This window comes from Streptomyces sp. NPDC000941 (assembly GCF_053599555.1).
On the sequence record NZ_JBSFMM010000022.1, the window covers coordinates 1 to 56,162 of the forward strand.

The 56,162-nt window shown below is 72.3% G+C and carries 49 protein-coding genes; 25 read left to right on the forward strand and 24 right to left on the reverse strand.

The annotated features are described in order from the left end of the window. Window positions 1-1,421: protoporphyrinogen oxidase (hemG, locus tag ACWDSL_RS10130; protein ID WP_450483597.1), on the forward strand; the 1,421-nt coding region annotated here is incomplete at its 5' end. A 5-nt stretch (window positions 1,422-1,426) separates the two neighbouring features. Further along, window positions 1,427-2,164, forward strand: coding sequence for a hydrogen peroxide-dependent heme synthase (gene hemQ / locus ACWDSL_RS10135; RefSeq protein WP_450483599.1), 738 nt, complete (start codon window positions 1,427-1,429; stop codon window positions 2,162-2,164). A 36-nt stretch (window positions 2,165-2,200) separates the two neighbouring features. Here hemQ and ACWDSL_RS10140 read toward each other — a convergent pair whose 3' ends face one another. The 4 genes from ACWDSL_RS10140 to ACWDSL_RS10155 form a co-directional block, all read right to left on the reverse strand. Then, entirely contained in the window at window positions 2,201-3,907 is a 1,707-nt protein-coding gene (locus ACWDSL_RS10140; RefSeq protein ID WP_450483601.1) for an alpha/beta hydrolase, read from the reverse strand. 112 nt (window positions 3,908-4,019) lie between these two features. After that, window positions 4,020-4,826, reverse strand: a complete 807-nt coding sequence (locus ACWDSL_RS10145; RefSeq protein WP_450483603.1) for a TIGR04222 domain-containing membrane protein — start codon at window positions 4,824-4,826, stop codon at window positions 4,020-4,022. A 109-nt stretch (window positions 4,827-4,935) separates the two neighbouring features. Then, window positions 4,936-5,988, reverse strand: a complete 1,053-nt coding sequence (locus ACWDSL_RS10150) for a TIGR04222 domain-containing membrane protein (protein WP_450483605.1) — start codon at window positions 5,986-5,988, stop codon at window positions 4,936-4,938. A gap of 5 nt (window positions 5,989-5,993) precedes the next feature. Beyond that, the gene (locus ACWDSL_RS10155; protein ID WP_450483607.1) at window positions 5,994-7,397 is read right to left on the reverse strand and encodes a multinuclear nonheme iron-dependent oxidase; all 1,404 of its coding nucleotides are present in this window, start codon (window positions 7,395-7,397) and stop codon (window positions 5,994-5,996) included. A gap of 397 nt (window positions 7,398-7,794) precedes the next feature. On the opposite strand from ACWDSL_RS10155, the gene ACWDSL_RS10160 reads away from it, so the two are divergent. Continuing rightward, on the forward strand, window positions 7,795-9,870 hold the full coding sequence (locus tag ACWDSL_RS10160; RefSeq protein WP_450483609.1) for a transglycosylase domain-containing protein: 2,076 nt from the start codon (window positions 7,795-7,797) through the stop codon (window positions 9,868-9,870). On the opposite strand, the gene ACWDSL_RS10165 is transcribed toward ACWDSL_RS10160, so the two are convergent. From ACWDSL_RS10165 to ACWDSL_RS10190, 6 genes are all read right to left on the reverse strand, one after another. Then, entirely contained in the window at window positions 9,854-11,101 is a 1,248-nt protein-coding gene (locus ACWDSL_RS10165; protein WP_450483611.1) for a hypothetical protein, read from the reverse strand. The two genes, ACWDSL_RS10160 and ACWDSL_RS10165, sit on opposite strands and share 17 nt — an antisense overlap. A 155-nt stretch (window positions 11,102-11,256) precedes the next feature. After that, a complete protein-coding gene (locus ACWDSL_RS10170) occupies window positions 11,257-12,144 on the reverse strand; it encodes a TauD/TfdA dioxygenase family protein (RefSeq protein ID WP_450483613.1) in 888 nt (295 codons plus the stop codon). A 66-nt stretch (window positions 12,145-12,210) separates the two neighbouring features. Further along, entirely contained in the window at window positions 12,211-13,041 is an 831-nt protein-coding gene (locus tag ACWDSL_RS10175) for an ABC transporter ATP-binding protein (RefSeq protein ID WP_450483615.1), read from the reverse strand. Next, a complete protein-coding gene (locus tag ACWDSL_RS10180; protein ID WP_450483617.1) occupies window positions 13,025-14,068 on the reverse strand; it encodes a taurine ABC transporter substrate-binding protein in 1,044 nt (347 codons plus the stop codon). The genes ACWDSL_RS10175 and ACWDSL_RS10180 overlap by 17 nt, the downstream gene beginning before the upstream one ends. 75 nt (window positions 14,069-14,143) lie before the next feature. Further along, the gene (locus ACWDSL_RS10185; RefSeq protein ID WP_450483619.1) at window positions 14,144-15,022 is read right to left on the reverse strand and encodes an ABC transporter permease; all 879 of its coding nucleotides are present in this window, start codon (window positions 15,020-15,022) and stop codon (window positions 14,144-14,146) included. Window positions 15,023-15,206: 184 nt separating this feature from the next. Continuing rightward, the gene (locus tag ACWDSL_RS10190) at window positions 15,207-15,530 is read right to left on the reverse strand and encodes a putative leader peptide (RefSeq protein WP_450483621.1); all 324 of its coding nucleotides are present in this window, start codon (window positions 15,528-15,530) and stop codon (window positions 15,207-15,209) included. Here ACWDSL_RS10190 and ACWDSL_RS10195 point away from each other — a divergent pair. Together ACWDSL_RS10195 and ACWDSL_RS10200 are read left to right on the forward strand one after the other, a co-directional pair. Beyond that, window positions 15,441-16,565: a baeRF3 domain-containing protein gene (locus ACWDSL_RS10195; RefSeq protein WP_450483623.1), complete on the forward strand. Its 1,125-nt coding sequence runs from the start codon at window positions 15,441-15,443 to the stop codon at window positions 16,563-16,565. The two genes, ACWDSL_RS10190 and ACWDSL_RS10195, sit on opposite strands and share 90 nt — an antisense overlap. Window positions 16,566-16,699: 134 nt before the next feature. Beyond that, the gene (locus ACWDSL_RS10200; RefSeq protein ID WP_450483625.1) at window positions 16,700-17,602 is read left to right on the forward strand and encodes a class I SAM-dependent methyltransferase; all 903 of its coding nucleotides are present in this window, start codon (window positions 16,700-16,702) and stop codon (window positions 17,600-17,602) included. A gap of 32 nt (window positions 17,603-17,634) precedes the next feature. On the opposite strand, the gene ACWDSL_RS10205 is transcribed toward ACWDSL_RS10200, so the two are convergent. Further along, window positions 17,635-18,429, reverse strand: coding sequence for a peptidyl-tRNA hydrolase (locus ACWDSL_RS10205; RefSeq protein WP_450483627.1), 795 nt, complete (start codon window positions 18,427-18,429; stop codon window positions 17,635-17,637). 38 nt (window positions 18,430-18,467) lie between these two features. Here ACWDSL_RS10205 and ACWDSL_RS10210 point away from each other — a divergent pair, with 38 nt between their 5' ends. Both ACWDSL_RS10210 and ACWDSL_RS10215 read left to right on the forward strand, forming a co-directional pair. Next, complete coding sequence (locus ACWDSL_RS10210) at window positions 18,468-20,141, forward strand: ATP-binding cassette domain-containing protein (protein WP_450483629.1); 1,674 nt, start codon at window positions 18,468-18,470, stop codon at window positions 20,139-20,141. A gap of 58 nt (window positions 20,142-20,199) precedes the next feature. Further along, a complete protein-coding gene (locus ACWDSL_RS10215; protein WP_398528674.1) occupies window positions 20,200-20,400 on the forward strand; it encodes a hypothetical protein in 201 nt (66 codons plus the stop codon). Window positions 20,401-20,439: 39 nt separating this feature from the next. On the opposite strand, the gene ACWDSL_RS10220 is transcribed toward ACWDSL_RS10215, so the two are convergent. Together ACWDSL_RS10220 and zapE are read right to left on the reverse strand one after the other, a co-directional pair. Next, window positions 20,440-21,846: a PhoX family protein gene (locus ACWDSL_RS10220; RefSeq protein ID WP_450483631.1), complete on the reverse strand. Its 1,407-nt coding sequence runs from the start codon at window positions 21,844-21,846 to the stop codon at window positions 20,440-20,442. A 129-nt stretch (window positions 21,847-21,975) separates the two neighbouring features. Next, entirely contained in the window at window positions 21,976-23,073 is a 1,098-nt protein-coding gene (gene zapE / locus ACWDSL_RS10225; RefSeq protein ID WP_450483711.1) for a cell division protein ZapE, read from the reverse strand. A 109-nt stretch (window positions 23,074-23,182) separates the two neighbouring features. Between zapE and ACWDSL_RS10230 the strand changes: the two genes are divergently transcribed. From ACWDSL_RS10230 to msrB, 4 genes are all read left to right on the forward strand, one after another. Beyond that, entirely contained in the window at window positions 23,183-24,007 is an 825-nt protein-coding gene (locus ACWDSL_RS10230) for a pyrimidine reductase family protein (protein ID WP_450483633.1), read from the forward strand. Window positions 24,008-24,089: 82 nt separating this feature from the next. Next, window positions 24,090-24,566, forward strand: a complete 477-nt coding sequence (locus tag ACWDSL_RS10235) for an indole-3-glycerol phosphate synthase (RefSeq protein WP_450483635.1) — start codon at window positions 24,090-24,092, stop codon at window positions 24,564-24,566. Window positions 24,567-24,707: 141 nt separating this feature from the next. Beyond that, the gene (gene murC, locus ACWDSL_RS10240; protein ID WP_450483637.1) at window positions 24,708-26,120 is read left to right on the forward strand and encodes a UDP-N-acetylmuramate--L-alanine ligase; all 1,413 of its coding nucleotides are present in this window, start codon (window positions 24,708-24,710) and stop codon (window positions 26,118-26,120) included. A gap of 12 nt (window positions 26,121-26,132) precedes the next feature. Next, window positions 26,133-26,540, forward strand: a complete 408-nt coding sequence (gene msrB / locus ACWDSL_RS10245) for a peptide-methionine (R)-S-oxide reductase MsrB (RefSeq protein WP_450483638.1) — start codon at window positions 26,133-26,135, stop codon at window positions 26,538-26,540. Here the strand turns inward: msrB and treZ are convergent. Beyond that, window positions 26,492-28,381, reverse strand: coding sequence for a malto-oligosyltrehalose trehalohydrolase (gene treZ, locus ACWDSL_RS10250; RefSeq protein WP_450483640.1), 1,890 nt, complete (start codon window positions 28,379-28,381; stop codon window positions 26,492-26,494). The two genes, msrB and treZ, sit on opposite strands and share 49 nt — an antisense overlap. Before the next feature lie 89 nt (window positions 28,382-28,470). Beyond that, entirely contained in the window at window positions 28,471-29,379 is a 909-nt protein-coding gene (locus ACWDSL_RS10255; protein WP_450483642.1) for a GNAT family N-acetyltransferase, read from the reverse strand. Window positions 29,380-29,707: 328 nt separating this feature from the next. Here ACWDSL_RS10255 and ACWDSL_RS10260 point away from each other — a divergent pair, with 328 nt between their 5' ends. Next, window positions 29,708-30,505, forward strand: coding sequence for an aminotransferase class IV family protein (locus tag ACWDSL_RS10260; RefSeq protein ID WP_450483644.1), 798 nt, complete (start codon window positions 29,708-29,710; stop codon window positions 30,503-30,505). 14 nt (window positions 30,506-30,519) lie between these two features. On the opposite strand, the gene ACWDSL_RS10265 is transcribed toward ACWDSL_RS10260, so the two are convergent. Continuing rightward, the gene (locus ACWDSL_RS10265) at window positions 30,520-31,248 is read right to left on the reverse strand and encodes a response regulator transcription factor (protein ID WP_450483646.1); all 729 of its coding nucleotides are present in this window, start codon (window positions 31,246-31,248) and stop codon (window positions 30,520-30,522) included. Between the two features lie 33 nt (window positions 31,249-31,281). Here ACWDSL_RS10265 and ACWDSL_RS10270 point away from each other — a divergent pair, with 33 nt between their 5' ends. Beyond that, entirely contained in the window at window positions 31,282-31,857 is a 576-nt protein-coding gene (locus ACWDSL_RS10270; RefSeq protein WP_450483648.1) for an IS607 family transposase, read from the forward strand. Continuing rightward, on the forward strand, window positions 31,854-33,299 hold the full coding sequence (gene tnpB / locus ACWDSL_RS10275) for an IS607 family element RNA-guided endonuclease TnpB (protein WP_450483650.1): 1,446 nt from the start codon (window positions 31,854-31,856) through the stop codon (window positions 33,297-33,299). The genes ACWDSL_RS10270 and tnpB overlap by 4 nt, the downstream gene beginning before the upstream one ends. Before the next feature lie 70 nt (window positions 33,300-33,369). Here the strand turns inward: tnpB and ACWDSL_RS10280 are convergent, their stop codons facing one another. Continuing rightward, complete coding sequence (locus tag ACWDSL_RS10280; RefSeq protein WP_450483652.1) at window positions 33,370-34,659, reverse strand: sensor histidine kinase; 1,290 nt, start codon at window positions 34,657-34,659, stop codon at window positions 33,370-33,372. Between the two features lie 124 nt (window positions 34,660-34,783). On the opposite strand from ACWDSL_RS10280, the gene ACWDSL_RS10285 reads away from it, so the two are divergent. After that, entirely contained in the window at window positions 34,784-35,047 is a 264-nt protein-coding gene (locus ACWDSL_RS10285; RefSeq protein WP_450483654.1) for a hypothetical protein, read from the forward strand. On the opposite strand, the gene lpdA is transcribed toward ACWDSL_RS10285, so the two are convergent. Beyond that, window positions 35,013-36,488 (reverse strand): dihydrolipoyl dehydrogenase, encoded by a 1,476-nt coding sequence (gene lpdA, locus ACWDSL_RS10290; protein ID WP_450483656.1) that lies wholly within the window; start codon window positions 36,486-36,488, stop codon window positions 35,013-35,015. The genes ACWDSL_RS10285 and lpdA overlap by 35 nt on opposite strands. A gap of 118 nt (window positions 36,489-36,606) precedes the next feature. On the opposite strand from lpdA, the gene ACWDSL_RS10295 reads away from it, so the two are divergent. Continuing rightward, window positions 36,607-37,539: a LysR family transcriptional regulator gene (locus ACWDSL_RS10295; protein ID WP_450483658.1), complete on the forward strand. Its 933-nt coding sequence runs from the start codon at window positions 36,607-36,609 to the stop codon at window positions 37,537-37,539. A 112-nt stretch (window positions 37,540-37,651) separates the two neighbouring features. Here the strand turns inward: ACWDSL_RS10295 and ACWDSL_RS10300 are convergent, their stop codons facing one another. The 3 genes from ACWDSL_RS10300 to glgX form a co-directional block, all read right to left on the reverse strand. Then, on the reverse strand, window positions 37,652-38,749 hold the full coding sequence (locus ACWDSL_RS10300; RefSeq protein ID WP_450483660.1) for a lytic polysaccharide monooxygenase auxiliary activity family 9 protein: 1,098 nt from the start codon (window positions 38,747-38,749) through the stop codon (window positions 37,652-37,654). Between the two features lie 141 nt (window positions 38,750-38,890). After that, window positions 38,891-41,428 carry a malto-oligosyltrehalose synthase gene (treY, locus tag ACWDSL_RS10305; protein ID WP_450483662.1) on the reverse strand — a complete coding sequence of 846 codons (2,538 nt, stop codon included), beginning with the start codon at window positions 41,426-41,428 and terminating at the stop codon, window positions 38,891-38,893. Between the two features lie 126 nt (window positions 41,429-41,554). Next, complete coding sequence (gene glgX / locus ACWDSL_RS10310; RefSeq protein ID WP_450483664.1) at window positions 41,555-43,756, reverse strand: glycogen debranching protein GlgX; 2,202 nt, start codon at window positions 43,754-43,756, stop codon at window positions 41,555-41,557. Window positions 43,757-43,999: 243 nt separating this feature from the next. On the opposite strand from glgX, the gene ACWDSL_RS10315 reads away from it, so the two are divergent. From ACWDSL_RS10315 to ACWDSL_RS10330, 4 genes are all read left to right on the forward strand, one after another. Further along, window positions 44,000-44,806, forward strand: coding sequence for a Tat pathway signal sequence domain protein (locus ACWDSL_RS10315; RefSeq protein ID WP_450483666.1), 807 nt, complete (start codon window positions 44,000-44,002; stop codon window positions 44,804-44,806). Between the two features lie 55 nt (window positions 44,807-44,861). Continuing rightward, entirely contained in the window at window positions 44,862-46,193 is a 1,332-nt protein-coding gene (locus tag ACWDSL_RS10320) for a copper amine oxidase (protein WP_450483668.1), read from the forward strand. Between the two features lie 65 nt (window positions 46,194-46,258). Continuing rightward, complete coding sequence (locus ACWDSL_RS10325; protein WP_089508777.1) at window positions 46,259-47,536, forward strand: SAV2148 family HEPN domain-containing protein; 1,278 nt, start codon at window positions 46,259-46,261, stop codon at window positions 47,534-47,536. Between the two features lie 40 nt (window positions 47,537-47,576). Further along, window positions 47,577-48,101, forward strand: a complete 525-nt coding sequence (locus tag ACWDSL_RS10330; protein WP_450483671.1) for a hypothetical protein — start codon at window positions 47,577-47,579, stop codon at window positions 48,099-48,101. On the opposite strand, the gene ACWDSL_RS10335 is transcribed toward ACWDSL_RS10330, so the two are convergent. Together ACWDSL_RS10335 and ACWDSL_RS10340 are read right to left on the reverse strand one after the other, a co-directional pair. After that, window positions 48,047-48,907, reverse strand: a complete 861-nt coding sequence (locus ACWDSL_RS10335) for an ABC transporter ATP-binding protein (RefSeq protein ID WP_450483673.1) — start codon at window positions 48,905-48,907, stop codon at window positions 48,047-48,049. The genes ACWDSL_RS10330 and ACWDSL_RS10335 overlap by 55 nt on opposite strands. Next, window positions 48,904-49,683, reverse strand: coding sequence for a FadR/GntR family transcriptional regulator (locus ACWDSL_RS10340; RefSeq protein ID WP_450483675.1), 780 nt, complete (start codon window positions 49,681-49,683; stop codon window positions 48,904-48,906). Before ACWDSL_RS10340 ends, ACWDSL_RS10335 begins: the two co-directional genes overlap by 4 nt. A gap of 166 nt (window positions 49,684-49,849) precedes the next feature. On the opposite strand from ACWDSL_RS10340, the gene ACWDSL_RS10345 reads away from it, so the two are divergent. After that, window positions 49,850-50,596: an exonuclease domain-containing protein gene (locus ACWDSL_RS10345; protein ID WP_450483677.1), complete on the forward strand. Its 747-nt coding sequence runs from the start codon at window positions 49,850-49,852 to the stop codon at window positions 50,594-50,596. Window positions 50,597-50,809: 213 nt separating this feature from the next. Here ACWDSL_RS10345 and ACWDSL_RS10350 read toward each other — a convergent pair whose 3' ends face one another. Continuing rightward, window positions 50,810-51,694 carry an aminoglycoside phosphotransferase family protein gene (locus ACWDSL_RS10350; RefSeq protein WP_450483713.1) on the reverse strand — a complete coding sequence of 295 codons (885 nt, stop codon included), beginning with the start codon at window positions 51,692-51,694 and terminating at the stop codon, window positions 50,810-50,812. A 348-nt stretch (window positions 51,695-52,042) separates the two neighbouring features. On the opposite strand from ACWDSL_RS10350, the gene ACWDSL_RS10355 reads away from it, so the two are divergent. The 4 genes from ACWDSL_RS10355 to ACWDSL_RS10370 all read left to right on the forward strand — a co-directional run bounded on the left by ACWDSL_RS10355 (window position 52,043) and on the right by ACWDSL_RS10370 (window position 56,079). Further along, complete coding sequence (locus ACWDSL_RS10355; RefSeq protein ID WP_450483715.1) at window positions 52,043-52,951, forward strand: carbohydrate ABC transporter permease; 909 nt, start codon at window positions 52,043-52,045, stop codon at window positions 52,949-52,951. Between the two features lie 32 nt (window positions 52,952-52,983). Next, window positions 52,984-53,817, forward strand: coding sequence for a carbohydrate ABC transporter permease (locus tag ACWDSL_RS10360; RefSeq protein ID WP_450483717.1), 834 nt, complete (start codon window positions 52,984-52,986; stop codon window positions 53,815-53,817). Beyond that, entirely contained in the window at window positions 53,817-55,136 is a 1,320-nt protein-coding gene (locus tag ACWDSL_RS10365; RefSeq protein WP_450483679.1) for an ABC transporter substrate-binding protein, read from the forward strand. Before ACWDSL_RS10360 ends, ACWDSL_RS10365 begins: the two co-directional genes overlap by 1 nt. A 109-nt stretch (window positions 55,137-55,245) precedes the next feature. Beyond that, complete coding sequence (locus ACWDSL_RS10370) at window positions 55,246-56,079, forward strand: putative RNA methyltransferase (protein WP_450483681.1); 834 nt, start codon at window positions 55,246-55,248, stop codon at window positions 56,077-56,079. Window positions 56,080-56,162: the final 83 nt, after the last annotated feature.

Genomic DNA, 56,162 nt, shown 5'->3' on the forward strand with positions numbered 1-56,162 from the left:
TCGCGGCCGCCCATCGGCTGCTGACCGGCGGGGCCCGGGTGACCGTGCTGGAGGCGTCCGGCCGGCTCGGCGGCAAGCTGTACGCGGGCGAGATCGCGGGCGTCCCCGCGGACCTCGGCGCCGAGTCGATGCTCGCGCGCCGCCCCGAGGCCGTGGACCTGGCGCGCGCGGTCGGGCTCGGCGACCGGCTGCAGCCGCCCGCGACCGCCACCGCCTCGCTGTGGACCCGCGGCGGGCTGCGGCCGATGCCCAAGGGCCATGTGATGGGCGTGCCCGGGGACCCGGCCCCGCTGGCCGCCTCCGGTGTGGTCTCGGCCGAAGGGCTCGCGCGGCTCGCCCAGGAGTCCCAGCTGCCGCCGGCGGAGCTGGGCGAGGACGTCGCTCTCGGCGAGTTCGTCGCCGCGCGGCTGGGGCGGGAGGTCGTGGACCGGCTGGTCGAGCCGCTGCTGGGCGGGGTGTACGCGGGTGATGTGTACCGGACGTCGATGCGGGCCTCGGTGCCCACGCTCTTCGAGGCGGCCCGTACGCACGGTTCGCTGACCGAGGGTGCGCGGGCGCTCGCCGCGCGGGCCGCGGCGGCGCCGGCCGGCCCGGTGTTCACCGGTATCGACGGGGGGATCGGGCGGCTTCCGCTCGCCGTCGCCGACGCGGTGCGCGCCGCGGGCGGCGAGATCCGTACCGGCGAGCCCGTACGGGAGCTGCGCCCGACCGCCGCCCCCGGCAGCTCTGACAGCCCCGGGGAGGGGCGGGCGGCGCGGTGGACGGTGGTCACCGAGCGTGGCGAGACGCTGGAGGCCGACGCCGTCGTGCTCGCCGCCCCCGCACCCGTCGCGGCCCGGCTGCTCGCCGCCGACTCCCCGGCCGCCTCCGCCGAGCTGGCCACCGTCGACTACGCCTCCATGGCGCTGATCACCATGGCCTTCCGCCGAGCCGACGTGGCCGAGCTGGCCCAGGGCAGCGGTTTCCTCGTACCGCCCGTCGACGGCCACACCATCAAGGCCGCCACCTTCTCCAGCCGCAAATGGGGCTGGGTGGGGGAGGCCGACCCCGATCTCTTCGTGCTGCGTACCTCGATCGGGCGGTTTGAGGACGAGGCGGACCTGAGCCGGGACGACGAGGATCTGGTAAGGCTGTCGCTCGCCGATCTCGGCCAGGCCATCGGCCTGGCCGCGCGCCCGGTCGCCACCCGCGTGAACCGCTGGGAGGGCGGGCTGCCGCAGTACCCCGTGGGCCACCTCGACCGCGTGGCCCGTATCCGCGCGGAGGTCGCCAAGCTCCCGGCGCTGCGGGTGTGCGGCGCGGTGTACGACGGTGTGGGCATCCCGGCCTGCGTCGCCAGCGCCCGTACCGCCGCCGATGAGCTGCTGGAACTGCTGGTCGCCACCCAGGCGCGGGGCGCCGGGCGCGGAGAGCGAGAATAGGGACCATGACTGCTGCATCCGCCCCCGAGACCGCCCCGTCCGGCAAGGTTCCCAACGCCGGTAAGAAGGCCAAGGACCTCAACGAGGTCATCCGCTACACCCTGTGGTCGGTGTTCAAGCTGCGCGACGTCCTGCCCGAGGACCGCACCGGCTACGCCGACGAGGTCGAGGAGCTGTTCGCGCAGCTCGCCGCGAAGGACGTCACGGTGCGTGGCACCTACGACATCTCCGGGCTGCGCGCGGACGCGGACGTCATGATCTGGTGGCACGCGGAGACCTCCGACGCGCTGCAGGAGGCGTACAACCTCTTCCGCCGCACCAAGCTGGGCCGGGCCCTGGAGCCGGTGTGGTCGAACATGGCGCTGCACCGCCCGGCCGAGTTCAACCGCTCGCACATCCCGGCGTTCCTGGCCGACGAGACCCCCCGCGACTACGTCAGCGTGTACCCCTTCGTCCGGTCCTACGAGTGGTACCTGCTGCCCGACGAGGAGCGCCGCGCGATGCTCGCGGACCACGGCAAGATGGCGCGCGGCTACCCGGACGTGCGGGCCAACACGGTCGCGTCCTTCTCGCTCGGCGACTACGAGTGGATCCTCGCCTTCGAGGCCGACGAGCTGCACCGGATCGTCGACCTCATGCGGCATCTGCGCGGCTCCGAGGCGCGTCGGCATGTGCGCGAGGAGGTGCCGTTCTACACCGGGCGGCGCAAGGCGCTCTCCGAGCTGGTCGCCGGGCTGGCCTGATCGGCGGCACCGCCCTCGCCGTGGCGCGGCCGCCGGTCACCAGGCCGCCGCGCCCACCGCCGGCGTCGCCTCCGCCCCTGCTTCCCTTTCCGGTTCCGTTTCCGGCTGCGTTTCAAGGCCCGGCGGCGCCCAGACGCTGGGCTCGGGCGCCTCGCGCGGCGCGCAGGACACGGAGCGGCCCGGGGTCCGCCCGGTCAGCAGGTAGGTGTCGACGTACCCGTTGACGCAGTCGTTCGGGCCGCCCCACAGCCCGTGCGTACCCGCCCCGCGCTCGGTCACCAGCGATGAGCCCGGCAGCCTGCGCCGCAGCTCCTTGGCGCCCTCGTACGGCGTGGCCGCGTCCCGCTCGGCGGCCAGCAGCAGCACCGGCGGCGGCGTCCCGCGCCCCGCGCCGCCCCGGGGGCCCACCGGCAGCGGCCGCTGCCGGGGCGCGGACCAGTAGGCGCACGGCAGGTTCATCGCCACGTTGACCCAGGTCTCGAAGGGCGCGCGGCGGGCCAGGGCGCTGTTGTCGCGGTTCCACCTGGCCCAATCCCGAGGCCAGGGCGCGTCGTTGCACTGGACGGCCGTGTAGACGGCGTTGCCGTTCTCCTGGGACGCGGCCTGGGCCGGGTCGGGCGCGGCCAGCGCGACCAGGGGCCCCTCGTCGCCGCCCAGATAGGCGGCCAGCGCGTGCGCGCTCATATCCCAGAAGGCGTCGTTGTAGATGTTGCGCGCATAGGCGTCCTGGAGCTGCGCGGTGCCCACCTTCCCGTCCGCCGGGTGGCGCGCCAGCCGCCGCTGGGCCTTCTTGTACGAGGCGGACACCTCGGCCGCGGTGTCTCCCAGGTGGTAGACGTCGTCGTACCCGGCGGCCCAGTGGCGCCAGTCGTCCCAGCGCCGCTCGAAGGCCAGCGACTGCTTCAGGTTGTTGCCGTACCAGATCTGCCGCGAGTCGGGGTCGACCACGCTGTCGAAGACCATGCGGCGCACATGGTGGGGGAAGAGCGTGGCGTAGACGGCGCCGTAGTACGTGCCATAGGAAGCCGCCACGAAGTTCAGCCGCGTCTCGCCGAGGGCGGCGCGCAGCACATCGAGGTCGCGGGCGTTGTTGAGGGTCGTGTAGTGGCGCAGGGCACCGCCCGCACGGCGGGCGCAGCCGTCCGCGTAGGCCCGGGCCCGCTTGATCATCGTCCGCTTGAAGGCGGCGGAGGGGTGCACGGGGAAGTTCGTCGGCGACTTGGCGAAGGCGGCCGGGTCCGCGCAGGACAGCGGTGCCGAGCGGCCCACCCCGCGCGGTGCGTATCCGACGAAGTCGTACGCCTCGGCGGCCTTCCGGAACCCGGCCACACTGGCGTACGCGGGGAACGCCATACCGGAGGCGCCGGGCCCGCCCGGGTTGTAGACCAGCGCGCCCTGGTGACGCTCCCGCGGGCCGGTGGCGCGGAGCCGGCTGACGGTGAGGGACAGCTGGGTGGAGTGGGGGTGCGCATAGTCCAGCGGCACCTCGAAGGTGCCGCACCGGGCGGCTGCGGGCAGCTCCTCGCCGGGTGCGCAGCGGCCGAAGTCGATGCCGCGGGCGGCGGCGCGCCGGGCGGCGACCGCCACGCCCCGGTCCTCGGCGGTGTCGCCGTGGCGGGCCTGGGCGGTGGCGGTCACCGCGGTCGCGGCGGTGGCGGCGGGTGCCGGGGCGGCGAGCAGCGCGGCCATGGCCAGGGCCAGGGACAGCGGCCCGAGTACGCCGTACAGCGGTACTGCTCTCACGGGCCGTCCCCCTCGTATCCGTTCGTCTTCCGTCGCGTTCGGTCATTCCGCGACGAAAGGGATACTTGGGGTGGCGGTCGGCCATGTAAAGCACCGCGCCGAGGTGTCGGGGTCAATGACCCCAATGCGCCTTGAAGGCCGCGCGCAGCGCGGGATCGGGGAGGGCCGAGGCGCCGTGCAACGCGAGTACGGTCAGCAGCTCGGCGTCGGCGCCCTCCCGGCCGTAGGCGGGCCGGGCGGGCCGGGCGGGCCGTGGCCGGGGCGTCTCGATCCGCCCCTGGCCCAGCAGCTTCTGCCCGGCGGGCGAGGCCCACCGGGTGTACGGATGCGCCTCGACGCGGGCTATCGCCAGGCAGCCGAGGGTCAGCAGCAGCGGCAGCGCGAACCACGCCGTCGCCTTCTCCCGCCCCGGCCCAGGCTCCACGATCAGCAGCGCCGCCGCCCCCATGAGCAGGACAAGGCCGGCCGCCGCCCGCACCTGACGGACCGCGGCCGCCACGTTCGTACGCGCCGCCGCGGGCACCGCGAGCCCGGCGGCCACCAGTCGGTCGGCCAGCGCCCGAACCGGCGCCGCAGCGGCGAGCGCGGCCCGCACCGGAGGGACGGGCGACTGGCCGTGCGGGCCTATCGCGGCGATGACGGAGCGCTCCAACTCGTCCTGGCCGTCCGGGTCGACCACCGTGACCCAGCCGGTGTGCGCCAGCAGCAGCCGGCGCTGCCGGTCCATCGCGACCAGGGCCAGATCCCCGACCCGCTGCGGACCGCCGGACAGGAACGCCGTCTCGTACAGGCTCAAGGCCCGGCGGCCGGCCCCGGCGCCCTCGGGCTCCTGGGCGGCGGCGACGGCGGCCGAGCACAGCCGGGCACAGGAGGCGACGGCGGCGGCACAGGCGACGAGCAGGAACAACAGCCAGAGCATGGCCGATTTGTACTCGACCCGGCCCGCCTTACGCCAGGGCATTTCAGCAGACGAACCCAGATGAACATGGTGAAGCGGCGAATACGGCGAACACCGCGAACGCGGCGGGTCAGCCGCCCCCGCAGCCGCCGCCCCCGCCGCCCCCGCCACCGCAACTGGAGCCGCCGCCACAGCTGGAGCCACCGCTCCCGCCCCCGCAGCTGGAGCCGGAGCTGCCCCCGCAGCTGGAACTGCCGCAGCTGGAGCCGCCGCCCCCGGAGTTGCCGCACCACGAGCTGTTGTTCCCGCAGGACGTCGAGGACCCCGAGGACCCCGAGGAACTGGACGAGGACGAGGACGCGGAAGACCCTGCTGAGGCCGCCGCGGCGGTCTGGGCGCGGTGCGCCTCCAGCAGGTGGTCCCGCAGCAGTTCGTCGGCGGCCAGCGCGCCCACCCCGGCCAGTGCGACGGTCTCGGCCACCGACGCCATCCGCGTACCGGTCCGGTACGGGGTGCCGTCCTGCGGCTGGGTCGAGACGTAGGCGAGGTCCTGCCGGTACGCCGCCAGTGCCCGCTTCCCGGCCGCCGTGATCCGCTTCCTGTTCGCGGCGCCGCAGAGGACGCCGACCAGGAAGCCGCCGAACAGCGCCGGGAAAATCCTGAAGATCAGCGGAAGCCCGCCGTTGTACCCTCCCGAGTCCTCCACGGAGGTTCCCCAGATGCCCAGGAACACGCCCGCGACCGCGGCGACGGTCTGGGCGGCGGCCAGGCGCCGCCAGAAGTTGATCCGCTGTGGCCGCACCAGCAGCCCGCGCTCCGCGAGCCGGTCGCCGATCGACTGCACCGCCGGATGGCGCATCAGCTCCGAGCGCAGCAGGGTGAGTCCGCCGTGCGGTGCGCGCGAGTGCACCTCGAGCAGCGCCTGCTCCACCGCGTTGCGGGCGACCGGCTGCCGCACCGAGACCACCCCGGGGCCGCCCACGGCCAGCCGTCCGTCGGTGTGCATCGCGCAGATCACCGTGTCGGCCACCCGGGCCGGGCCTGCCTCCAGGAAGGCGGCCTCCAGCAGATCGTGTGCGCGGGCGTCCGCCACCGGGCCGCCCGAGCGTCGGGTACGGACCGTACCCATGATGAGTGCCGCCGACGACGCGGCGAACGCCAGATAGACCAGTTCCGTCTTCATCTCCATCACCTTCCGAGCAGCGCGCGTCGGGCGGCCCGCGCCAGGCGCGCCGCGGGGCCGGGGCGTACCGGAGCGGGCCCCGACCGCTCCCGCCACCACTGCGTCAACTCCCGCCGCGCCGCGGGGTCCTCGGGCCGCTCGGCGGCCAGCAGATGTTCGGCGAACGACAGGGCGTCGCGGCGGTAGCCGCCGGTCATCGGGCGGCCCCGCGCATAGGACAGGAACGCCGGGCGGTAGTCCGCGCCCAGAATCCGCGGCAGTTCGGGGGCGACCTTCCCGACCACATCGGCCCGCTTGGCCGCCAGCGCCCGGCTCTGCACCCCCAGCCGCCGCCGGTCGAACCCCTCGGGCGCGGGGGCACCCGCGACCAGCGAGGACAGCAGGGACGTCTGGGCCAGCGCGACCCGCTCCCGGGCGCCCTCCACGGCCTGCGGCGCGGACGCCGACCCGGCCGCCACCAGCACCCCGCGGGCCTCGGGGACCTTGCGGGCGGGAGCCCCGGAAATCCCAACGGCCCCAGGGTCCCCAACAGCCGCCGAAATCCCAACGGTGCTGGAAACCCCCACAGCCCCGGAAACCCCAACCGCCGCCTTGGCCGTCACGGCCCGGATCGCGTCGAGTTCGGCCGCGAGCTCGTCGCCCGCGGGGAAGTTCTCGTCGCGCTCCAGCAGCACGCCGGGCGGCGTCGTACGGGCGCACAGCTCGGCCAGCACATCCAGCACCGGCTGGGTCACCGGGTGGGCGTGGCTGTCGTGCCACACCCCGTCCCGCTCGACCCCGCCCGCCACATGGACATAGGCGATGGCCGAGGTCGGGAGCTCGTCCAGGGCCACGGCCGGGTCCTCGCCCCGGTTGACGTGGTTGGTGTGCAGATTGGCCACGTCGATCAGCAGCCGTACGCCCGTCCGCTCGACGAGTTCGGCGAGGAACTGCCCCTCCGTCAGCTCCTCACCCGGCCAGGCGATCAGCGCCGCGATGTTCTCCAGGGCCAGCGGCACCGGAAGCGACTCCTGGGCGATGCGGACGTTCTCGCACAGCACGTCCAGCGCGTCGCGGGTGCGTGGCACGGGCAGCAGATGCCCGGCCTCGGCCGTCGGCGAGGCGGTACGCGGGCCGCCCGCCCGTACGAACGCGATGTGTTCGGTCACCAGGGGCGAGCCCAGCGCCTCCGCCCGCTCGGCGAGCGCCGCGAGCCGCCCCGCGTCGGGCCGCTCGGCGCCGCCGAGGCCGAGCGAGACGCCGTGCGGGACAACCGTCGTCCCCCGCTCCCGCAGCCGCTCCAACGCGTCAGGGAGGTGGCCCGGGCAGATGTTCTCCGCCACCACCTCCACCCAGTCGATGCCCGGCAGCCGCTCGATGTCATCGGCGATCTCCGGGCGCCATCCAATACCGGTTCCGAGGCGCCTCATGGCTTCCCCCTCCTCGTCCGTCCCCCTGTCCGGGGGTCGTCTGGGGGTGATGACCCCGCTGGAGAAGGACGAACCCAGCAGCCGTGCGGTTCAGAGGTTCATTTGAGCTTCGGGGGTTCACGCTCAAGTCCCGTATGAGTCGCCTGTGAGTCGCGCGTGGCGCACGTGATCCGCGTCGCGGAATATCATCACTGTTACAAAAATTTGGTGCTCTGAGGCGACAGATGTTCGGAAAGCGTCATAGGGTCGTGTCGTCTTCGGGGGGACGGACCATCAGATCTTTGGCCGCGCCCCGCGCGCGGATCGTGGGGGACACGTGCAGGGCAGCAACAACGCTGGGGGCAGACACCGCCGTAAGGCACCGAGCCGCAAGGCGCCGACCATCAAGGCGCCCAACATGCCGGGCTTCAAAGGGCGTTCGACCTCGACGTGGTGGACCCTGCGCCGCTGGGCCGTCCGTGGTGCCAGGCTGGACTACCCCCGCGCGGCCAGGCGCGGCCCCCTGCGCTGGCTGCCCTCGTGGCGGCAGATGGCCATGCTTTTTCTGTTCTGCGTCGGCGGTCTGACGGGTGCGCTGAGCTATATGTATCTGCAGACCGACATCCCGGACGACCTCAACGACTTCGCCACCCAGCAGGACAATGTCTATTACTGGGCGGACGGTACGGAAATGGCCCGTACGGGACCCGTCAACCGGCAGGAAGTTCCCCTCAAAAAGGTCCCGGAGAAGGTGCAGTGGGCGGTGCTCGCCGCCGAGAACGCCAGCTTCTACTCCGACAGCGGGGTTTCGCCGAGCGGTGTGATGCGCGCCCTGACCCGGATGGTGACGGGGGGTGAGACCCAGGGCGGTTCCACCATCACCCAACAGTATGTGAAGAACGCCTATCTGAATCAGCAGCAGACATTCTCCCGTAAGCTGACCGAGATGTTCATCGCCATCAAGCTGGACGACAAGATGAGCAAAGAGGACATCCTCGAGCGATATCTCAACACCAGCTGGTTCGGCCGCGGCACCTATGGCATTCAGCGGGCCGCCTACGCCTATTACGGCAAGGACGTCTCCAAGCTCAACCCGAGTGAGGGTGCCATGCTGGCGTCCCTGCTCAAGGGCGCCGGGACCTTCGACCCCACGGTCAGCGCCAAGAACCACCGCCGGGCGGTGGACCGCTGGAAATGGGTCCTGGACCGGATGGTCCAGATCGGCAAGCTCTCCAAGTCCGAGCGGGCCAAGTACACCAAGTTCCCGGATCCCAAGGCGCCCCCGAAACCGGAGGGGCTGACCGGCCAGGTCGGCTATCTCGTCGAGACGGCGAGGGCGTTTGTGTCCTCCCACACCGACATATCCGACGCCGATTTCGACCTGGGCGGCTATCAGATACACACCACCTTCGAGAAGCCGAAGGTGAATGAGCTCGCCAAGTCGGTGGACAAGATGCGCGCCGGACTCGACCCGAAGGACCGCAAGGAGGACCGGTACGTACGGGTCGGCGCCGCCTCCGTAGCGCCGGACGGCCGTATCGCCGCGCTCTACGGCGGCCCCGGCTATCTCGAACAGGGCTTCAACGACGCCAACGCCTCCACCGTCCCGGCCGGCACGTCCTTCACACCCTTCGTCTACGCCGCGGCCCTGCGCGACGGCGTCCAGCTCGAACGCGAAGGCGCACGCACCCCCGTGTCCCCGACCAGCGTCTACGACGGCAACGACAAGGTGGCCGTGCGCACGCCGGAGGGCCCGTACTGGGACCGCGGCGGCCAGATCGTACGGGGCAGGAACGACGGAGACCGCTCGTGGGGGCAGGTGACCCTGCGGCAGTCGATCGTGGATTCGATCAACACCCCGATGATGCAGCTGGGCATGGACGTGGGCCTGGACCGGGTGCGCAAGGCGTCCATCGACTCGGGCCTGCTGCCCAGCAGTTTCGGCTCCCGGGTGCCCGCCTTCTCGCTCGGCACGGCCACTCCCAGCTCCATCCGCATGGCCAGCGCCTACGGGACCTTCGCGGCCGAGGGCCGGCACACCCCGCCGTACTCGGTCACCGGGCTCACCCACCAGGGCGAGCGGGTGCCCCTCGAAAAGCAGCCCGCGACCCGGGCGTTCAGCCCGGAGGTGGCGGCGCAGGTGGACGACGCGCTGCACGGGGCGGTGCAGGGCGGAACCGCGCGGTCGGCCGCGGCGGTCGGCTCCGATGTGGCGGGCAAGACGGGTACCGAGCAGGACAACACCTCGTCGTGGTTTGTGGGGTATACGAAGGAGATGTCGACGGCCGTGTCGCTGTCGCGGGTGGATCCCAAGACCCAGGAGCTGCTGCCCCTGGACGGCCTCGGCGGATCCGGCACCACCGGGACCTCCGGAACCCCCGGGGCCCCCGACGCCGTCGGCGGCGCCACCTCGGGCACCGGCACCGGCACCGGATCCACCTACGCCATCGACATCTGGACGCGCTATATGAAGGCCGTCACTCCGCCTTCGTGAAGGTGGACCAGTCGGGCGACTGCGCCGGATCCAGCGTGCGCAGCTTCTCCAGGACCTTCGGGTCCTGGGCGTCCAGCCAGTCCGCGAGCTGCTTGAACGAGACGCATTCGACGCCCTCGCGGGGGCATACGTCCCGCATCACGTCCTCGATGGCCTGCATATAGATGCCGCCGTTCCAGGTCTCGAAGTGGTTGCCGATGAACAGCGGCGCCCGGCTGCCGTTGTAGACGCGCTCGAAGCCGTTCTTATAGCCCTCGCGGGTCAGCCGCTCCCACTCCGGGTACTTCGCCGGATCGCCCTCGGTGCTGTCGCCCGACTGGTTGTAGAGGAAGTTGAAGTCCATCGAGAGGACCTGCTTCTCGCTCTCCGGGTAGGGCACCAGCTGAAGCGGGAAGTTCCAGATCCCGTCGGTCTTCGACGGCCAGATCTGGAAGTCGCCGGGCGAACTCGCGTCGTACCGCCAGCCCATGGACTTGATGGCCGGGATCAGGTTCTTCTGCCCCTCCAGGCACGGCGCCCGGCCGCCCACCAGCTCCTCGTCGTAGTCGAAGGGCAGCGGGGCCACATCGGTGAAGCCGGTGTTGGTCTTCCAGTTCTTCACAAACGAATACGCCTGCTCGGTCTCGCTCTTCCACTCCTCCGTGCTCCAGTCCTCGCCGCCCTTGGCGCCGCAGAAGTGGCCGTTGAAGTGGGAGCCGATCTCGTTGCCCTCCTGCCACGCCCCGCTCAGCTGCTCCAGCGTCTCCCGGATGTGCTCATCGGTCGGGTAGGAGATCGCGGCCGAGCCCCGCTGGTGCTGCGGCGGCTGGTAGAGGTCGCTCTTCGACTTGGGCAGCAGATACATGCCGCTCAGGAAGAACGTCATCGTGGCGTCGCTCTCCTTGGCCACGTCACGGAAGTGGGAGAAGAGGTGGTCGCCGTTCTCCAGGGCCCCGTCCCAGGAGAAGACCACGAACTGTGGTGGTTTCTCCCCGGGTTTCAGCCGCTTGGGCTTGAGCTGCTTGGGCTGCGGCCCGGTGTACGAGGTGGAGCCGTCCCCGAGCACCTTGGTCTTGCCGTCCCAGTCGGCGTACTTGCTCTTTTTCTTCTTGGTACCGGGGGCGCCCCCGGCCGGCGCGGGGGACGCGCCGGCCACCGGCGCCTTCTCCCCGGGCGAGCCGTCCGCCTCGCCGCCCGGCAGCACCGCGAGCAGAACGGCGACGACGACACCCACGGCGACCAGGGCACCCATGGGGCCCGTCACTCCATAGGCGTTGCTCGGCTGTAACGCCTTCAAAGCCTTCAAGGTCTTCAGCCCCTTCACGGGTCCCGCCCCCGGAGACAGTACGGCTCACCAGTATCACTGAAGAATTACCGTCTCTTCACACAGGCCCCGTATCAAGGGGTTCACGGCACATGTGTGTCCGGCGGCCCGACGGGCACGTCGCCGCGCAGGGTGATGCGGTGCATGACGCGGCGGAAGTCCCCGTAGTCACGGTTGGCGTAGTGGGCGGTGGACCTGTTGTCCCACATCGCCACGTCACCAGGGTGCCAGCGGTGTCGCACGATGTGCTCGGGCTTCTGGAGATGCGCGTACAGCAGGTCCAGGACGGCCCGGCTCTCGGCGTCCGACACGCCCACGATGTGGGAGGTGAAGCCCGGGTTCACGAACAGGCCCTTGCGCCCGGACTCAGGGTGTACGCGGACCACCGGGTGCTCGACCGGGTCGAGGGACCGGTACCGCTCCCCCTCCCACTGGCTGCCTTCGCCGCCGCGCTGGGCGAGGTAGTACCCGAACGCACGACTGCCGTCGTGCACCGCGGTCAGCCGGTCGACCAGATCACGCACCGGGGCGGACAGCGAGTCGTACGCGAGTTGCAGGTCGGCCCAGTTGGTGTCCCCACCGGTGGGCGGCAGTTGAACGGCGCGCAGCACCGAAGCCATCGGCGGCCTGCGCACGAAGGTGACATCGGTGTGCCACACGTCCGCGTAGCCGTCCTCCGCCGCGTCCAACGCGTATATCTCGGCGTGGTCCGCGTCGACCCCGGGCACGACCGGATGCGAGGCGGTCGTCTCACCCAGCCTCCGGCCGAGCGCCACCTGACTGTCGGGGTCGAGGCGCTGGCCGGGGAAGAACAGCACCTTGTGGGCGACGAGGGCGCGTCGTATCTCCGCGATCTCCGCGTCGTCCGCCGTGGTCAGATCCAGATCGTGCACCCGAGCGCCGAACGACGGCCCCAGTGGCTCGATGGACAGCCCCACGACGGTGGTGGACTGAAGGTCTGCGATGGGCATCCATGCCTCCTGTGAAGAGTTACCGGCGAGTCAAGAGTTCCGGCGAGAGAAGAGTTCGAAGGGGCGTCAGGCCGCGGCGGCGCGCACGGCCGCCCCCACCCGTGCGCGCAGCGCGGCGTATTCGGGCAGACCGCGCAGCTCGTCGCTGTCGACACCGTCGCGTGGCAAGCCGACCCGCAGGTCCAGGGCGACCGTGCCGGGCCGGGCGGTGAGCACGACGATCCGGGTGGCCAGGAACACCGCCTCATCGACGCTGTGCGTGACGAACACCGAGGTGGCGCCGGTCTCCAGGCTCACCCTGCGCAGGTCCTCCTGCAGCCGTTCACGGGTCAGGGCGTCGAGTGCCGCGAAGGGTTCGTCGAGCATCAGCAGTCCCTTGCCGCCCGCGAGGGCCCGGGCGATCGCGGCCCGCTGCTGCTGCCCCCCGGAGATCTCCCAGACCCGGCGGTCCGCCGTCTCCGAGAGGCCGACCCGTTCCAGCAGTTCCGCGGTGCGCCGGGGCTGTTCCGCCCGGGGCACCCCGGCGTAGCGCAGCGCGAGGGCCACGTTCGCCCCGACGGTACGCCAGGGGAAGAGCCTGGGCTGCTGGAAGACGACCCCGGCCTGCCTGCCCGGCCGCGGAGCCCCGCCCTGCACGGCGACGGAGCCGGAAGAGGGACGCTCGAAACCGGCGATGAGACGCAGCAGTGTGCTCTTGCCGCACCCGGACGGGCCCACCAGCACCAGAAACTCGCCGGGCGGGACCTCGAGGGAGAGCGGCCCCAGCGCCCCGACGGCCGAGGCGCCCCGGCCGTACACCCGGGTCACGTCGCGCACCGAGATCGCCTGGGGCTCCGGTGCGCCGGTCGGCGTGGGCTCGGCCCGCCGCGGGGTGGTGATCCTACCGAGCGACGTCATCTGCGAGCCCCTTCACATGAATGGCGTTCACCAGCGTGCTCCGGCCGGGGACCGCGTTGATCTGCTTCTGGTCGGCCAGGAACGCGGTCGCGCTGCGGAGGTCCTCGGCCAGGTGCCCGACACGTCCCGGCCGACCCAGCCAGGTGTCGCTCGCCTGCTCGGCGGGGCGGAGGAAAATCCCCTTGTCGAGCTGCGCCCGTGCGTCCCTGGCACTGATCCCCAGCTGTCGCGCGACCGCCGCCGTGGCCGCGGACGGGTCGTCATGGATCAGATCCAGGGCCCGGGCCTGCGCCTTGCGCCAGGCGCTGATCACCTCGGGGTGCGCCTGGATGAACGACGCGGCGGCGACGCCGAGGTCGAGGGTGGGCTTTCCGGACTTGGCCAGCTCCTTGCTGGTGACCAGCACCCTGCCCGACTTCTCGAGCTCCGCCAGGGTCGGCAGCCAGATGTAGGCGGCGTCGATGTCCCCGCGGGTCCAGGCGGCGAGCACGTCCTGAGGCTCCATGTCCAGGATGTCGACCTTGGACGGGTCGACCCCCGACCGGTCCAGCGCGGCGAGCAGGCTGTAATGGGAGGTGGAGCTGAACGGCGTCGCCACCTTGTGGCCGGTCAGGTCGCGTACGTCCGATATCCCGGTGCCCTTGCGGGCGACCAGCGCCTCGTTCTCACCGGCGACGTCGAGTACCCAGATCACCCGGTAGGGGATGTTGAGGGGCGCGGACAGACCGCGGGCCACGGGGCTCGAGCCGATCGCCGCGATGTCCACCGACTTGGCCAGGAACGCGGTGTTGATGCTCGCGCCCGAGTCGAACTTCGTCCAGGTGACGTGGTGGTCCGGCAGTGCCTTCTCCAGCCACCCGCGGTCCTTGACGATGAGATCGCCACTGGGGAAGGCCTGGTAGGCGATGCGGACGGCCTTCTTCCCGCCCCCGGAGGCCGCGTCGGCGGAGCAGGCGCTCAGAACGGGAAGGGCTCCGATGCCCAGGGCGGCGGTCAGGACGCTGCGCCGACTGCGGTGTCCGGTCATGATGTCTGTCTTCTTCCTCGATGTGGACATATGGATATGCGGATATGACGTGCGGTCAGGGGGAGGGCCGGCGGCTCACGCACGGCCGCGCCAGGGCACCAGCCGGTGCTCCAGCACGCGCAGCGCTCCGTCGATGAGCAGCCCGGAGATCCCGATGGCGAACAGCCCGAGGATGACGATGTCGGTCTGGTTGAAACGCTGGGCGTCCCGGACCATGCCGCCGATACCAGGCAGGCCGTTGACGGTTTCCGCCGCGACCACGGAGGAGTACGCGATGCCGAACGCGAGCCGGATGCCGACCAGGATCTCCGGCAGGGCGGACGGCAGGACAACGGCGGTGATGACCTGGCCCCTGCGGGCACCGATCGCCTCGGCGGCTTCGATGAGCGAGCGGGGAGCGGCGGCGACGGCCGCGGCCGTCGCGACCGCCACCGGTGGCATCGCCGCGATGGCGAGCAGCCAGATCTTGGGGGCCTCCTCGATCCCGAACCAGATGATCAGCAGGCTGAAATACGCGAGCGGCGGCAGGGTTCGCACGAACGCCACCCACGGCTCCACGACCACCCGCACCCACGGCACGGTGCCCATCAGCAGCCCGGCGGCCAGTCCCACCAGCGTGCCGAGGCCGGCTCCGACGGCGATGCGGCGCAGGGTGACCCCCAGATGCTCGATGAGCAGGTGCCCCTGGTAACCCCGGACGCCGTCATGCGTGGTGGACGTCCTGACCAGGGCGTCGAACACCGCCTTCGGAGAAGGCAGAAGGACGGGGGACCACAGCTGCAGCGCGACGGCCGTCTGCCAGAGGCCGAGAAGCACGACCAAGGCGAGCAGCCGCAGTGCGACGCGGCGCGACAGCGCCGCGACGGCCGATGACGCGGCGGGTGAGGGCCCGGACGGGGCATGCGGCAGGGGATCGCCGACGGCGGGCCGTCGGCCTTTCAACAGGGCAGACATGGGGGCTCCGGCAGGGGCGGGTGACCGGATGCGGCTCGGCAAGCGCCCGTCGCCTGCCTACGGGCAGGCGCGAGGCACGAGGGCAGGGTCGGACAGCATCGGGGGAACCACGGCATGGACGGCGACGCGGACAGGCGTCACCGGAAGGAAGAGGGAGAAGAGGTGCGAACGCTCAGAGACGCCGTCAGGCGCGACAAGTGGCGCTGGCGGTGCGCCGGAGGTCTACGTGGAGGCGTGCCACGAGAAGTGAGGTGAGCTGCACGACACCAGTCGTACCAGTCCATGCCGAAGGAGCCAAGACGACATTCGCATCGTGAGATGTGCCGCCCTTGCCGCGCCGCCGCGTTCCGCCCCGCGATGCGCCGCCGCCGGTCCTGGGCGATGCTGGATAAACACGTCGAAAGGCGAGAGGCAACGGATGCGTACCACCGGACTGACATCCCGCACGCTGACAGCCCTCCGCGCAAGGCGCCCCTACCCCGCGGTCACCATCACCCTGCCCACCCACCGCCGCGAGCCCTACCGCCCGGCGGACACCGTGCGGCTGCGCAATCTGATCGCCGAGGCCAAGCGCCGGCTTGAAGAGGATCCGGACGTGCCGCGCGAGGCCCGCTACGACATCAGCGGGCAGCTCGACCGCGCCATGGCCGACGTGGATCTGCGCGACGCCCTGGACTCGCTGGTGATCTCCGCGGCCAAGGGCGAATGGGAGGTGTGGGCCCTGCCGAGGACCGCACCCGAGCGCGTCGTCTTCAGCGACACCTTCCTGACCCGCAACCTCGTCGCCGCGCGCGAGCGGACCCGCCCCTACTGGGTGCTGGCCGTCTCCGTGGACCGTACGGCGCTGTGGCGCGGCAGCGACGGCACGCTCCAGGAGGAGCGGACCGCGGGCTTCCCGCTGGAGCCCGAGCCGATGGACAACGAGGACGTCGAGCGCAAGGAACGGGTCGGCGATGTGCCGGGACCGTACGACGACGAGGGCACCCGCACCTATCTGCGGCAGGTCGACACAGCCCTGGACACCCTGCTGGCCACCGACCCGCGCCCGCTCTACCTGGTCGGCCTCGCGCCCGCGCTGAGCCTCCTGGAGGAGGTGGGCTCGGCGTCGAAGGCGGCCGTCAGCAAGGTCGTCAAGGGCGGGCTGACCAACGGCCCCGCCCGCGCCCTCGCCGACGCGCTGCGCCCCGCCGTGTTGGAGCAGGCGGAGCGGAACACCGAGCGCGTCCAGGAGCGCATCGGGCAGGCCCAGGGGCGCCGCGCCTTCGCCGCCGGGCTCGAAGAGGTGTGGCAGGTGTGCAGGGAGGGGCGGATCGAACTGCTCGCCGTCGAGGAGCACTACCAGCGGACGGTGAGGGCCACCGGGGAGCATCTGACTCCGGTCGACCCGGAGGAGATCTCGCCCGCCGAACTGGGCACGGCGGTGCTGGAGGACATCGTGGACGAGATCATCGAGACCACGCTGGACCGGGGCGGGGAGGTCGCCTTCGTCCCGGACGAAGCCCTGGCGGCACATGAGCGCATAGCGGCGGTCCTGCGCTTCTGACGCTGCCCGCGGGCCGGCCGAGCTGACGGTGCTTCGGTCACAGAAAAGTCACAGCGGGTACGGCGCGATGTTGCCTGCCGCTGCCAACGTGGCGGCCGGTCACCCCCCACCGCAAGCGACCGAGGACAGTACCCATGACGGCAACCGCCCCGCGCGCGACGCAGCGACCCCGCACCCTCCACGAGGTCAAAGGCTGGTTCCCCAGCCTGGATCAAGTGATCTTCGACCGCTTCCTGTCCCGCCAGAAACGGCTGGGACAGCGCGGCGACCTGCTGGAGATGGGCGCCTATATGGGCAAGAGCGCCATCTTCACCGCCGGCTATCTGAGGGGGGACGAGCGCTTCACCGTCTGCGACCTCTTCGACGCGCCCGCGCCCGACGAGCGGAACGCGGCGGAGGCCCGGAAGTCGTACGCCACCCTGACCCGGGTCGCCTTCGAACAGAACTACCTGGCCTTCCACGACGAACTGCCCGCCGTCGTACAGGGCCCCACCTCCCTCGTCCCGGGCCACGTCGCCGCCGACAGCTGCCGCTTCGTCCACGTCGACGCCTCGCATCTGTACGAGCACGTGGCGGGCGACATCGACGCCGCCCACACCGCGCTGGTGCCCACCGGCGTGGTGGTCCTGGACGACTTCCGCTCCGAGCACACCCCGGGCGTGGCCGCCGCCACCTGGGAGGCGGTGTTCCTGCGCGGGCTGCGGCCGGTGTGCCTGACCACCCAGAAGCTCTACGGCACATGGGGCGACCCCGAGCCGCTGCAGGAGGAACTGCTCGCGGATGAGGAGTGGCGCGCCGGGACGCATCTGAGCGTGCAGCAGATCGCCGGGCAGCGGGTGCTGCGCTTCTCGGGCCGCCCGCCCAACCCGGCCGCGCCCCGGTCCCGCTACGCGGACGAGGTTCGCGAGTCCGACGCCGCGGCGGCGCCGTCCCCTCAGCCTGTGCCGCGTAGGCGCAGCCCGGTGCGCAAACTCGCGGCGGACGTCCTGCCGCCGGTCGTGACGCGCGCGATCCGCCGCGGGGGCGGCAAGCGGTAAAGGGGCAGGCGCAGGCGCCGACTCGGGCAGGGCTAGCGCAGGGCCGGGTGGTCCGCGACGACGGTGCACGAGCCGGGCGCGATCTCGGTGTACCCCGCGTCACGCACCACCGGCAGACCGCCGTCGGCGACCAGCCGGGCCCAGTGGTCCGCCGACGGGGTGCGCACCGACAGCGGGAAGCCCGCCGAGCGCCACGCCGCGCGCGCGGCGTCGTCCAGCTCCCACCAGGCGAGCTGCGCGCCGTGCCCGGCCTGCGCCATCGCCTTGCCCGCCGACATGGTGATCTCCGGATTCAGCCACAGCACCGGCTCGGCGAGGCCGGGCGCGGACGGCGGCTCGGGGTCGTCCAGGTCGGTGCCCGAGACCTGCAGCTTGGCCAGGTCCTTCGGCCAGCCGTCGAGCGGCACCGGGGGGAACACCCGTACCTCCGCCGCCGGCGGCCCGCCGTCCACGGCCGCCCGGCCGCCGAGCGTGATCCCCGGCAGCCCCTCGGCCCGCCGCCACTCCGCGCCCCGCGCCCGCCGCACGACCTTGCGGATCCGGGCGTCCTGCCAGCTCCGTACGGCCTCGGCCCACTCGCCGTCCGGCGCCGTCGCCCGCTCGTCCGACAGCAGAACGAGCACGGCGCGCGCCGCCGTCTCGAGGGCGTCCGTACGGGCGGGCGGAGCGGCCTTCTCGATGCGCACCACCAAGGGCAGCACAAACTGCGGCGCGGCGTCCCGGTCGGTCGTGCGGACGCGGTCGTCGGAGCTGTCGCGGCTGGTGGGGGTGTCTGGACGGGTATCGGAGCTGGTCACGCGCCCCAGTGTGCCACCCGCGCCAGCCATGCCCCCGGAACGGCCTCGACCGCATAGGGTCAACGGTTATGAGACTGCGTGGAGTTGGCCGCCGCTACGGTCTGCGAGGGGCATGGGTGCTGCGCGGCGTCGACCTGGAGGTGCGGCCGGGCTCGCTGATCCGGGTGACGGGGAGCAACGGCAGCGGCAAGTCCACCCTTCTGCGGCTCCTCGCCGGCATCGACGCCCCCACCACCGGCCGGATCACCGCCCGGCCGCGCACCGCATACGTCCCCGAGCGCTTCCCCGCGGACCTCCCCTTCACCGCCCTCGGCTACCTCACCCACCTGGGCCGCGTCCACGGCCTCGGCCGCGCCGCGGCGGCGCACGGCGCCGAGGAATGGCTGGAACGCTTCGACGCGGCCGGACACGCCCACACCCCACTCGCCGAGCTGTCCAAGGGCACCAGCCAAAAGGTCGCCGTCGCCCAGGCCCTCCTGGCCGCCCCCGACCTCCTCGTCCTGGACGAGGCATGGACCGGCCTCGACCAAGCCGCCCGCGCCACCCTCGACGAGGCGGTCGCCTCCCGCGTCGCCGCGGGCGCCACGGTCGTCTACGTCGACCACGACCCCCGCCGCCTGGCCTCCTCCGCCGACGAGATCTTCCACATCACGGACACCCGGCTCGTACGGGCGCCGGCCACGCCTGCCGCGCCACTTGCGCTTGCGATGGAGCCGCCGACGAGCGGGGCGGGGAGTGACGTGCCCGGTGCCGAGGCGCGCGTGTGCGTGGAGGCCGAGGGGGCGCCCGGGGCTTCGGTGCCGGAGGGGCTGCCGGGGGCCCCGGCCGGGGAGCGGGGGCCGGGTGGTGGAGCCCCCGTCGTACGGCTGACGGTGGCCGTCGACCACTCCGACGCGCTGCTGCGCGCGCTCCTCACCGCCCGTCCGCCGTGGCACATCCGCGCCGTGACGTCCGTGACGCCCGTAGCGGCCGAGGAGAAGCGGGGCGCGGGGCATGCTGCGTCGGCCGGGGACGAGGCGGGTGGCCGCGTGCCCGTACCGGGGCCGGCCGGCGTCGAGGCGGGCGGGCGCGCGTTGCCCGCGCTGCTGCGCTATCAGGCCGCGTTGCTGGCGCGCTCGCAGCGTTGGGTGCCGCCGGTTGTTCTCTATGGCGCGTTCATGGCCATCGGCGTGATGGCGGGGCAGCCGATTCTCGACTCCTTCGGGTACGCCGCGGCCGCCCTGCTGCCCATCGCGGCGTGGCTGGTGCGGGTATGCGTCAACAATGAGCCGGCCGCGGCGCGCAACTGCGCCGCCGCGGCGGCCGGACCCGCCCGGGTGCATCTCAGCTCCGTGGTCACCGGGCTCGCCGCCGCGGCCGGGCTCGGGGTCGTGGGGGCGTTGTTCGTCGCGTTGATCAGCGATCCGAAGACCTCCGACCAGCGGATCGACGTCTCACGCTGGGACGCGACGGCCGCCGGGCTGCTCGCGGCCCTCACCTGCGCTCTGCTGGGCGCGGCGATCGGCGCCCTGTTCAGCCGTCCGCTGCTGCTCAGCACCGGCTGGGGCATCCAGGCCACCGCGGTCGCCTCGCTGCTGGTGCTGGTGGCCTCGGCGTCGCCCGCGAACGCGGCCGTGACCGGCCTGGTCAGCGGCTCGCAGACCGGCTCCGTGACGCTGCCCCTGCTGCCGCTCGCCATGACCGGCGCGGCCGCCGCGGGGGCGACCGCGCTGGTCTGCGTGCTCAGCTCACGGCGGTCCTGAGCCCTGAGGCCCTGGCGGGGGCGCGGGGCGCGGAGCGCACCGGCGTAGGGTCGGGCGCATGGACGACCGTACGGACGACCCCACGCGCGCCACGCACCATGCGCACCCCGCGCGCCCGCACGGTGACGACGTCGGCCCGCCGTACGCGGACTGCGTGCTGTGCGGCGAGCCGACCGAGCACCCCGCGTCGCGGCCCGGGGCCACGCTGTGCCCCGTCTGCGAGTGGCAGGAGGCCCAGCGCACGGCCTGCTCCGGCTGAGCCGCAGCAGGCCGTGGTCTCAGGCCGTGGCCTGCGGACTCAGTGGCGCCAGGGCCCCGTCACCGCGAAGGTCGTGCCCGGGGTGTAGCAGTTCACGTACATCGTGCGCCGGTCCGGTGCGAAGGTCACCCCCGCGAACTCACCCCACTCCGGCTTCTCCGGAGTCCCGAGGTTCTGGCGTCCGCGCGCCATCGGGTAGACCTCCCCGCGCCTGCTCAGCCCGAAGACATGCTGCGCGCCGTTGCCGTCCTCGCAGACCATCAGGCCGCCGCTGGGCGCGAGCGTGATGTTGTCGGGTGACTCGCCGGGCAGCTGCACGTCCGTGCTCGGGCCGAAGACGATCACGAGGGTGAGGCGGCTCTGCTGCGGGTCGTACCGCCAGATCTGTCCGTAGTGGTCGGCGGCCGAGCCGTCCGCGCTCTTGGCGAAGCTGGAGACGAAGTAGACGGACGAACCGCCCCAGTAGCAGCCCTCCAGCTTCTGCGCGTGGGTGATGCCCTTGGGGCCGAAGTCCTGGAGCCGGACGGGGGTCTGTTCGGCGAGCGGGTCGGGGACGGGCACCCACTCGATGTCGTGGAAGGACGTGCCGGTCTCCTGGACGGCCGACAGGTCCCGTACGCCGGGCACGCGCATCGCGTACAGCTCGCCGCCCGCGCGCAGCGACCCCGTGCCGCCGAGCGGCTTGTGCGGCAGGAAGCGGTAGAAGAGGCCGAAGGGCTTGTCGAAGGCGTCCTCGGTCTCGTAGACGACTCCGCTGCGCGGGTCGATCGCGATGGCCTCGTGCTGGAAGCGGCCCATGGCGGTCAGCGGTACGGCGCCGGTGCGGCGCGGGTCGTACGGGTCGACTTCGAAGATGAACCCGTGGTCTTTGGTGTAGCCGTTGGTGCCGGCCTTGTCCTCGGTCTCCTCGCAGGTCAGCCAGGTGTTCCAGGGGGTCGGGCCGCCCGCGCAGTTGACGGCGGTGCCGGCGATGGCGACGTGTTCGGCGAGGACGCGGTTGCCCGCGTCGAGTTCGAGGGCCGTGCAGCCGCCCATGCCCATGGGGTCGTAGGTGAGGCCCTGGACGGCGGGGACGCGGATCGCGGCGGTGGGGCGGTTCTCGTGGTTGCGGACCAGGTGGGTACGGGCCCGGGCGTCGGCCCGGCCGCCGGCCCGGCCGGGGAAGGCGGCCATACCGTCGTGGTTGCTGGGGACCTTGCCCTCGCCGGAGCGCAGCTCGTCGCCCTCGCGGGACAGCACCCGGTAGCGGAAGCCCTCGGGGAGGTCGAGCAGGCCGTCGGGGTCTGGGACGAGCGGGCCGTAGCCGCCCGAGCCGGCCGCGGCCTCCTGGCCGGGCTCGGCGGCCGCGGCCGTACCGGCGAAGAGTTCGGAGATATTGCCTGCGAAGGCGATGGCGGCACCGGCCGCACCACTGCGGGCCAGGACCTGACGTCGCGTTACTGACATGCGGTAACTCCCTGTTGGCGGACAGGAAATGTGACCGCATGTGTGTATCACGCGAATTCGCGCGCGGGAACCATCCGATCAACGACAGCGCCTGCGCGTCGGCCGCCAGGCCCAGCCGCCGGCCCCCCGCTACTCCGCCAGCCGCTTCCCGTCCCGCGCCAGCGCCGTGAGGCGCGAGATCGCCCGGAAGTACTTCTTCCGGTAGCCGCCCTGCAGCATCTCCTCGCTGAAGAGACGGTCGAACGGCACCCCGGACGCCAGCACCGGCACCTCGCGGTCGTACAGCCGGTCCGCGAGCACCACAAGACGCAGCGCGGTCGACTGGTCGGGCACCGGCCCGACCCCGGTCAGGCACACCGCCTCGATTCCGTCGCACATCGCGCCGTAGCGGCTCGGGTGGACCCGGGACAGGTGTTCGAGGAGGGTGGGGAAGTCGTCGAGCGAGGCGCCGGGCGTGCGGTGCGCGGCGCGGGTGACGGTCTCGTCCGAGTACGGGGCGGGGGCTTCCGGCAGGCCGCGGTGGCGGTAGTCCTCGCCGTCGATGCGCAGCGGCCGGAAGCGGGCGGACAGGCCCTGGATCTCGCGCAGGAAGTCGGCCGCGGCGAACCGGCCTTCGCCCAGCTTGCCGGGGAGGGTGTTGGAGGTGGCGGCCAGGGCCACGCCCGCGTCGACGAGCTTGCCGAGCAGCGTGGAGACCAGCACCGTGTCGCCGGGGTCGTCCAGTTCGAACTCGTCGATGCACAGCAGCCGGTGGCCGCTGAGGGTCTGGACGGTCTGCTGGAAGCCGAGGGCGCCGACCAGGTTGGTCAGCTCGACGAAGGTGCCGAAGGCCTTCCGCTCGGGCGGGGCCGCGGTGGCGTGCCAGAGGGAGGCCAGCAGATGGGTCTTGCCGACGCCGTAGCCGCCGTCCAGATACATTCCGCGCGGGCCGCGCGGCGCGGCGGGCCTGGTCTCCCGGCGGAACCAGCTCTTGCGGCGGCCGTCCGCCGCCCCGTCGCCGTCGCTGACGGAGGTGGCGAAGGCCGCCAGCTCCTTCACGGCGATGGCCTGGCTGGGCTGTCCCGCGTCGGGGATGTAGTTGTCGAAGCTCACCGTCGAGAAGCGCGGCGGCGGCACCATCTCCGCCACCAGACGCTCGGCGGGGACGTGCGGCTTACGGGAGGCGAGGGCGGCGGGAGTCTGCTCGGCTGCAGGAGCCTGCTCGGCTGCAGGAGTCTGCTCGGCTATCGGACCCGCGGGCCTGTCGGACGTGGTGGTTCGCGATGACACAAACTCCGAGCCTAGTCCCTTCGGGGGAGGTCACCGCCGGATAGGGAGGCATGTCACACTGCGGCCTATGCGACGCCTGTTCCCGCTGCCGACCGAAACGCCCGCCGAACCATCCTCGGGAGAAGACCGCGAGTGGGGGCTGGGCGAACTGGCCGACGCGTACGCCTACCCGGACCTTCCGGACCTCCCGGACCTCCCGGCCGGACCGGGAGGGCGGCCCGCGACGGCCTGGCTGCGGGCCAACATGGTGTCCTCGCTGGACGGCGCGGCCCACCACGACGGGCGGTCGCAGCAGCTGTCCTCCGCCGCCGATATGCGGATCTTCGGGGTGCTGCGCGGACTGGCCGACGCGGTCGTGGTCGGCGCCGAGACCGTACGCCGGGAGGGCTACCGCCCGGCCCGCGCCCGCGAGGCGTTCGTCGCCCGGCGGGCGGCGCAGGGACGCCCGCCGGTGGCCGCGATCGCCGTGGTCAGCGCGAGCCTGGAGCTGGATTTCTCGTTGCCGCTGTTCACCGAGCCGCTGGTGCCCACGCTGGTGGTGACCGGCGCGCAGGCCCCCGCGGACCGCCTGGCGGCGGCCCGGCGGGCGGGCGCCGAGGTGGTGCTGGCGGGGGAGGGGGCCGGGGTGGATCCGGCGCGGGTGGTGGCCGCGCTCGCCGAGCGCGGTTTGACGCGGCTGCTGTCGGAGGGCGGGCCTAAGCTGCTCGGGCAGTTCGCGGCGGCCGGGGTGCTGGACGAGCTGTGCCTGTCGCTGGCCCCGCTGATCGCGGCGGGCGACGCGGAGCGGATCGTCAAGGGCCCGTCGCTGGTGGAACCGGAACGGTTCACCCTCTTTTCCGTCCTGGAGGACGCCGGGTTTCTTTTCACCAGCTACCGTCGCAAGCGGCAATAAGGCGATAATTGGTTTTAGTTAAAAAAGGGATATACGGAATAAATCGCATGAGAGGGCGCCGGCAGTGTTCACGAGCGTATTGATGATCGAGAAGCCCCTGAGCCCCGTCGACGTGGAATTCGTCACGAGCTTGCACGGCGACGACGCGGTCTCCTTCGTCGTGCTCATGCAGCCGCGGGGCAGCAAGGACCGGCTGTTGCGCGCGATCGACGACATCGCGCTCGGCGATCTGGAGCACGCCGTCCAGGAGCGCGACGAGCCGGAGGGCCAGGAGGCGCTGGAGCCCGCCGAGCGCGCCCTGCGCCTCTCCCTCGCCGCCCTGCGCGCGGCGGGCAGCGAGGCCGGCGGGGAGGTCGTCCAGCGCCATCCGCTGGACGCGCTGCGCGGGGTGGTCGAGCGGGCCGGCGCGGACGAGGTGATCGTGCTGACCGAGCCGCACTTCGTGGAGGAGTTCTTCCACCGGGACTGGGCGTCGCGGGCGCGGCACAAGGTGGGCGTCCCGGTGCTCAAACTCTTCTCGCACGCGGCCGACGAGGAGCAGCCGACGAAGGGCGCCTGACCACACGCCGCACCCCCACCCCGAACCCCTTCCGTACCCGCCCCGGCCGGTGCGCCGGACGGGCCTTCGCGGGACCCCTCCCCACAAGGTGCGAGAATCGGGCCCGACAGCGACGAACCGCGACCCAGGGGAGACCCGTACATGGCACCGGCCGGCTTTGCCTCCGACGCGATGGCCCGACCGCACTTCATCGGCATCGGCGGCGCCGGGATGTCGGGCATCGCGAAGATCCTCGCCATGCGCGGCTCGCGGGTCGCGGGCAGTGACTCCAAGGACTCCCCGACCGTCGAGGCGCTGCGCGCCCTCGGCGTGACGGTGCACATCGGCCACGCCGCCGGGCATCTGGCGGCCGACGCCACCAGCGTGGTCGTCTCCAGCGCGATCCGCGCCGACAACGCCGAGCTGACCGCGGCCGCCGAGCGCGGCATCCCCGTCATACACCGCTCCGACGCGCTGGCCGGACTGATGGACGGCGCCCGCCCCATCGCGGTCGCGGGCACCCACGGCAAGACGACCACCACCTCCATGCTGGCCGTCTCCCTCACCACCCTGGGCCTCGACCCGTCGTACGCGATCGGCGGCGACCTGGACGCGCCCGGCTCCAACGCCCAGCACGGCGGCGGCGAGATCTTCGTCGCCGAGGCGGATGAAAGCGACCGCAGCTTCCACAAGTACGCGCCCGAAGTCGCGATCATCCTCAATGTGGAGCTCGACCACCACGCCAACTACGCCTCGATGGAGGAGATCCACGAATCGTTCCAGACCTTCGTGGAGCGGATCCGGCCCGGCGGCACGCTGGTCGTCTCCGCCGACCACCCCGGCGCCCGCGAGCTGACCGGCCGCGTCACCGGCCACGAGGGTCTGCGCGTCCTCACCTACGGCGAGCACCCGGACGCGGACGTACGCGTCCTGGACATCGCCCAGCGGGGACTGACCAGCGAGGTCACCGTCCTCCTCCCGGACACCCTGGGCAGCGGCGAGCTGACCTTCACCGTCTCCGTCCCCGGCCGCCACTACGCCCTCAACGCCGTCGCCGCCCTGACCGCGGGCGCCGCCCTCGGCGTCCCCGCCCGCGAGCTGGCCCCCGCCCTCGGCTCGTACACCGGCGTCCGGCGCCGCCTCCAGCTCAAGGGGGTCGCCGCCGGGGTGCAGGTCATCGACTCGTACGCACACCACCCCACCGAGATCTCCGCCGACCTCGAGGCGATCCGCGGCGGTGCGGGCGACGGCCGGGTGCTGGTCGTCTTCCAGCCGCACCTCTTCAGCCGCACCCGCGAGCTGGGCGTCGAGATGGGCCAGGCGCTCGCCCTCGCCGACGCCGGCGTCGTCCTGGACATCTACCCCGCCCGCGAGGACCCCGTCCCCGGCATCACCAGCGCCCTGATCATCGACGCCGCCGCCCGCCACGGCGCCGACGTCACCGCCGAGCACGACCGGACCGCGGTCCCCGAGCTCATCGCCGGAATGGCCAAGCCCGGTGACCTTGTTCTCACCATGGGCGCGGGCGATGTCACGGACCTCGGTCCGGAGATCCTCGCCCGCCTGGAGAGCTAGGAGAGTAAGTCCATGGCGTACGAGATCGACAAGCCGGAAGAGCAGTGGCGCGCGGAGCTGACCCCGCAGGAGTACCAGGTCCTCCGCGAGGCCGGCACCGAGCGCGCCTTCACGGGTGAGTACACCGACACCAAGACGGCCGGCGTCTACTCCTGCCGGGCCTGCGGGGCCGAGCTGTTCCGCTCCGAGACCAAGTTCGAGAGCCACTGCGGCTGGCCGTCCTTCTACGACCCGGCCGAGTCCTCCGCCGTCGAACTGATCGAGGACCGCTCGCTCGGCATGGTCCGCACCGAGGTCCGCTGCACGCGCTGCGGTTCCCACCTCGGCCATGTCTTCGCGGGCGAGGGCTACCCGACCCCGACCGACCAGCGTTACTGCATCAACTCGATCTCGCTGCGGCTGGAGCCGGAGGAGAGCTGATCTCCTGCCCCTTGTGGGCCGCCGAACCGCAGCACCGCGGCCGTCTCCGGCGGCAGCCGCAGGGTGCCGTCCGGGCCGGGCGGGTCGATGGGCCGCCAGGCGGCGACGACGTCGGTGCGGTCGGTGGTTGCGTGCGGGCCGAGGCGGGCCTCGGCCGGGCGGTCGTACGGGTTGATCACGACGCACAGCGGGCCGCGCCGGAAGTCGATACAGCCGTCCGAGGAGACGGACAAGGAGACGGGCAAGGGGACGGACGGGCGGGTGGCGGACCACCGGGGGTCGGCCAGGGCCGGTTCGGCGCGGCGCAGGGCGATCAGCCGCCGGTGCCAGTCGAGCAGCTTGGCGTGCGGCTCGCGGGTCGGCTCGGTCCAGTCCAGGCAGGAGCGCAGCCGCGTCGCCGGGTCCTGCGGATCGGGGACGTCCTCCTCCGCCCAGCCATGGGCGGCGAACTCCCGGCGCCGGCCGCGCCGTACGGCCTCGGCGAGCTCCGGGTCCTGGTGGTCCGTGAAGTACTGCCAGGGCGTGCTCGCCCCCCACTCCTCGCCCATGAAGAGCATCGGGGTGAAGGGCGAGCACAGCACGACGGCGGCCGCGCAGGCCAGCAGCCCGGGGGAGAGCCGGGCGGAGAGCCGGTCGCCGACCGCGCGGTTGCCGATCTGGTCGTGGGTCTGGGCGTAGCCCAGCAGCCGGTACGTGGGGGTGGTCAGGGCGTTCAGCGGGGCGCCGTGGCTACGGCCGCGGAACGCCGAGTATGTGCCGTCGTGGAAGAAGCCGCCGGTCAGGGTCTTGGCGAGGGCATACGCGCCCTCGGCGGCGAAGTCGGCGTAATAGCCCTGCCGTTCACCGGTGAGGAGGGTGTGCAGGGCGTGATGGAAGTCGTCGTTCCACTGCGCGTGCAGCCCATGGCCGCCCGCCTCGCGCGGGGTGGTGGTGCGCGGGTCGTTCAGGTCGGACTCGCCGATGAGGAACAGCGGCCGGCCCACCTGGGCGGCGAGCGCGTCCACGGCGGCGGACAGCTCGGCGAGGAAGTGGCGGGCGCGGGTGTCGCGCAGCGCGTGCACCGCGTCGAGCCGCAGCCCGTCCAGGCGGTAGTCGCGCAGCCAGGCGAGGGCGCTGCCCAGGAAGTACGCGCGGACCTCGTCCGAGCCGGGGGCGTCCAGGTTGACGGCCGCCCCCCAGGGCGTGTGGTGGGTGTCGGTGAAGTACGGGCCGAAGGAGGGGAGATGGTTGCCGGAGGGGCCCAGATGGTTGTGGACCACGTCCAGGACCACGCCGAGGCCGTGGCCGTGCGCGGCGTCCACGAAGCGCGCAAGCCCTTCCGGCCCCCCGTACGGCTCGTGCACCGCCCACGGCGCCACGCCGTCGTACCCCCAGCCGTGCGCCCCCGGGAACGGGCAGACGGGCATCAGCTCGATGTGGGTGACGCCGAGTTCGGCGAGGTGGGGCAGGCGTTCGGCGGCCGCGTCGAAGGTGCCCTCGCGGGTGAAGGTGCCGATGTGCAGCTCGTACAGGACCGCGCCCGGCAGCGGCCGGCCCCGCCACTCGCGCCGCCACTCGAAGCCCGCGGGGTCGCTGACCGCGCTCAGGCCCTCGGGGCCGTCGGGCTGGCGGCGGGAGCGCGGATCGGGCAGCGGCGCGCCGCCGTCCAGCGCGAAGCCGTAGCGCGCGCCGGGCCCGGCCTCGGCCGCCGCCCGCCACCACCCCTCCCGGGCCGGATCGCGCTCCATGGGCTGCGTGCGGTCGGTATCGCCCGTGCGGTCGGTATCGCCCGTGCGGCTCGTACGGCCCTCCAGATGGAGCTCGACCCGCCCGGCGCGCGGCGCCCACACCTCGAACAGCACTGGCGTCTCCTCACCTCAGCGGTGCCTGGGAGACCATGCTGCGCGACGCGGGGTGCGCCGCGCAGCAGGACGCCGCCGGGATCCGGGCATCAGACGAGGTCGATGCGCTCCTGGGTGATGGGATAGCCCACCTTGGCGAAGTGCGCGGCCATCGGGAGGTTGGGCTGGTCGGTCGCCGCGGCGATCCTCGTGGCGCCCCGCTCCACCAGGTCGTGGGTGCACTCCACCAGCAGGTCGTACGCATAGCCGTGGCCGCGCTGCTCTTCGACCACACCGATGTAGCCGACACACGGGCCGGCCGGGTTGTGCGCGGGCACCTGGATGCCGACCAGCTCGCCCTCCGGCGTCCAGGCCAGCCGCCACCACTCGCGCGGCGACGGGCACCAGTTGAAGAAGTCCATCAGCTCCCGCACCGGGGCGTCGATGCCCCCTTGGGCGATGGCCCGCAGGTCGTGCGCGTCGAGGGTGCCCGGCATGATGCGGCGCAGCGTCTCGGCGATCTTCTCGTCGTCGGGCTCGGGCCGGAACTCCAGCCGCCCCGGCCGCTCAGGAACCCCGCATTCGGGGGTCCACTCGTAGCGGTAGCGCTCCACCAGCGGCTCCATTCCGGCGGCGACGGCGGCGTCGATCCGGGCCTGCGCGGCGGCCCGCTCCTCGGGCCGGTCGCGCCAGCCGGGCGCCGCCAGCACGCAGTACTCGGCGCGCAGCGGGGTGGTGCGCAGCAACTCCGTCGCCGCGTCGGCCTCACCGTCGGCGAAGTCGAACCAGTCCAGGGCGATGGGCTTGGTGTCATCGGCCGCACCCCACCAGGCGGCGCGGGCGACCACACGGCCGTCGCGCAGCGCGACCCACGTCCAGTCGGGGCGGTAGTCGCCGCCCTCGGCGCGGGTGCGGTAGGTGTGGCCGAAGCGGGCGCGGCCGACGTGCCCGGGGTCGTGCAGGGTGTTGAAGAGATGTGCGTCGCTCTCGGTGAGCGCGCGGATGACCAGCTCGGTCATGAGATTCCTTCCGGGATGGCGATGCGCTCCCGGTCGGATCGGTGATCAGACGGCGGTACGCCCGGGGGACAGGGGGCGGGAGCGCGGGAATGTCGTGGTGTTCATGGCTCTCGCCTCCTTCCTCGATCTTGGGCGTGTCCGCACTCTATGCGGGCCGACGGATCGTTGTCCAGGCGTTTTTGGCACGGCTCAGGAGGGTGCCCCATCCGCGCCTCGCCCTCCTCGCGCTTGACCTTCTCATTGATGTCAACCCATAACGTCGGCTCAGGGGGCGGGCATTGCGCGCCCGCTCCGTGACTTCCCTGCCGTCCCCACCGCTGGAGCGATCATGACGTCTTTCGTCGCACACCGTAACGGCCGGGCGGCGACCGCCGAGGAGCTGGCACCGCTCGCCTTCGCGGGCTATGCCCACTTCACCGCCATGCAGGTGCGCGAGGGCCGGGTCCGGGGCCTCGACCTCCATCTGGAGCGGCTGCGGACCGCCTCGGTGGAGCTGTTCGGGCGCGCGCTGCCCGACGACCAGGTGCGGTCGTATCTGCGGGCGGCGCTCGAGGCCGGGCCGGCCGACCTCTCGCTGACGGCCACGGTCTACTCGAGGGCGGGCCAGTTCACCGCGGCCCGGGCGGAACCCGAGGTGCTGGTCCGTACCGGACCGCCGTCCGCCGGCCCGGAGGGCCCGCTGGCGCTGGCGGCGGTCGAGCATGAGCGGTTCCTCCCGGCTGTGAAGCATGTCGGCGAGGTGGCCAAGACGTACTTCCTCCGCCAGGCGGTCGCGCAGGGCTTCGACGACGCCGCGTTCGTCGACGGGCGGGGGCGGCTCAGCGAGGCGACGATCTGGAATCTCGCCTTCTGGGACGGTGACTCGGTGGTGTGGCCCCGGGCCGAGGTGCTGGGCGGGATCACCATGAGCATCGTCCGTCGGCAACTGGACCGCCTCGGCGTCCCCCAGCGCGTCCAGGACATCACGCTCGCCGACCTGCCCGCGCTGGCCGGGGGCGTGGTCATGAACTCCTGGACGCCGGGCGTGGCGGTGAGCCGGATCGGCGCCGTGTCCCTGCCCGAGGCGCCGTCCTTCCTGGAGCTGCTGCACCGGGCGTACGAGGCCGAATCACCGGCCGCGCCATGAGGTTGCGGGGAGCGTCATTCGAGCAGGCCGGCGTCGTGGGCCAACAGGGCTATCTGTACGCGGTTGTTGAGATCCAGCTTGGTCAGGATCCGTGATACGTGGGTCTTGACGGTCGCGAGGCTCATGAACAGGCCCGCGGAGATCTCCGCGTTGGACTTGCCCTGGCCCACGGCGACCGCGACCTCGCGCTCCCGGTCGTTCAGCTGGTCGAGCAGCGCCCGGGCCCGCTCCTGCCGCGCGTCCCGGCCGGTACCCGCCACATGCTCGATGAGCTGCTGGGTCACGGTGGGGGACAGCACCGGCTCGCCCGCCGCCACCCGTCGCACGGCCGCGACGAGATCGGCGGGCGGGGTGTCCTTGAGGACAAAGCCGGCCGCTCCGGCGCGCAGCGCCCGCAGCACATGCTCATCCGCGTTGAACGTCGTCAGGATCATCACCTCGGGGGCGGGTTCGCGCTGCCGCAGCTGCTCGGTCGCGGCGAGCCCGTCCACCGTCGGCATACGGATGTCCATGAGGACGACGTCGGGGGAGTGGCGGTCCACGAGCGCGGCCACCTCCGTGCCGTCGGACGCCTCGCCGACGATCTCGATACCGGAGGAGGCGCCGCCCAGCATCAGCCGCAACCCGGCGCGGACCAGCGGGTCGTCGTCGACGATCAGCAGGCGGATGGGGGCGGGGGCGGGCGCGGGCTCGGGCGTGGGGGATTCCGGAGGGTTGTCATCTGCTCCGCGAAACGTAGTCATTGATAGCTTTCTGTGGTCATGTATGCTCGGAGCGTGAAGCTTTCCGAGTGGGCGCGCCGACAGGGTGTCAGCTACCAGACGGCCTGGCGGTGGGTGAAGAACGGCACGATGCCGGTCCCTGTCCGCCAGGCTCCGTCCGGTACCTGGCTCGTTGACGAGGGGCCTGCTGCGGCGCAGGGCCGGGTGGTCGCGTATTGCCGGGTGTCGTCCGCTGACCGGAAGCCGGACCTCGATCGGCAGGCGATCCGTGTCGTTGAGGGTGCGAACCGTCTGGGTCTTGCTGTGAGCGAGGTCGTCAAGGAGATCGGATCCGGGTTGAACGGGCGTCGGCGGAAGCTGCACCGGGTTCTGTCCGACCCGAAGGTTGGCGTGATCGTGGTGGAGCGCTGTGACCAGCTGGCTCGGTTCGGTGTTGAGCACCTCGAAGCCGCCCTGTCCGCGTCCGGGCGCCGCTTGGTCGTCCTCGAGGCGGAGGAGACCACCGATGACCTGGTGCGGGACATGACCGAGGTCCTGACGTCGATGTGCGCCCGGCTGTACGGGCAGCGGGCCGCGAAGAACCGTGCCGCCCGCGCGGTGGCGGTGGCGGCCGGCGAGGCTGCCGGGTGAAGAGGTTCCAGCTGCAGCCGGGTTTCGTGGTGCAGGCGTACCGGTTCGCTTTTGACCCGAACCAGACTCAGGAGCGTGCGCTGCGCTCGCACTGCGGCGCTGCCAGGGCCGCGTACAACTGGGCCCTCGGCTGGGTGACCGCGTCGTGGTGGCAGCGTCGTGCCGAGGAGACGTACGGCATCCCGGAAGAGGAGTTGACGCAGTGGCGCCCGTGGTCGCTGCCGTCGCTGCGGAAGGCGTTCAACGCTGTCAAGACGACCGATGAGCGGTTCGTGGGATGGTGGGTGGAGAACTCCAAGGAGGCATACTCCACCGGGCTCGCAAACGCTGCTGCCGCGTTCGACAACTACGCGAAGTCCAAGCGCGGTGCCCGTAAGGGCACCCGGGTCGGCATGCCGCGGTTCAAGACGAAGCGGATGGCACGGCTGTCCTGCCGGTTCACTACCGGCACCATCCGCGTCGAGCCGGACCGCCGGCACGTCACGCTGCCCCGGCTCGGCACCATCCGCGTCCACGAGAACACCCGCAAGCTCCAGCGCCGCATCGCGAACGGCACCGCGCGGATCTTGTCCGCGACGGTCCGCCACGAGCGCGGCAGGTGGTTCGTCTCCTTCCAGGTGGAGGTGAAGCGGGACATCGAGCGCGTGGCGCGCCCCGATACCGTGGTCGGTGTCGACCTCGGCGTGAAGACGCTCGCGGTCATGGCCGACAGCACGGGCGAGATCCGCACAGAGCCCAACCCCGCCCACTACGACACCGCGCTGACGACCCTCAAACGCCTCTCCCGCACAGTGTCCCGCCGCCAGGGCCCGGATCGGCGGACCGGACGCAAGGCGTCGAAGCGGTGGGAGAAGGCCAACGCCCAGCGCAACAAGGTGCATCACCGGGTGTCGAACCTCCGGGCGGACGCCCTGCACAAGCTCACCACCATGCTCACGGCCAAGTACGGCACCGTGGTGGTGGAGGACCTGAACGTGGCCGGGATGCTGAAGAACCGGCGCCTTGCACGCAGGATCGCCGATGCCGGATTCGGGGAGATCCGCCGCCAGCTCACCTACAAAACCCAGCGCAACGCCTGCCGCATCGTGGTGGCGGACCGCTGGTATCCCTCCTCCAAGACCTGCTCGGTCTGCGGCGCGGTGAAAGCCAAGCTGCCGCTGCACGTCCGAGTCTTCGACTGCGACGAGTGCCCGCTCGTGATGGACCGGGACGAGAACGCCGCACGCAACCTCGCCACCCTCGCGGCGGCCGCAGTAACTGGTACCGGAGTGGCCGGAGACCAGGGCGTGCGAGCGCCGAAGCCTCGTGGAGCCGACCAGAAGACCCGCGCCACCCGATCCAGCCGCAAGGCCGGGCCGGGGCGGGCAGGTGGCGCAATCCCCGCACCACGCGGGAAGGAAACGAGAGACCGTACTCAAGCTGAAGCCCTCACGCTTTGGTGATGTGACGGACCTTCCGGGCCGAAAGGCCCGGAATACCGAGACCTGACCACGGTCTCTGTAACGGATGAGCTCATGCGGGCCACGGTAGCCAGGCGTACAGCCGGAAGTCCCCGTCGTCCGAAGGGCCGCACTCCAGCCGGCCGCCCGTCAGCGCCGCGCGCTCGGCCAGCCCGGCCAGGCCCTGGCCCGATCCGGGGATCGCGCCCGGCCGGTCGCTGTGATGTGGCGGGTCGGCGGGTGTGCCGGCGCGCACCGGGGCGCGTACGGCATTGCGCACCTCTACGGTCAGCCCCTCACCCGGCGCCCCCGACGCCGTCACCGTCACCTCCGCGTCGGGCGCGTGCTTGCGCGCGTTGGTCAGCCCCTCCTGCACGATCCGGTAGGCCGTACGGCCGGTGGCGCCCGGCACGGCCGCCTCGCCCGGCACGGCCGCCTCGCCCGCCCTGCCCGTCCCGGCGACGCCCGCCTCGTCCGACAGCGTCACCCGCATGCCCGCCCGGCGCGACTCCTCCACCAGCCGCGGCAGATCGGCGAGGGTCGGCTGCGGCTGGTCGGGCGGGCTGCCCTCGGCGTCGGCATCGTTGGGGTCCGGGGCCCGCAGCACGCCGATCACCTCGCGCAGATCCTGCAGCGCCTGGTGCGCACTGCTGCGTATCACCCCGGCGGCCTCGGCCACCTCCCGCGGGGACGCGTCGGGCCGGTACTCCAACGCGCCCGCGTGCACGCTCAGCAGGGAGAGCCGGTGGGCGAGCACATCGTGCATCTCCCGGGCGATCCGCTCACGCGTCAGGCGCTGGGTCCGCTCGGCGCGCAGCGCCGCCTCCGCCTCGGCGCGCGCCGCTCGCTCGCGCAGCGATTCGAGCAGCAGGCGCCGTGAGCGCACGAACATGCCCCAGCCGATGGCGCCGCTGATGAGCAGGGCGCCGAGCAGTACGTCTCCGATGTAGTCGACGTCGGGGTCGGGGTGCACTGCCGGGGCGGCGAAGATCTGGGCCAGCGCCGCGGCGCCGACCCACGCGACCGTACGCAGCGGCCGGTGCACCGCGACCGTGAACAGCGCCACGAGCAGCGGCCCCGCGACGTAGTACGAGACCACGCCCGCGGCCAGCAGCACCAGCGCCAGCTCGACCGGCCGGCGGCGGCGCAGCCACAGCGCGAGACAGGCCACCACACCGGCCATCAGGTCGGCGAACAGCGCCTCGTCCGACACCGACGGGTCGTTGGCCATCGACTCGGAGGCCGTCAGCGAGAACAGGGCCGCCAGCGAGATACAGCACACGTCCACGATCCAGTCGCGCATGGTGCGGCGCGTCCCGACGCGCTCGCTGCTTGCCGTCTGCACGGCCTCTGAGCTGCCCATACGACGAATCTACTGGCGAGCGGCGGCGCGGTCGCGGTCTCGGGCGCGGGTATCGACCAAAGTTGCGGGGCCATAGACCTTTGGCTGACCCGCGCCCGCCGGACCGCCGCCTAGCCTCGAACACATGAGAAAGGCATGCGAGTTGGTGGGCGCCATTCTGCTGATCCAGGGGCTCATCGGGATCGTCCACGAGCTCATCGGCTGGTTCCGGCTGACGGCGCTGCTCCGTTTTCTGCCGTTCCTGGATGGCTATGAGCTGTACGCGAGCATCGGCTTGGCCGTGGTCGGCTTCCTCGTGGTGGCCGTCGCCGAGGAGTCGGGCAAGAGCCCGTCCGGAAGCCCGTCCGGTCCGCTCATATCTGATGGAGACCGCGCCCGGCCAGAGTGAGGAAGGCTTCGCCCACGGCCTCGGAGAGGGTGGGGTGCGGGTGTATGTGCTGGGCCACGTCGGAGGGTTCGGCGTCCCAGCCGACGATCAGCTGGCTCTCGGCGACCATCTCCGAGACATGGGGGCCGACAAGGTGGACGCCGAGCACCTGGCCCGTGCCCTCGCCCGCCCGCTCGGCGACGACCTTCACCATGCCTCCCTGCCCGTGCACCATGCCCTTGGCCACAGCGGTCAGCGGCATGGTGTTGGCGACGACGTCCAGGCCCCGCTCGCGCGCCTGAGCCTCCGACAGGCCGACGGCGGCGGTCTGCGGACTGGAGTAGGTCACCCGGGGGACGGTGTCGTAGTCCACGGGCCGGGGTTGGGGTGAGAGGCCCGCCAGGGTCTCGGCCACCAGCAGCCCCTCCGCGAAGGAGGCGTGGGCCAGCCCGAGCGAGGGCGGCGGCAGCAGATCACCGACGACATGAATGCCCGGCACCGCGGTCTCCAGCCGCGACCAGTCGGCGGGGGCGACGAATCCGCGGTCGTCGGTGGTCAGCCCGGCGGCGCCCAGGTTCAGGGCGTCGGTGACCGGGGCGCGGCCGACGGCGACCAGCAGCCGCTGGGCGTCGAGGGTGCGCGGCTCGCCGCGGGCCGGGCGGACGGTGGCGCGCACCCCGTCCGCGTACGGCTCGGCGTGCTCCAGCCGGGCGCCGGTCAGCACCTCGATGCCGCGCTTCTTCAGCCCGCGCGTCAAGTGGCGGCTGACGTCCGCGTCCTCGAGCGGCAGCAGCCGGTCCGCCGCCTCGACCAGGGTGACGTCCGCGCCCATGGAGCGGTGCAGTGAGGCGTATTCGACGCCGATCGCGCCGCCGCCCAGCACCAGGACGGAGTCCGGGAGTCCCGGGGCGAAGAGGGCGTCGTCGCTGGTGACGACCCGTTGGCCGTCGGGTGCCAGCCCGGGGAGGGTGCGCGGGCGGGAGCCGGTCGCCAGCACGATGCCGCGCCGCGCGGTCCACTCGCCACCCGCGTCCGCGCCTGTGCCGGCCGCTGCGCCCGTCCCGGCGCCGGTCGCTGTGTCGACCGGCGTGATGCGTACGGTGCGCGGGCCGGTCAGGGCGGCGGAGCCGCGGACCAGGTGGACGCCCGCGTGGGACAGATGGCCTTCGACGCCGCGGTGGTTGCGGGCCACGATGTCGTCGCGGGTCGCGGTGAGGGCGGACCAGTCCACGGCCTCCAGGGTGGCCTTCACACCCCATCGCTCGCGCGCCTCGGAGATGCCGTCGACCAGCTCCGCGGCGTGCAGCATCGCCTTGCTGGGGATGCAGCCGCGGTGCAGGCAGGTCCCGCCCACCAGGTCGCGTTCGGCCAGGACGACGTCGAGACCGAGGGCGGCTGCGCGCAGCGCGGTGCTGTAGCCGCCGGTTCCGCCGCCGATGACGATGATGTCTGTCTCATGCATGAGTCCAGCCTGTGCCTCTACCGATGCATGAGTCCAAGGCAAAGTTTCTCTGGATACGATGAATTTTCTGCATGGGGAGGGCGGTAGCGAAGGTAGCGAGCGAAGGGGGATGCGGCGGATGAGTCTGCGCCAGATGGAATATCTCGTGGCGGTGGTCGAGGAGGCGTCCTTCACCCATGCCGCCGAGCTGCTGGGCGTCACCCAGTCCGCGCTCTCGCACCAGATCAAGGCCCTGGAGCGGGAGGTCGGCGGGCCGCTGCTCGAGCGGCTGCCGCGGGGGGTGCGGCTGACGCCCATGGGCCGGGCGTTTCTGCCGCATGCCGAGTTCGCGGTGCGCAGCGCCCGGCAGGCGCGGCGCGCGGCGCGGGCGGCGGCCGGGGCGGCGGGCGGCGAGCTGCATATCGCCACCCTGCACGCGGTGGCCATCGGGATGCTCCCCGAGGCGCTGGCGCGCTGGCGGCGGAGCCACGGGAAGGTGAGCCTGGTGGTCCATGAGTACGCCACCGGTGAGGAGTTGCGCGACCGCATGGAGCGCGGTGTGGCGGATGTCGCGATCGGCCACCGCCCCAAGGGGTGGCAGGGGCCCGTGGTGTCGCTGGGCGAGGAGGAGATCGTGGTGGTCGTGGAGCCGGACGACCCGCTGGCCGGACAGGACTCCGTGCGGCTCGCCGAGCTGGCGGACCGGGACTGGGTGCGCTGTGCGCTGGAGCCGGTGATCGAGGGCCGTCGTTTTCTCGATCTGGCCTGTGAGCGGGCGGGCTTCACGCCTCGTACGGGGGCCCATACGGACCACACCTCGACCGCCGTGCGGCTGGCCGCCGCCGGGGCGGGGGTGCTCATCGCCCCCGCGCATGTGGCCGCCAGGTACGACTGTGCGGTGCTGCCCCTGGATCCGCCCTGGCAGCGCGAGCTGACGGCGTTCTCCCGGGTCGAACTCACCGGGGCCGCGGCCTCCTTCGTCGGGTTGCTCGACCGGGGGTGGTGGGGGCGGACAGAGAAAGGCCGGTCTGCCGCCCACGAGGGGGAAGGGGACGGCAGACCGGCAGGGTGAGGTGCACCTGACAGGGCGGAGGAGCGGATCAGGGCACCGTGCGGATCAGGGGTCGGGGCAGCGCGCTGTGCGGGTCAGCTCGCTGCGTGGGTCAGCCTGCTGTGAGATCGGGTCAGTGCACCATACAGATCGGCGCCGCCGCCGCGTCGGGAGAGCCGCCGCTGGCCGCATAGCCGAAGGTTGTCGACGCTCCGGCCGCCAATGAGCCGTTCCAGTCGGCATTGGTGACCGATGCCGATGAGCCCGTGGCGGTCAGTTTGCCGTTCCAGACGCTGTCCACCCGCTGCCCGGACGGCAGGGTCCAGTCGACCATCCAGGAGGAGATGGGGGTGGCGCCGGAGTTGGTCACCGTCACCTCGGCCTGGTAGCCGCCGTTCCAGGTGCTGGTGGTCTTCTGGGCGGCGGTGCACTTGGCCGTCGGCGGGTCGGTCGGGTCGCTGCCGCCGCTGGAGGCGCCCGGCACCGTCACCTCACCGTTGCCGCCGTCGAAGACCACATCGGAGCAGCTGTAGAAGGTCTCCTGGCTGTCCGAGCGGGTCCAGACGGTGTAGATGATGTGGCGGCCGCTCTTGCCCGAGGGCAGATTGGCGGTCCAGGTGTACTTGCCGTCCACCGTGCCGACCGGGCCGGTCTGCGGCGGGTTCGTCACCGTGTTGAACGGCTGGTCCTCCAGGTCGTTCCAGGTGAGCGGCTTCGTCGGGTCGATCGGGTTCTTGGTGACGTAGCTGCGGAACGAACCGGGGTGCGCGGCCCAGGCGTTGTAGGTGAACTGCATCGACTTACCGGCGGTCAGATGGGTCACCGGCCAGTCGTTGCTGCCCAGGTCGAAACCGGAGAAGTTGTAGACGGTGGCCGCGCCGCTGCACAGCTGGCCGTCCGGGATGAAGCCCTTGGTCCGGCCCGCGCCGTCCGACCGCAGCACCGCGAACCAGTTGTAGAACGCGTTGGCCCCGCCCTTGTCGAACGCGGCCTTGCACGCGGGGTTGGTCGGCTTGACCTCTCCGGTGCTGGACAGGCTGTACTTCCAGCACAGATAGGTGCGGCTGCCGGGCGCCATCGGCGCTCCGTGCGCGGAGGCGCTGCCGCCGCCGAAGAAGACCAGGCCGAGGGCGGGCAGCACACCGAGCAGCACCAGCAGTACGGACCGGCGGGCGCGGGAACTGCCCGGCGGGCGAGCGGGACGTGCGAGAGCCATCAATCGTCGTGGCATTGCGCTTCTTCTTCCCTTCGACGCGAACGGGTCAGGAACCGTCGTATGGGAGCGCTCCCAAGTTACTTTGTGAAGGTAGCGCCGTCCGGAGTGCCTGTAAATGCTTTAGGCCGCGAACACAGCGCCAGTTCTGGCGGGCCGTCAGCTCCGGATCAGCAACGCCACCGGAAACCGGTCGAAAAGGTCACTCAACGGGCCGGTGCCCTCGACCGTCCGCCCGGTCAGCAGATCCCGCCAGCGGCCCGGCGGCAGCGCCAGCGCCGTGCCGCGCCAGCCGCCCGCCTCCGCGAGCCGCCGCGACAGCCGGGTGACGGCGGTGACCGCCCCGCCGTCCCCATCGCCATCCCTGCACTCGCCCTCGCCCTCCGTTCGCAGAAAGGCCACACAGTGCGCCGCCGCCGGGCCCTCCGCGGCCAGCGGGGTGTACGCGCCCGACGGGCCGAACCACCGGGGGTGGCTCCGCCGCAGCCGCAGGGCCGCCGCTGTCAGCAGCAGTTTCTCGGCCGACGTCCCGTCCGGCGCGCGCCCCGCGTCCAGCTGGGCCAGCAGATCCGGGCGTGGTTCGGGCGGGCGGCGGTTGTCCGGGTCGACCAGCGCGGCATAGCTGTGCTCGGTGCCCATGTAGAGGTCCGGCACGCCCGGCATGGTCAGCTGGAGCAGCGCAGCGCCCAGCACGTTGGCCCGCGCCGGGGCGTCCAGCGCGCCGCCCAGCGCCGCCCACGCCGGGTGGTCGGGGTCGCACGGGCCCGCCTTGAGAAAGGCGGCGACCTCGTCCTCGTACGCCAGGTCCTGCTCGGTCCAGGTCGTCCGCAGCCCCGCCTCCCGCACCCCCTTGAGCACCGCGGGAAGCAGCCGCTCGCCGTCCGGCGACCCGAGCCCCACCGCCGTCTGCCACGCCGTCCACGCCAGATGGGCGTCGGGCGCCGCCGCGCTGCCCGGGGCAGCCGTCTCCCGCACCTCCACTGTCACCTTCGCTCTCCCCCGCACCTCCACTCTCTCTCGCACCTCCTCCGCCTCCCGCACCTCCACTGTCTCCAGCAGCCGCCCCCAGCGGTCCGGGCACTCGGTCAGCGCCGCGAGCCGCGCCCGCACATCCGCGCTGCGCTTGGTGTCGTGCGTGGACAGCACGGTGCCGGTCGAGGGCCAGTCGGCCTGCAGCCGGGCGGCGAAGGCGTGGAACCGGTCGGGGGAGACCGCCGGCTGTCCCGGGTCGCCGCCGACCTCCGCCGCCGAGAGCAGCGGCGCGAAGCGGTAGAAGGCGGTGTCCTCGACCGACTTGGCGCGCAGCGCGGCGGCGGTCTGGGCGAAGCGTGCGCAGAAGTCGCGGTGGTGCGGTCCGTCGCCCAGTCTGCCGAGCGCCGCGTCCCGCACGGTGAACACCACCCACGCCTCCTCCCGTACCGCGAACGCCGCCCGCGCGTCCCCCGCCGCCAGGATCAGCATCTCGGCGTCCGTCCGGGTCGGCGGGGTGTCGGGGGCGACATACGGGCGGTAGACCGGCAGCCGCACCAGCAGCTCGCGGATCGCCGTGCGCAGCGCCCACGGCGCATGGTCGCGCAGCCGCGGTTCGGCGGCGCAGATCCGCACGGCGGCGCGCACCAGCCGCTCCACCTCGGCGGCCAGCTCATGCGTCACCACATGCCGTGCGGCGCGCCGCACGGTCGCCGGCCAGTCGCCGCCCAGGTCCTCGGGGGGCGCGGCGAAGCCGCGGTATTGCGCGGTCAGCTCCGCAAGACCGGCCGGGTCGACGAACAGGCCGTCGATATGGTGCAGGGCGTCATAGCCGGTCGTGCCGGCGACCGGCCAGTGTGCGGGCAGCCGCTCGCCCCGGCCGAGGATCTTCTCCACGACGGTCCACCGGCCGCCGCCCGCCGCGGCCCGCACCTCACGGTCCAGCCGCCGCAGATACCCCTCCGGATCGGCGAGGCCGTCCGGGTGGTCCACCCGCAGCCCGTCGATCACCCCGTCGCGCACCAGCTCCAGCAGCTTCCCATGGGTCGCCGCGAAGACCTCGGGGTCCTCCACCCGCACCGCGATCAGCTCGGAGATGGTGAAGAAACGCCGGTAGTTCAGCTCCGTACGGGCCAGCCGCCACCAGCCCAGCCGGTACCACTGCCGGTCCAGCAGCTCGGGCAGCGGCAGCCCCTCGGTGCCGGCCCGCAGCGGGAACTCGTGGTCGTGGTAGCGCAGCGCCCCGTCCGCCACCCACAGCGCGGCCAGCTCCTCGCCGAGGGTGCCGCCGAGGACGGGCAGCAGCACCTTGCCGCAGTGCCGGCCCCAATCGATGTCGAACCACCGCGCATACGGCGAGGCGGGCCCGTCCTTCAACACCTCCCACAGCGGTCTGTTCAGCCGCTCCGGGGCGGGCACTGCCATGTGGTTGGGCACGATGTCGACGATCAGCCCGAGCCCATGGGCGCGCGCCGTACGGGCCAGGGCGCGCAGCCCCTCCTCGCCGCCCAGCTCCGCCCGCACGGCCGAGTGATCGGCCACGTCATAGCCGTGGGTGGAGCCGGGCCGGGCCTCAAGCACCGGTGAGAGGTGCAGATGGGAGACGCCGAGCGCGGCCAGATACGGCACGGCCGCGCCCGCCGCCTCGAAGGGGAAGGCGGGCTGCAGCTGCAGCCGGTAGGTGGCGGTCGGCGCGGTGGACCCGGGCGCGGTGCGATCGGACGTCATAGAACGTACGTACCCACAACCCCACAGCATCAGATCGAAGCATCCGCCAAACACTCGTACGAGGGTTTCTTCGCACGAACGGGAACCCGCCCCGTCCCCCTCCACACACACCACAGACCCACGGAGCTACCCCGGTCGCTGCAGCACCAGCAGGCTCCGGTCCACCAGCGTCAGCCGGTCGCCCGCCGCCACCTTCGCCCCGCTGCCGGGCTCCACGCCCTCCGGCAGCGAGGTGTCCACGATCAGCTGCCACTGCTTGCCGTGGTCGATGGGCACCGTGAAGTCCAGGGGCTCGTGGTGCGCGTTGAACATCAGCAGGAAGGAGTCGTCGGTGATCCGCTCCCCGCGCGGCCCCGGTTCGGAGATCGCGCTGCCGTTGAGGAAGACCGTCAGCGACTTGGCGTGCGCCGCCTGCCAGTCGCGCTGCCGCATCTCCTCGCCCTCGGCCGTGAACCATGCGATGTCGGACAGCTCGTCGTGGGTGCCCTCCACCGGCCGTCCGTGGAAGAAGCGGCGCCGCCGGAAGACCGGGTGGTCGCGGCGGAGCCAGATCAGCGAGCGGGTGAAGCGCAGCAGCTCCAGGGCCGACGCGTCCGCCTCGGAAGCCTGGGTCGCACCGGCCGCCCCGCCTGCCCCGGCCGGCGCGTCCCCTTCGGCCGCCTGGACAGCCGCGTTTCCGCGTTCCGGCCAGTGCACCCAGGACACCTCGTTGTCCTGGCAGTACGCGTTGTTGTTGCCGTGCTGGGTGCGCGCGAACTCATCGCCGTGGCTGAGCATCGGCACGCCCTGGGACAGCATCAGTGTGGCGATGAAGTTGCGCATCTGGCGCTCGCGCAGCGCCCGCACCGCCGGGTCGTCGGTCTCGCCCTCGACCCCGCAGTTCCATGACCGGTTGTAGCTCTCGCCGTCCTGGTTGCCCTCGCGGTTGGCCTCGTTGTGCTTCTCGTCGTACGACACCAGGTCGCGCAGCGTGAAGCCGTCGTGGCAGGTGACGAAGTTGACGGAGGCCAGCGGCCGCCGCCCGTCGCTCTGGTAGAGGTCGGAGGAGCCGGTCAGCCGGGAGGCGAACTCGGCGAGCGTGCGCGGTTCGCCCCGCCACAGATCGCGCACCGTATCGCGGAACTTGCCGTTCCATTCGGTCCACAGGGGCGGGAAGTTACCCACCTGGTAGCCGCCCTCGCCGACGTCCCAGGGCTCGGCGATCAGCTTCACCTGGCTGACCACCGGGTCCTGCTGCACCAGGTCGAAGAACGAGGACAGCCGGTCCACCTCGTGGAACTGCCGGGCCAGGGTGGCCGCCAGATCGAAGCGGAAGCCGTCGACCCGCATCTCGGTCACCCAGTAGCGCAGCGAGTCCATGATGAGCTGGAGGACGTGCGGACTGCGCATCAGCAGGGAGTTCCCGGTGCCGGTGGTGTCCGTGTAGTACCGGCGGTCGCCCGCCAGCCGGTAGTACGAGGCGTTGTCCAGGCCCCGGAAGGACAGCGTCGGCCCCAGGTGGTTGCCCTCGGCGGTGTGGTTGTAGACGACGTCGAGGATCACCTCGATACCGGCCTGGTGCAGGGCGCGTACGGCCGACTTGAACTCCAGGACCTGCTGTCCCCGGTCGCCCCAGGAGGCGTACGCGTTGTGCGGGGCGAAGAACCCGATGGTGTTGTAGCCCCAGTAATTCGACAGACCCGCGTCGGCCAGCCGGTGGTCGTGTACGAACTGGTGCACCGGCATCAGTTCGAGCGTGGTGACGCCCAGTTCCGTCAGATGTTCGATGATCGCGGGGTGCGCGAGCGCCGCGTAGGTCCCGCGCAGCTCCTCCGGGAGCCGCGGATGGCGCATGGTGAGGCCCTTGACATGGGCCTCGTAGATGACGGTGCGGTGGTAGTCGGTGCGCGGCGGCCGGTCGTCGCCCCAGTTGAAGTAGGGGTTGACCACGACCGAGGCCATGGTGTGCGGGGCCGAGTCGAGGTCGTTGCGCTTCTCGGGCCGGTCGAAGTGGTAGCCGTAGACCTCCTCGCCCCAGTTGATCTGCCCGCTGAGCGCCCTGGCGTACGGGTCGAGCAGCAGCTTTGCGGAGTTGCACCGTTGGCCGCGCTCCGGCTGGTACGGGCCGTGGGCCCGGAAGCCGTAGCGCTGCCCGGGCATGATCCCGGGCAGATAGGCGTGGCGTACGAAGGCGTCGGTCTCGCGCAGCTCCACCGCGGTCTCCGAGCCGTCGTCGTGCAGTAGGCACAGCTCGATCCGCACGGCGGCCTCGGAGAAGACCGCGAAGTTGGTTCCGGCGCCGTCATAGGTGGCGCCCAGGGGGTAAGCCTGTCCCGGCCAGACCTGCATGCGTCGACTCTTCCACTTCTGCCCCGGGGCCCGCGAGCACCCCTGGCGCCGGACGAGGAGGGACGAGGAGGAATCCTTGCCCAACTCGCGCCCTGGCGTAGCACTTTCGCCACAACTTCCTGGAAACGGAGGCAACCTGCGACCAGATCGGTTCGTCCTACGGGGTGACTCCGCATACTGGATCTCCCGGTATGCGGTCCCATGCGACCTGAGGGGTGTTTGGGGGAGAATGTGCGCACAGTAATGCACCGCCACCTGGGCAAGGTGGTGGCCGGTGCGGCCATCGCGGTCACCGCCACTGCGGTGATGGTGGGGGTGACGCTTCCGAGCGACGCGTCCGGCCAGGAGAAAGGCGCGGCGGCGGGGCGCGACGGCGGCCCGCAGAGCTCGACGGCCGAGCAGGGTGGGTCGGCGGCGCAGCAGCCCGCTGTTGTGGAGTCCGCCCCCACTCAGGGGAAGACCGGCACCGGCCGGGATCCGCTCACCGACGACGAGATGAAACGCGCCGAGCAGCTCGCGGTCAACCGGAGCCTGCGCGACAGCAGTGAGAACGTCACCGGCGGCAAGGGCCCGCAGCGGCTGGCCACCGACCTCGCGGAGCTGTCTCCCGAGGAGGTGGCACAGGCCGACCCGCCGCGCCGAGCCGAGGTCTCGTACTACGACTACAAGGACGACGCCTACGTCATCAAGACCGTCGACCTCGCCTCCGACAAGGTCGAACACACCGAGACTCAGCACGGCGTCCAGCCGCCGCCGACCCGCGACGAGGCGCGCGAGGCCGCCCGGCTGCTGATCGCCGACAAGCTCGGCGACGGCCTCAAGCGGGACTACAAGGGCGCCACCAGCAGAGCGCTGACCGGTCCCGACCAGCTGACCGTCACCGGCTTCGTCTACCGAGTCGACGAGGAGAACGCCGGGCCGGCCGCCCTCGCGGACTGCGGGAAGCACCGCTGCGTACGGCTGTTCACCCGGGTCACGGGCGGGCAGTGGATCGACACCCGGCAGCTGGTGATCGACCTGAGCGACCGCACCGTCCACCGGCTGGGCTGACGCCCCCGGCGAGCTCCTTTTCGCACACCCTTACGTTCATCACAGGAGTACCTCCATGCCTGAAAGAAGGCTCCGCCGTGCCCGCGCCCGGGTCGCGGCGGCCCTCGGCGCCTCCGCGCTCATCGGGGTCACGGGCGTCGCCGCCGGTCCGGCCGGCTCCGCCCAGGCCGCCCCCAAGGCGCCCGCGAAGGCCCCGGCCGCCGCGGCCGACTGCTCGGCCGCGTACAAGATCGAACAGAAGCTGGACGGCGGCACCACCTGGCGGATGTGCTGGCACTACGACAGCAAGGCCGGGCTCGTGCTCGACAACGTCTCGTACCAGCCCAAGGGCGAGGCCGCCCCGATCAAGGTGCTGACCAGCGCGAAACTCGCCCAGATCCATGTGCCGTACGACGACGGCAGCAATGAGTACGACGATCTCACCGGCCAGGACTTCGCCCAGGCGCTGCAACAGCTCGACCCGGCCGAATGCCCCGGCGGCACCATCAAGACCGTCCGCGTCCCGGGCGCATGGGACCCGGATCACCCGGATGTGAAAGGTCTGTGTGCCACCACCCGAGCCCGCGGCCACGCCTACCGCATGGGCGGCGCCGGCCCCGACGGCGACAAGGTCTACCAGCGGCAGGGCAAGGACCTGCTCCTCTACACCGTCAACATGGTCGGCTGGTACGAGTACATCACCGAGTGGCGGTTCTCCGGCGACGGCACCATGACCATGCAGGTCGGCGCCACCGGCACGCTCTCCCCGATCGACTACGACGCGGGTGACGGCCGCGGCTGGCCGATCGGCAAGGGAGCCAAGGACTACGCCACCAGCCACGCCCACAACGTCTTCTGGCGGCTGAACTTCGGCCTCGACGGCTCCCCCAAGAGCAAGATCGAGCAGTACGACTCCAAGACCACCACCGCCACCGGTCAGAAGCCCAAGACCAAGACCACCCGCACCAAGGTCACCAAGGAACTGGCCGGGGACGCCGCGGCCCAGCGCTGGTGGCGGGTCGTGTCCGCCGCGGGCAAGAACAAGGACGGCCATCCGCGCAGCTACGAGATCGTGCCCGGCCACACCAGCAAGTTCCCCGGCCGCAGCTACACCAAGCACGATGTTTACTTCACCGAGTACAACAAATGCGAGCAGTTCGCCAGCAACAACCCGCGCAGCTGCAGTGTGGGCAAGAGCGTCGACAAGTGGGTGAACGGCGAGAACCTCAAGCACCCCATCGTGTGGGTCAACATCGGGTTCCACCACATCGCCCGCGACGAGGACCAGGAGCCCATGCCGGTGCACTGGCAGGGCTTCCAGCTCGCCCCCCGGGACGTCACCGCTATGAATCCGCTCACGCCTTCTGCACTGTCTGATCACAACGGCCATACAGAAGGAGGAGGTTGACCGTAAGGTCGATCGATCGAGCTGCACCGCCCCCGTCCGCCGCAGTAGTCTGCGGTGATCGTTGGATGGGGGCGGAAGGCGGTGCACAGGTGAGCTCGGGCGGGCTGGAGCTGCCTTCTGGGGACGCGGTTCCCGGGAGTGACAGCGCCACCGACACACCCCCCGGTGCGGTGTCCCTGGTACAGCCGGTGGAGATCGGAGCGGAACTGGACTGGGGCGCCGACGCCTGGGCCGAGGTGCGCACCCGCGCACGCCGGGCCGGGCGGGCCTACATCTGGCTGAACCTCGTCGAGCAGCGGCTGCGCGCGGTCGTGGCCGCCGTGCTCCGCCCCATCTACGAGCCGGTCCACGACGACGACTGGGTCGTCGCCGCGGCCGGTCCCGCCGGGCAGGAGTGGGTGCAGCGCGCCGTCGCCGTACGGGAGGTGAGCCGCCGCAAGGGCTATCTGCTGGACCCGGCCGACGACAACGTCCTCAGCTTCCTCACCCTGCCGCAGCTGCGCGAACTCCTCGTCCAGCACTGGCCGTGCTTCGAGCCGTACCTCGACGACCGGCGCGAGGTGGAACTGGCCTTGGACGAGCTGGAGGTCGCCCGCAACGTCGTCTCCCGCAACCGGGCCCTGTCCGTGACCGTCCTGGCCCAGGCCGAGCGCGCCTCCGCCCGGCTCCTGGACATCCTCGGCAGCGGCACCGGCACCCCCTCCGCCGACCGGCTGCCCATCGACGCCGTCGAGGACCTGGTGGGGGACCGGTACGCGGACGTCGTGGGGGTCCACCCCGACCGCGTACGGCTGCAGCGGCAGCTGCCTGTCGAGGACCTGTTCGGCAACGCCCGCCGCCTCGACGCCGTCGGCATCGGGCTCAACCTCCTGGTCCAGAACTACTCCGGCCGCCGGCTGGTCCGGCTGGCCGAGGCCGGCTGCCGGGCCCGGCTGCTGTTCCTCAACCCGGCCAGCAGCGCGGTGCGGCGGCGCGAACGCGAGCTGGGGCTCAAGAAGGGCGAGATGAGCCGGTCGGTGGAGATGAACATCCTCCATATGCGGCGGGTACGTGCCCGGCTGCGCGACCCCGGCGCGTTCGAGATCCATGTCTTCGACGAGACCCCGCGCTTCACCGCCTACCTGGTCAACGGCGACGGCTCCGACGGCCTGGCCGTCGTCCAGTCGTATCTGCGCAAGGCCCGGGGCATCGAGGCCCCGGTGCTGGTGCTGCGCGGCGGCGGGCGCGGGCACGATGTGGTGCGGGACGGGCAGGACCTGAGCCGCGACGGCGACAACGGGCTGTTCGGTACGTACCGGGAGGAGTTCGAGAGCGTGTGGGCGGACTCCCGGCCGGTGTCCTGACCTGACCTGCGTTGTCAGTGGTGGTGGTTAGCCTCCCGGCATGCCGGATGCCTACACCATGCTGTGGACGAACGACCTGTGCGCGTACCTCAAGAAGGAGGGCTACGAGGGCGAGCGCCTGGTGATCCTCTTCGGCGGGCCGTTCCAGTCGATGCCCAGCTTCCTGCGCGCCGGGGTCAAGGAGGGCGACCATATCTACCCCGTGCGCGCCTTCCGTAAGCGGCTGTGGGCGCTGGGCCGCATGGAGGTGGGCCGGATCCTTCCGTACGACACGGTCGGCGAGCTGACCACCGACGAGGACTACGCCCGGGTGCTGCGCTGGCGGGCGCTGAAGGCCGGGGGCGGGGTGAGCGAGGTGCTGCTCGGCCCGCCCGGCTCGCCCCTGCGGTTCGACCGGGCGGTGTCGCCCGACCTCCTGGCCTCCTTGACCTACCGCTCCCGGCGGGGCGAGCGCCGCATCAAGCACGTCGAGGACGGCGAGTTGAAGCGCTCCCACAGCGTCCAGGGCATCTATCGGCTGGCCCCCGAGTCGGCGACGGCCATGGGCGCGCTGGTGGCGGGCTGACGGAGGCTGTTGGTAGGGGCCCGGCCGGTGCGGGCCGTCCAGCGGCCTTCGGTGCGGGTGATACGGACCGGGTGGCCGAAACAGGCGCTGATCCGCTCCGTGGTGACCACCTCGTCGGCCGCCCCGGAGTCCAGGGCGCGCCCCTCGCGCAGCAGCAGGGCGTGCGTGGTGCCGGCCGGCAGCTCCTCGAGATGGTGCGTCACCAGGACGGTCGCGAGCTCTGGATGGTCGCGCGCCAGCGCGTCCAGGCTGTCCAGCAGCTGCTCGCGCGCCGCCAGGTCCAGGCCGGTGGCCGGCTCGTCGAGCAGCAGCAGACGCGGGCGGGGCATCAGCGCCCGGGCGATCAGCACCCGGCCGCGCTCGCCCTGGGACAGGGTCGGCCACAGGGCGTCGCGCTGGTCGCCCACCCCCAGCGTGTCGAGCAGCCGCTCGGCCTGCTCCAGCCGGGCGGGCTCGGGCCGTCGGCGCGGAACGGCCTCGACGGTGTTGGTCAGCCCGGTCAGCACCACGTCCCGCACCCGCAGCGGGGAGCGCAGCGGATGGCGGGGGTTGACATGGCCGACGAGGGTGCGCAGCTCCCGCAGGTCCACCCGGCCCAGCGTGTGCCCGAGGACCTGCACCGTGCCCCGGGTGGGGTGGGTCAGCGCGCCGAGCAGGCCGAGCAGGGTGCTCTTGCCCGCGCCGTTGGCGCCGAGCAGCGCCCAGTGCTCGCCCTCGCATACGGTCAGCGAGATCGACCGCAGCAGATACCGGCCGTCGCGTACGACGTCGACGTCCTCGGCCCGCAGCACGGAAGAGCCGCTCATCGCACCTCCTCCCCGGCAGGGCTGATGGGATCGACGAGAGCCATGACGGCCTCCAGGTGCCGGGTGGTGGCCGCGATCGCGGCCGTGGCGTCGCCGCGCGCCAGGGCGTCCAGCAGATCCGCGTGGGCGCAGGAGAGATCGGGCAGCCCGGTCTCGTACGTCACCATCTCGACCAGCGCCTCGCGGAGCACCGGCAGCACGGAGGTGAACAGGCCGAGCAGCACGGCGTTGCCCGACAGCTCGACGACCGTCCGGTGGAACTCCAAGTCGGCGTCCACAAAGGCGGCGGGCCCGGCCTCGGCGGCCTCCTGCCGCCGCTTCAGGTCCGCGGTGAGCCGGGCGATGTCCTCGGGGCGGGTCCGCCGCGCGGCCAGCCGGGCGGCCTCCACCTCGAGGGCCCGGCGCACCTCGTAGACCTCCAGCAGTCGGGCGCGGCGCAGCAGGTGTGGCAGGTCCAGCTCCCCGGCGGCGTCGGCCTGCCCAGTCTGTCCGGCCTGCTCACTCTGCCCACTCTGCCCACTCTGCCCGGTCTGCTCGGGCTCGGTCCGGGTGACGAAGGTGCCCGAGCCGTGGCGCACATCCAGCAGACCGTCCCGGGCCAGCAGCCGTACGGCCTCCCGCACCGAGGACCGGCCGACGCCCAGCTCGGCCGCGAGCATCACCTCGTTGGGCAGCCGCTCACCGCGCTCCCAGCGCCCCTCGCGCAGCATGTCCCGCAGCGCGCCTTCGACCTGCGGTACGACAGGCCCGTGCCGCAGCCGGGTCGGCTCCGCCATGCCCCCACCTCTCCCGATCATGTCTGACGGCGGGGACTCTAACACGAGTCCTCAGACGTCTGAGGACTTAGCGTGCCGGGGGGCTCATCGCCCCGCCGGGCCCGGGGCGTTGTCAGTGGTGCGTGGGAGGGTGGTGCACACCAGGGGGAAGTGAAGGAGGGCCGGTATGGGCTGGCACCGGGAGCTGTTGATCGGATTCGACCTCGAGACCACGGGCACGGACCCGGGGGAGGCGCGGATCGTGACGGCGGCCGTGGTCGAGGTGAGGGGCGGGGAGCCGGTCGGGCGGCGCGAGTGGCTGGCCGATCCGGGCGTGACCATTCCGGACGACGCCGTGGCCGTGCACGGCATCACCACCGAGCGGGCGGCGGCCGAGGGGCGCCCCGCGCGCGAGGTGGCCGATGAGATAGCGGACGTGCTGGTGGCCCACTGGCGGGCAGGCGCGCCGGTGGTGGCGTACAACGCGGCGTTCGATCTGAGCCTGCTCGCCGCCGAGTTGCGGCGCCATGGGCTGCCCTCGCTGGGCGAGCGGCTGGGCGGCGCCGAGACCGGCCCGGTCGTGGATCCGTACACGATAGACCGGGCCGTCGACCGGTATCGCAAGGGCAAGCGCACGCTGGAGGCGGTGTGCGGGGAGTACGGGGTGGTCCATGAGCGCGCCCATGACGCGGGGGCGGACGCGCTGGCGGCGGTCCACGTCGCCTACGCGGTCGCGGAGCGACACGGCCAGGTGGCGGGTCTTGACCTGTGGGAGCTGCACCGGCAGCAGGTCGTCTGGTATGCCCAATGGGCGGCCGACTTCCAGGCTTGGCTGCGCCGCAAGGGCACGCCGGACGCGGTGGTCGACGGTCACTGGCCACTCCACGCGCCGGCGGGCAAGGCCGAGGTGGGGGCGGAGGCGGTGGTGGGCTGACCGGCTGACAGGGCAGTGGCCCGCGGCTCGCCCGGCGCCGCGGCAGCGGCTCGCGCAGGGCGCCGGCCGACGGCGGGCGGGCCACCGCGGCGGCGCGCACCCTGCGTCCACCTAGCCCGCGACAAGCGCTGGCGCGGTGTCCGGACGGGCCGGCGCGGCCTTCCGCGCGGAGCGGCGGCCATGTGGCCCGCCGCCCGCCCTCCGGGCGGCCGGTCAGAACGCGTACCAGCGGACCGTGGAATCGCCGTCCCGCAAGGAGGCCACCCGGCGGCGGAATTCGGTGAGCGCGGCCGGATTGCCCGGTGCGTGCTGGGCGACCCAGGCGCAGCTCGCGATCTCCCGCGCGCCCCGCAGCACCGCACAGCCGTCCCACTCCCACACATCCCAGCCGTACGCCGCCACGAACTCGTCGTACGCGGCCGGGCCGAGCCCGTAGCGGTCCCGGGTGAGGGCCATGACGACGAGGTCGTGCTCGCGCAGGTCGTGGGAGAAGGTCTCCAGGTCGACCAGCACCGGTCCGTCGGGGCCGATATGCACATTGCGCGGCAGCGCGTCGCCGTGCACCGGGCCGGGCGGCAGCCGTGGGGTCAGCTCCGCGGTGGCCGCCGCGGCCTCGTCCCGGCGGGCCCGCAGATACGCGGCGTCCGCCGGGTCGATCGCGTCCCCGGCCAGCCGCAGCCAGCGCTCGACGCCGCCCAGCAGATCGCGGCCCGGCAGGGCAAAGGGTGGGTCGGGCAGCGCGTGCACCAGCTGCAGCAGCGCGCCGAGGTCGCGGGGGCCGGCGGGGCGTACGGGCTCGGGGAGCTGCTGCCAGTAGGTGACGAGGTGGCCGCCGAAGGGGAGGGGCTGCTCCGGGCCGTAGCGGCGGTCCGGGCGCACCGCGGGCAGACCCTCCCGCGCCAGCCAGTCGGCGACCTGGAGTTCCCGCGCGGCCCGGTCCCACACCTCGAGATCGCGGCTGATCCGCACCACGAGGGACAGGCTGTCGACGGCGAAGACGGCGTTCTCGCCGAGCGCCAGCAGCCGCGCCTCGGCGGTGCGCGCCCGGTACGGCGGCAGCGCGGCGGCGAGCACCGCGCGCGCCCGCTCCTCGGTCAGCGCCGCGTTCCCCATACCGTGCCTCCTCTGTGTACCGCGCCGCTGTCTCCCCGTCCGCGCAGGGCTCGCTCTTCGCCCCGGGCTCACCCGTGGGGCCTGCCCATCATGCCGTCCGACCCGGGGGCCGACGGCGGCGGGCCCCGGCGTCGACGAGCCGCCGGAGCGGGCGCCCCGAGCGGTGGCCGCGCTCAAGTCCCGTATCGGCCAAGGAGATCCAAGGAGATCGAAGGAGATCCAAACGCTTGACTGCGCCGCGCACCCTCCGCACGATGACGTGGGCCTCCGCACCGGGCGCCCTGATTCAGCCACACTGAGATACGCCCTAAGGAGCCCTTCGCCGTGACATCGATGGCCGCAATGGCGCGGCCGGGCAACAGACCGCCGGGCAACAAGCCGCCGGACGGTAGGCCCGGTCGCGGCGCGTGGTTCCTGGTCCTGCCCGCACTCATACCGATCCTCGTGCTCAGCGTCGGTCCCCTGCTGTACGGGATCGCGCTGGCCTTCACCGACTCCCAGTCGGGCCGCACCCGCCCCACCCAGTGGATCGGCCTGCTCAACTTCCAGGACCTGGCGCAGGACCGGCTCTTCTGGGAGTCCTTCCGCATCGGTCTTCAGTGGGCGGTCGGGGTGACGGTCCCGCAGTTCGTGCTGGCGCTCGGACTGGCGCTGCTGCTCAACCAGAACCTCCGCTTCCGCTGGCTGGCGCGCGCCCTCGCGATCGTCCCCTGGGCGATGCCGGAAATCGTCGTCGGCATCATGTGGCGGCTGGTCTACCAGCCCGACGCCGGCCTGCTGGGCGACGCGCTGGGCACCGACAAGGACTGGCTGAGCGACCCCACGACCGCCCTGCCCGCCGTCATCGTGGTGGGCGTGTGGGCGGGCATGCCGCAGGTGACCGTCGCGCTGCTGGCCGGGCTCGCCAATGTGCCCCGTGAGCTGCACGAGGCCGCGGCGGTGGACGGCGCCGGCGCCTGGCGTCGGTTCCGCACCGTCACCTGGCCCGCCATCCGGCCGATAGCCCTCGCGATCAGCGCGCTCAGCTTCATCTGGAACCTCAACTCCTTCGCGCTGGTCTACGTCCTGACCAACGGCGGCCCCGGCGGCCGCACCCGGCTGCCGATGCTCTTCGCGTACGAAGAGGCGTTCCGCTACGGCCAGTTCGGCTATGCGGCGGCGATGGGCTGCGTCCTGGTCGCGGTGGTGTCCGTACTGCTCGCCGTGTACCTGGTCGGCCGGCTGAGGGGGGACGACCGATGAAGCGCATGGGCACCATGGGCACCACGCGCACTATGGGCACTCGCCGGACGGCCCGCGCCGGGCAGTACCTCGCGCTGCTGTGCTACCTGGCCTTCCTCGTCCTGCCCTTCCTGTGGCTGATGTCCACCGCCTTCAAGCCGCCCCGCGAGCTGGCGACCCTGGACCCGCACTGGATCCCCGACCACCCCACCCTGGACAACTTCCGCCAGGCGTTCGACGAGCAGCCGCTCCTCCAGGCCGCCGCCAACAGCCTGATCGCCGCCGCCTGTGCCGCCGTCATCGCCGTCGCCCTCGCGACCCCGATGGCGTACGTCATGGCCCGCCACCGGTCCCCGCTGTCCCGCGCGGCCACCGGCTGGGTCGTGGTCAGCCAGGCGTTCCCGCTGGTGCTGGTGATCATCCCGCTGTTCCTGATCCTCAAGAACCTCAGCCTGATCGACTCCCTCGCGGGCCTGGTGGCGGTGTACGTGGTGTGGGCGCTGCCGTTCGCGCTGTGGATGCTCACCGGGTACGTCCGCGCCGTACCGCGCGAACTGGAGGAGGCCGCGGCCGTGGACGGCGCGGGCAAGGCACGCATTCTCGTCTCGGTGACCGCCCCGCTGCTCGCCCCGGGGATCGTGGCCACCGCCCTCTTCGCCTTCATCACCTCCTGGAACGAGTTCTTCTTCGCCCTGGTCCTGCTCAAGTCGCCGGAGAAGCAGACCATGCCGGTCATCCTCACCCACTTCATCGGCGCGGAGGGCGTGGCCGACCTCGGTCCGCTCGCCGCGGCCGCGCTGCTCGCCACGATCCCCTCCCTCGTCCTGTTCACCGTCCTCCAGCGGCGGATCACGGGCGGCGTGCTGGCCGGGGCGGTGAAGCACTGATGCGCCGCAGGCACTTCCTCGGCGGGGCGCTGGCCGCGCCCGCCACCGCCGCGCTGCTGCCCGCCGCCGCGCTGCTGTCCGGCTGTTCGGCGGACCGGCGCCGCCGCTCGGCCGATGGCACGGTCACCCTGCGCTTCCAGTCGCTGGCCTGGCAGCAGGAGTCCATCGCCGTGAACAAGCAGCTGGTCGCGGAGTGGAACGCGGCCAACCCGAAGATCCGGGTGAGTTACGTCCAGGGCAGCTGGACCGGCGTCCACGACCAGCTGCTGACCGCCTTCGAGGGCGGCGAGCCGCCCGACATCATCCACGATGCCACCGATGACCTCGCGGACTTCGCGTACGGCGGCTCGCTGGCCGACCTCACCGGTCTGCTGCCCCGGCGCCTCGAGGAGGACATCCCGCAGGAGAGCTGGGGGACCGCGACGTTCGGCGACGGCATCTACGGCGTGCCGTTCCTCCAGGAGCCGCGCATGATCATGGCGAACCGCGCCCTGCTGGAGGCGGCGCGGGTGCGGATCCCGACCGCGCGGGACCCATGGAGCTGGGAGGAGTTCGAGGACGTCGCCAAGCGGCTGACGCACAAGGGGGCCTACGGGGTGGCCTGGCCGCTCAAGGAGCCCGTCTCCGCGACCCTCAACCTGTCGCTGTCCACCGGCGGCCGGCTCTTCCACCGGGGCGCCGACGGCAAGGTCACCATCCGCTTCGACGCCGCCGACCAGGCGGTCCCCGCCGTCATCCACCGCCAGTTGGGCGCCGATGGCACCGGCTCCCGGTCGACCCTCGGCATGGGCGGCTCGGACACCCTGCCCGGCTTCTTCGGCGGCAAGTACGCGATGGTGCCGCTCGGCTTCTCGTACCGCCAGCAGCTCGTGCAGCAGGCGCCCAAGGGCTTCGCGTGGACCGTCCTCCCGGCGCCCGCGGGGCCGGGCGGAGACCAGCGGCAGGGCGTCAGCCCGCAGACGCTGTCGATCGCCGAGGACTGCCCGTACAAGGAGGAGGCGGTCCGCTTCATCGACTTCTTCCTCCGGCCGCGCAACATGGTGCGGCTCGCGCGCGGCGACTGGCTGCTGCCGACGGGCACCCGCGCCCTGGCCGACCCCGCGCTGCGCACCCGCGAGCACGGCTGGGCGACCGGCACGGCCCTGGCGCCCGCGCTGCGCCCGGCGCCGGCCCAGACGGTGCGCGGCTATCCGGAGTGGAAGGACAAGATCGCCACGCCGGGGCTCCAGGAGTACTACGGCGGCGAGATCGGGATGGCGGAGCTGAGAGAGCGACTGGTGGACGACGGAAACCTGGTGCTCGCCCGCTACCAGCGATAAGAGCGGAGGCAGGAGGACTACGAGGGCGGATGCAGGAGGACTACGAGGGGGGAGGCAGGAGGACTGCGGAGGTTGCACGAGACGTCTCGTCTCGTTTAATGTCACGGCCGTGGCCGAACCCTTCGACGCCCTCCTGTGCCCGCTGTGCGGCGACGGCCTCCGGCCCCGCACCGGGGCGCTCGGCTGCGCCCGAGGCCACGCCTTCGACATCGCCCGCCAGGGATACGCCAGCCTGCTCGTCGGCGGCGCGTCCACGGCGAGCGCCGACACCGCGGCCATGGTCCGGGCCCGGGCCGCGTTCCTCGGGGCCGGGCACTACGCGGGGCTCGCGAACGTTCTCGCGCGGCTCGCCGCGCCGCTGTGCCCGCCCGGCGGCACCGTGCTGGACGCCGGGGCGGGCACCGGCTACTACCTGTCCGCCGTACTGGACACCGCCCCCGGCGCGGTCGGTCTGGCGCTGGACACCTCCAAGCACGCGCTGCGGCGCGCCGGGCGGGCCCACCCACGCGCGGGCGCCGCCCGCTGGGACCTCCGGCGGCCGCTGCCCGTACGGACCGGCTCGGTCGATGTGCTGCTCAATGTGTTCGCGCCGCGCAACGGCGGGGAGTTCCGCCGCGTGCTGCGGCCCGGCGGGGCGCTGCTGGTGGTCACCCCTACGGAGCGCCACCTGGGAGAACTCAGGCCCTCCATGGGCCTGCTGTCGGTCGACCCGGCCAAGGAGGCCCGGCTGCGCCGTGCGCTGGACGGCCATTTCCGGTTGGAGCGCACCGCGTCGTACGACCGTACGGTCGCGCTGACCGCCGAGGACGCGGAGCACGCGGCCGCCATGGGGCCCTCGGCCCACCACCTCGACGGGGCCGAGGTGCGCCGCCGGGCGGCCCGTCTGCCCGCCCCGCTACGGGTGACCACGTCCTTCCGGCTGGCGGTCTACCGACCCGGCTGACAGGCCGGTGCCATGGACCCGCTCCCTCCGGGAGACCGTTACCGCGCGCAAAAGGTTGTGTTCGGTCGACCTTGTGTCCTTTC

Coding starts and splice junctions, on each gene's coding strand:
- hemQ (WP_450483599.1), top strand. CDS start 1,427: ATGACTGCTGCATCCGCCCCCGAGACCGCCCCGTCCGGCAAGGTTCCC.
- ACWDSL_RS10145 (WP_450483603.1), bottom strand. CDS start 4,826: ATGCTCTGGCTGTTGTTCCTGCTCGTCGCCTGTGCCGCCGCCGTCGCC.
- ACWDSL_RS10150 (WP_450483605.1), bottom strand. CDS start 5,988: ATGAAGACGGAACTGGTCTATCTGGCGTTCGCCGCGTCGTCGGCGGCA.
- ACWDSL_RS10155 (WP_450483607.1), bottom strand. CDS start 7,397: ATGAGGCGCCTCGGAACCGGTATTGGATGGCGCCCGGAGATCGCCGAT.
- ACWDSL_RS10160 (WP_450483609.1), top strand. CDS start 7,795: ATGCCGGGCTTCAAAGGGCGTTCGACCTCGACGTGGTGGACCCTGCGC.
- ACWDSL_RS10165 (WP_450483611.1), bottom strand. CDS start 11,101: ATGGGTGCCCTGGTCGCCGTGGGTGTCGTCGTCGCCGTTCTGCTCGCG.
- ACWDSL_RS10170 (WP_450483613.1), bottom strand. CDS start 12,144: ATGCCCATCGCAGACCTTCAGTCCACCACCGTCGTGGGGCTGTCCATC.
- ACWDSL_RS10175 (WP_450483615.1), bottom strand. CDS start 13,041: ATGACGTCGCTCGGTAGGATCACCACCCCGCGGCGGGCCGAGCCCACG.
- ACWDSL_RS10180 (WP_450483617.1), bottom strand. CDS start 14,068: ATGACCGGACACCGCAGTCGGCGCAGCGTCCTGACCGCCGCCCTGGGC.
- ACWDSL_RS10185 (WP_450483619.1), bottom strand. CDS start 15,022: ATGTCTGCCCTGTTGAAAGGCCGACGGCCCGCCGTCGGCGATCCCCTG.
- ACWDSL_RS10195 (WP_450483623.1), top strand. CDS start 15,441: ATGCGTACCACCGGACTGACATCCCGCACGCTGACAGCCCTCCGCGCA.
- ACWDSL_RS10200 (WP_450483625.1), top strand. CDS start 16,700: ATGACGGCAACCGCCCCGCGCGCGACGCAGCGACCCCGCACCCTCCAC.
- ACWDSL_RS10205 (WP_450483627.1), bottom strand. CDS start 18,429: ATGGCTGGCGCGGGTGGCACACTGGGGCGCGTGACCAGCTCCGATACC.
- ACWDSL_RS10210 (WP_450483629.1), top strand. CDS start 18,468: ATGAGACTGCGTGGAGTTGGCCGCCGCTACGGTCTGCGAGGGGCATGG.
- ACWDSL_RS10215 (WP_398528674.1), top strand. CDS start 20,200: ATGGACGACCGTACGGACGACCCCACGCGCGCCACGCACCATGCGCAC.
- ACWDSL_RS10220 (WP_450483631.1), bottom strand. CDS start 21,846: ATGTCAGTAACGCGACGTCAGGTCCTGGCCCGCAGTGGTGCGGCCGGT.
- ACWDSL_RS10230 (WP_450483633.1), top strand. CDS start 23,183: ATGCGACGCCTGTTCCCGCTGCCGACCGAAACGCCCGCCGAACCATCC.
- ACWDSL_RS10235 (WP_450483635.1), top strand. CDS start 24,090: ATGATCGAGAAGCCCCTGAGCCCCGTCGACGTGGAATTCGTCACGAGC.
- murC (WP_450483637.1), top strand. CDS start 24,708: ATGGCACCGGCCGGCTTTGCCTCCGACGCGATGGCCCGACCGCACTTC.
- msrB (WP_450483638.1), top strand. CDS start 26,133: ATGGCGTACGAGATCGACAAGCCGGAAGAGCAGTGGCGCGCGGAGCTG.
- ACWDSL_RS10255 (WP_450483642.1), bottom strand. CDS start 29,379: ATGACCGAGCTGGTCATCCGCGCGCTCACCGAGAGCGACGCACATCTC.
- ACWDSL_RS10260 (WP_450483644.1), top strand. CDS start 29,708: ATGACGTCTTTCGTCGCACACCGTAACGGCCGGGCGGCGACCGCCGAG.
- ACWDSL_RS10265 (WP_450483646.1), bottom strand. CDS start 31,248: ATGACTACGTTTCGCGGAGCAGATGACAACCCTCCGGAATCCCCCACG.
- ACWDSL_RS10280 (WP_450483652.1), bottom strand. CDS start 34,659: ATGGGCAGCTCAGAGGCCGTGCAGACGGCAAGCAGCGAGCGCGTCGGG.
- ACWDSL_RS10285 (WP_450483654.1), top strand. CDS start 34,784: ATGAGAAAGGCATGCGAGTTGGTGGGCGCCATTCTGCTGATCCAGGGG.
- lpdA (WP_450483656.1), bottom strand. CDS start 36,488: ATGCATGAGACAGACATCATCGTCATCGGCGGCGGAACCGGCGGCTAC.
- ACWDSL_RS10295 (WP_450483658.1), top strand. CDS start 36,607: ATGAGTCTGCGCCAGATGGAATATCTCGTGGCGGTGGTCGAGGAGGCG.
- ACWDSL_RS10300 (WP_450483660.1), bottom strand. CDS start 38,749: ATGCCACGACGATTGATGGCTCTCGCACGTCCCGCTCGCCCGCCGGGC.
- treY (WP_450483662.1), bottom strand. CDS start 41,428: ATGACGTCCGATCGCACCGCGCCCGGGTCCACCGCGCCGACCGCCACC.
- glgX (WP_450483664.1), bottom strand. CDS start 43,756: ATGCAGGTCTGGCCGGGACAGGCTTACCCCCTGGGCGCCACCTATGAC.
- ACWDSL_RS10315 (WP_450483666.1), top strand. CDS start 44,000: ATGCACCGCCACCTGGGCAAGGTGGTGGCCGGTGCGGCCATCGCGGTC.
- ACWDSL_RS10320 (WP_450483668.1), top strand. CDS start 44,862: ATGCCTGAAAGAAGGCTCCGCCGTGCCCGCGCCCGGGTCGCGGCGGCC.
- ACWDSL_RS10325 (WP_089508777.1), top strand. CDS start 46,259: ATGGGGGCGGAAGGCGGTGCACAGGTGAGCTCGGGCGGGCTGGAGCTG.
- ACWDSL_RS10330 (WP_450483671.1), top strand. CDS start 47,577: ATGCCGGATGCCTACACCATGCTGTGGACGAACGACCTGTGCGCGTAC.
- ACWDSL_RS10335 (WP_450483673.1), bottom strand. CDS start 48,907: ATGAGCGGCTCTTCCGTGCTGCGGGCCGAGGACGTCGACGTCGTACGC.
- ACWDSL_RS10340 (WP_450483675.1), bottom strand. CDS start 49,683: ATGGCGGAGCCGACCCGGCTGCGGCACGGGCCTGTCGTACCGCAGGTC.
- ACWDSL_RS10345 (WP_450483677.1), top strand. CDS start 49,850: ATGGGCTGGCACCGGGAGCTGTTGATCGGATTCGACCTCGAGACCACG.
- ACWDSL_RS10355 (WP_450483715.1), top strand. CDS start 52,043: ATGGCCGCAATGGCGCGGCCGGGCAACAGACCGCCGGGCAACAAGCCG.
- ACWDSL_RS10360 (WP_450483717.1), top strand. CDS start 52,984: ATGGGCACTCGCCGGACGGCCCGCGCCGGGCAGTACCTCGCGCTGCTG.
- ACWDSL_RS10365 (WP_450483679.1), top strand. CDS start 53,817: ATGCGCCGCAGGCACTTCCTCGGCGGGGCGCTGGCCGCGCCCGCCACC.